The 57,671-nt window shown below is 34.4% G+C and carries 53 protein-coding genes and 1 tRNA gene (2 of these 54 cut by a window edge); 34 read left to right on the top strand and 20 right to left on the bottom strand.

Annotated features, from left to right (window positions below):
* Nucleotides 1-702, top strand: partial view of a sodium-dependent bicarbonate transport family permease gene (locus HNQ00_RS14000; RefSeq protein WP_173839121.1) — the 3' portion only. 261 nt of this gene lie to the left of the window's left edge; only the last 702 of its 963 coding nucleotides appear in the window; the start codon falls outside the window, past its left edge; its stop codon occupies nt 700-702.
* Between the two features lie 55 nt (nt 703-757).
* On the opposite strand, the gene HNQ00_RS13995 is transcribed toward HNQ00_RS14000, so the two are convergent.
* Entirely contained in the window at nt 758-1,816 is a 1,059-nt protein-coding gene (locus HNQ00_RS13995; protein WP_173839120.1) for a sensor histidine kinase, read from the bottom strand.
* A gap of 34 nt (nt 1,817-1,850) precedes the next feature.
* Nucleotides 1,851-2,534: a response regulator transcription factor gene (locus tag HNQ00_RS13990; protein ID WP_026708843.1), complete on the bottom strand. Its 684-nt coding sequence runs from the start codon at nt 2,532-2,534 to the stop codon at nt 1,851-1,853.
* 222 nt (nt 2,535-2,756) lie between these two features.
* On the opposite strand from HNQ00_RS13990, the gene HNQ00_RS13985 reads away from it, so the two are divergent.
* The 4 genes from HNQ00_RS13985 to HNQ00_RS13970 all read left to right on the top strand — a co-directional run bounded on the left by HNQ00_RS13985 (nt 2,757) and on the right by HNQ00_RS13970 (nt 8,485).
* Nucleotides 2,757-5,504 carry a TonB-dependent receptor gene (locus tag HNQ00_RS13985; RefSeq protein ID WP_173839119.1) on the top strand — a complete coding sequence of 916 codons (2,748 nt, stop codon included), beginning with the start codon at nt 2,757-2,759 and terminating at the stop codon, nt 5,502-5,504.
* A gap of 226 nt (nt 5,505-5,730) precedes the next feature.
* A complete protein-coding gene (locus HNQ00_RS13980) occupies nt 5,731-6,942 on the top strand; it encodes a hypothetical protein (RefSeq protein ID WP_173839118.1) in 1,212 nt (403 codons plus the stop codon).
* 103 nt (nt 6,943-7,045) lie between these two features.
* Nucleotides 7,046-7,384 (top strand): T9SS type A sorting domain-containing protein, encoded by a 339-nt coding sequence (locus HNQ00_RS13975; RefSeq protein WP_173839117.1) that lies wholly within the window; start codon nt 7,046-7,048, stop codon nt 7,382-7,384.
* 120 nt (nt 7,385-7,504) lie between these two features.
* Complete coding sequence (locus HNQ00_RS13970; RefSeq protein ID WP_173839116.1) at nt 7,505-8,485, top strand: LuxE/PaaK family acyltransferase; 981 nt, start codon at nt 7,505-7,507, stop codon at nt 8,483-8,485.
* Nucleotides 8,486-8,689: 204 nt separating this feature from the next.
* Here HNQ00_RS13970 and tyrS read toward each other — a convergent pair whose 3' ends face one another.
* A complete protein-coding gene (tyrS, locus tag HNQ00_RS13965; RefSeq protein WP_173839115.1) occupies nt 8,690-9,982 on the bottom strand; it encodes a tyrosine--tRNA ligase in 1,293 nt (430 codons plus the stop codon).
* 263 nt (nt 9,983-10,245) lie between these two features.
* Here tyrS and HNQ00_RS16295 point away from each other — a divergent pair, with 263 nt between their 5' ends.
* The 5 genes from HNQ00_RS16295 (at nt 10,246) to HNQ00_RS13945 (ending at nt 12,909) form a co-directional block, all read left to right on the top strand.
* Nucleotides 10,246-10,470 (top strand): hypothetical protein, encoded by a 225-nt coding sequence (locus tag HNQ00_RS16295; protein WP_217425282.1) that lies wholly within the window; start codon nt 10,246-10,248, stop codon nt 10,468-10,470.
* Nucleotides 10,467-10,604, top strand: coding sequence for a hypothetical protein (locus tag HNQ00_RS13960; protein ID WP_173839114.1), 138 nt, complete (start codon nt 10,467-10,469; stop codon nt 10,602-10,604). Before HNQ00_RS16295 ends, HNQ00_RS13960 begins: the two co-directional genes overlap by 4 nt.
* Nucleotides 10,605-10,673: 69 nt before the next feature.
* Complete coding sequence (locus HNQ00_RS13955; RefSeq protein WP_173839113.1) at nt 10,674-11,372, top strand: hypothetical protein; 699 nt, start codon at nt 10,674-10,676, stop codon at nt 11,370-11,372.
* A 77-nt stretch (nt 11,373-11,449) separates the two neighbouring features.
* Nucleotides 11,450-11,824 carry a hypothetical protein gene (locus HNQ00_RS13950; protein WP_173839112.1) on the top strand — a complete coding sequence of 125 codons (375 nt, stop codon included), beginning with the start codon at nt 11,450-11,452 and terminating at the stop codon, nt 11,822-11,824.
* Nucleotides 11,825-11,907: 83 nt separating this feature from the next.
* On the top strand, nt 11,908-12,909 hold the full coding sequence (locus HNQ00_RS13945) for an NAD-dependent epimerase/dehydratase family protein (RefSeq protein WP_173839111.1): 1,002 nt from the start codon (nt 11,908-11,910) through the stop codon (nt 12,907-12,909).
* A gap of 3 nt (nt 12,910-12,912) precedes the next feature.
* Here HNQ00_RS13945 and HNQ00_RS13940 read toward each other — a convergent pair whose 3' ends face one another.
* Genes HNQ00_RS13940 through HNQ00_RS13930 form a run of 3 tightly spaced genes read right to left on the bottom strand, consistent with a single transcriptional unit; the run spans nt 12,913 to nt 15,512 of the window.
* Nucleotides 12,913-13,425, bottom strand: coding sequence for a DUF4296 domain-containing protein (locus tag HNQ00_RS13940; protein WP_173839110.1), 513 nt, complete (start codon nt 13,423-13,425; stop codon nt 12,913-12,915).
* 9 nt (nt 13,426-13,434) lie between these two features.
* A complete protein-coding gene (locus HNQ00_RS13935; RefSeq protein ID WP_026708853.1) occupies nt 13,435-14,775 on the bottom strand; it encodes a dihydroorotase in 1,341 nt (446 codons plus the stop codon).
* A gap of 11 nt (nt 14,776-14,786) precedes the next feature.
* Complete coding sequence (locus tag HNQ00_RS13930; RefSeq protein ID WP_173839109.1) at nt 14,787-15,512, bottom strand: polyprenol monophosphomannose synthase; 726 nt, start codon at nt 15,510-15,512, stop codon at nt 14,787-14,789.
* A 105-nt stretch (nt 15,513-15,617) separates the two neighbouring features.
* Here HNQ00_RS13930 and HNQ00_RS13925 point away from each other — a divergent pair, with 105 nt between their 5' ends.
* The 3 genes from HNQ00_RS13925 to HNQ00_RS13915 all read left to right on the top strand — a co-directional run bounded on the left by HNQ00_RS13925 (nt 15,618) and on the right by HNQ00_RS13915 (nt 17,682).
* Complete coding sequence (locus tag HNQ00_RS13925; RefSeq protein WP_173839108.1) at nt 15,618-16,289, top strand: DUF4271 domain-containing protein; 672 nt, start codon at nt 15,618-15,620, stop codon at nt 16,287-16,289.
* 12 nt (nt 16,290-16,301) lie between these two features.
* Nucleotides 16,302-17,051: a uroporphyrinogen-III synthase gene (locus tag HNQ00_RS13920; protein ID WP_173839107.1), complete on the top strand. Its 750-nt coding sequence runs from the start codon at nt 16,302-16,304 to the stop codon at nt 17,049-17,051.
* 160 nt (nt 17,052-17,211) lie between these two features.
* Nucleotides 17,212-17,682 carry an Lrp/AsnC ligand binding domain-containing protein gene (locus HNQ00_RS13915; RefSeq protein WP_026708857.1) on the top strand — a complete coding sequence of 157 codons (471 nt, stop codon included), beginning with the start codon at nt 17,212-17,214 and terminating at the stop codon, nt 17,680-17,682.
* Nucleotides 17,683-17,769: 87 nt separating this feature from the next.
* On the opposite strand, the gene HNQ00_RS13910 is transcribed toward HNQ00_RS13915, so the two are convergent.
* Together HNQ00_RS13910 and HNQ00_RS13905 are read right to left on the bottom strand one after the other, a co-directional pair.
* Nucleotides 17,770-18,462: a zinc metallopeptidase gene (locus HNQ00_RS13910; RefSeq protein ID WP_173839106.1), complete on the bottom strand. Its 693-nt coding sequence runs from the start codon at nt 18,460-18,462 to the stop codon at nt 17,770-17,772.
* 177 nt (nt 18,463-18,639) lie between these two features.
* Entirely contained in the window at nt 18,640-21,861 is a 3,222-nt protein-coding gene (locus HNQ00_RS13905; protein WP_173839105.1) for a leucine--tRNA ligase, read from the bottom strand.
* A 161-nt stretch (nt 21,862-22,022) separates the two neighbouring features.
* Between HNQ00_RS13905 and HNQ00_RS13900 the strand changes: the two genes are divergently transcribed.
* The 4 genes from HNQ00_RS13900 to truB are packed head-to-tail and all read left to right on the top strand — an operon-like array spanning nt 22,023 to nt 24,689.
* Nucleotides 22,023-22,898 (top strand): cell division protein FtsX, encoded by an 876-nt coding sequence (locus tag HNQ00_RS13900; RefSeq protein ID WP_173839104.1) that lies wholly within the window; start codon nt 22,023-22,025, stop codon nt 22,896-22,898.
* A gap of 31 nt (nt 22,899-22,929) precedes the next feature.
* Entirely contained in the window at nt 22,930-23,172 is a 243-nt protein-coding gene (locus HNQ00_RS13895) for a DUF3098 domain-containing protein (protein ID WP_173839103.1), read from the top strand.
* Nucleotides 23,173-23,988 carry an undecaprenyl-diphosphate phosphatase gene (locus HNQ00_RS13890; protein ID WP_173839102.1) on the top strand — a complete coding sequence of 272 codons (816 nt, stop codon included), beginning with the start codon at nt 23,173-23,175 and terminating at the stop codon, nt 23,986-23,988.
* The gene (gene truB / locus HNQ00_RS13885; protein WP_173839101.1) at nt 23,988-24,689 is read left to right on the top strand and encodes a tRNA pseudouridine(55) synthase TruB; all 702 of its coding nucleotides are present in this window, start codon (nt 23,988-23,990) and stop codon (nt 24,687-24,689) included. The genes HNQ00_RS13890 and truB overlap by 1 nt, the downstream gene beginning before the upstream one ends.
* Before the next feature lie 310 nt (nt 24,690-24,999).
* On the opposite strand, the gene HNQ00_RS13880 is transcribed toward truB, so the two are convergent.
* A complete protein-coding gene (locus HNQ00_RS13880; RefSeq protein ID WP_173839100.1) occupies nt 25,000-25,650 on the bottom strand; it encodes a thioredoxin family protein in 651 nt (216 codons plus the stop codon).
* 110 nt (nt 25,651-25,760) lie between these two features.
* On the opposite strand from HNQ00_RS13880, the gene HNQ00_RS13875 reads away from it, so the two are divergent.
* From HNQ00_RS13875 to HNQ00_RS13860, 4 genes are all read left to right on the top strand, one after another.
* Nucleotides 25,761-26,540, top strand: coding sequence for a patatin-like phospholipase family protein (locus HNQ00_RS13875; protein WP_173839099.1), 780 nt, complete (start codon nt 25,761-25,763; stop codon nt 26,538-26,540).
* A gap of 68 nt (nt 26,541-26,608) precedes the next feature.
* Nucleotides 26,609-27,316, top strand: coding sequence for a UMP kinase (gene pyrH / locus HNQ00_RS13870; RefSeq protein WP_173839098.1), 708 nt, complete (start codon nt 26,609-26,611; stop codon nt 27,314-27,316).
* Nucleotides 27,317-27,352: 36 nt separating this feature from the next.
* A complete protein-coding gene (gene frr, locus HNQ00_RS13865) occupies nt 27,353-27,916 on the top strand; it encodes a ribosome recycling factor (protein ID WP_026708866.1) in 564 nt (187 codons plus the stop codon).
* A gap of 117 nt (nt 27,917-28,033) precedes the next feature.
* Nucleotides 28,034-30,532: a DUF5686 family protein gene (locus tag HNQ00_RS13860; protein ID WP_173839097.1), complete on the top strand. Its 2,499-nt coding sequence runs from the start codon at nt 28,034-28,036 to the stop codon at nt 30,530-30,532.
* Between the two features lie 186 nt (nt 30,533-30,718).
* Here HNQ00_RS13860 and HNQ00_RS13855 read toward each other — a convergent pair whose 3' ends face one another.
* Nucleotides 30,719-32,995 carry a cation:proton antiporter domain-containing protein gene (locus HNQ00_RS13855; protein WP_173839096.1) on the bottom strand — a complete coding sequence of 759 codons (2,277 nt, stop codon included), beginning with the start codon at nt 32,993-32,995 and terminating at the stop codon, nt 30,719-30,721.
* A 203-nt stretch (nt 32,996-33,198) separates the two neighbouring features.
* Between HNQ00_RS13855 and HNQ00_RS13850 the strand changes: the two genes are divergently transcribed.
* Together HNQ00_RS13850 and HNQ00_RS13845 are read left to right on the top strand one after the other, a co-directional pair.
* Entirely contained in the window at nt 33,199-35,613 is a 2,415-nt protein-coding gene (locus tag HNQ00_RS13850; protein ID WP_173839095.1) for an efflux RND transporter permease subunit, read from the top strand.
* Nucleotides 35,614-35,864: 251 nt separating this feature from the next.
* Entirely contained in the window at nt 35,865-36,692 is an 828-nt protein-coding gene (locus HNQ00_RS13845) for a mechanosensitive ion channel family protein (RefSeq protein ID WP_173839094.1), read from the top strand.
* 115 nt (nt 36,693-36,807) lie between these two features.
* On the opposite strand, the gene HNQ00_RS13840 is transcribed toward HNQ00_RS13845, so the two are convergent.
* The 3 genes from HNQ00_RS13840 to HNQ00_RS13830 form a co-directional block, all read right to left on the bottom strand.
* Nucleotides 36,808-38,274 (bottom strand): hypothetical protein, encoded by a 1,467-nt coding sequence (locus HNQ00_RS13840; RefSeq protein ID WP_173839093.1) that lies wholly within the window; start codon nt 38,272-38,274, stop codon nt 36,808-36,810.
* Nucleotides 38,275-38,436: 162 nt separating this feature from the next.
* On the bottom strand, nt 38,437-39,216 hold the full coding sequence (locus tag HNQ00_RS13835) for a TlpA family protein disulfide reductase (RefSeq protein WP_173839092.1): 780 nt from the start codon (nt 39,214-39,216) through the stop codon (nt 38,437-38,439).
* A 31-nt stretch (nt 39,217-39,247) separates the two neighbouring features.
* Complete coding sequence (locus tag HNQ00_RS13830) at nt 39,248-39,706, bottom strand: RNA methyltransferase (protein WP_173839091.1); 459 nt, start codon at nt 39,704-39,706, stop codon at nt 39,248-39,250.
* Nucleotides 39,707-40,331: 625 nt separating this feature from the next.
* Between HNQ00_RS13830 and asnS the strand changes: the two genes are divergently transcribed.
* Entirely contained in the window at nt 40,332-41,768 is a 1,437-nt protein-coding gene (gene asnS, locus HNQ00_RS13825; RefSeq protein WP_173839090.1) for an asparagine--tRNA ligase, read from the top strand.
* A gap of 91 nt (nt 41,769-41,859) precedes the next feature.
* On the top strand, nt 41,860-43,323 hold the full coding sequence (gene rpoN, locus HNQ00_RS13820; RefSeq protein WP_173839089.1) for an RNA polymerase factor sigma-54: 1,464 nt from the start codon (nt 41,860-41,862) through the stop codon (nt 43,321-43,323).
* Between the two features lie 47 nt (nt 43,324-43,370).
* On the opposite strand, the gene HNQ00_RS13815 is transcribed toward rpoN, so the two are convergent.
* The 3 genes from HNQ00_RS13815 to HNQ00_RS13805 form a co-directional block, all read right to left on the bottom strand.
* Nucleotides 43,371-43,688, bottom strand: coding sequence for a type II toxin-antitoxin system RelE/ParE family toxin (locus tag HNQ00_RS13815; protein ID WP_173839088.1), 318 nt, complete (start codon nt 43,686-43,688; stop codon nt 43,371-43,373).
* Nucleotides 43,679-43,921 carry a hypothetical protein gene (locus HNQ00_RS13810; RefSeq protein ID WP_173839087.1) on the bottom strand — a complete coding sequence of 81 codons (243 nt, stop codon included), beginning with the start codon at nt 43,919-43,921 and terminating at the stop codon, nt 43,679-43,681. The genes HNQ00_RS13815 and HNQ00_RS13810 overlap by 10 nt, the downstream gene beginning before the upstream one ends.
* Nucleotides 43,922-44,613: 692 nt before the next feature.
* Nucleotides 44,614-45,249, bottom strand: coding sequence for a thymidine kinase (locus HNQ00_RS13805; RefSeq protein ID WP_173839086.1), 636 nt, complete (start codon nt 45,247-45,249; stop codon nt 44,614-44,616).
* A gap of 241 nt (nt 45,250-45,490) precedes the next feature.
* Between HNQ00_RS13805 and HNQ00_RS13800 the strand changes: the two genes are divergently transcribed.
* The 6 genes from HNQ00_RS13800 to HNQ00_RS13775 all read left to right on the top strand — a co-directional run bounded on the left by HNQ00_RS13800 (nt 45,491) and on the right by HNQ00_RS13775 (nt 51,505).
* Nucleotides 45,491-46,819 (top strand): hypothetical protein, encoded by a 1,329-nt coding sequence (locus HNQ00_RS13800; RefSeq protein WP_173839085.1) that lies wholly within the window; start codon nt 45,491-45,493, stop codon nt 46,817-46,819.
* Between the two features lie 54 nt (nt 46,820-46,873).
* Complete coding sequence (gene rsmI / locus HNQ00_RS13795) at nt 46,874-47,596, top strand: 16S rRNA (cytidine(1402)-2'-O)-methyltransferase (protein WP_173839084.1); 723 nt, start codon at nt 46,874-46,876, stop codon at nt 47,594-47,596.
* A gap of 7 nt (nt 47,597-47,603) precedes the next feature.
* Entirely contained in the window at nt 47,604-47,948 is a 345-nt protein-coding gene (locus HNQ00_RS13790) for a HopJ type III effector protein (RefSeq protein ID WP_173839083.1), read from the top strand.
* A gap of 95 nt (nt 47,949-48,043) precedes the next feature.
* Nucleotides 48,044-49,741, top strand: a complete 1,698-nt coding sequence (recJ, locus tag HNQ00_RS13785; RefSeq protein WP_173839082.1) for a single-stranded-DNA-specific exonuclease RecJ — start codon at nt 48,044-48,046, stop codon at nt 49,739-49,741.
* The gene (locus HNQ00_RS13780) at nt 49,731-51,014 is read left to right on the top strand and encodes an MFS transporter (RefSeq protein ID WP_173839081.1); all 1,284 of its coding nucleotides are present in this window, start codon (nt 49,731-49,733) and stop codon (nt 51,012-51,014) included. The genes recJ and HNQ00_RS13780 overlap by 11 nt, the downstream gene beginning before the upstream one ends.
* A 134-nt stretch (nt 51,015-51,148) precedes the next feature.
* On the top strand, nt 51,149-51,505 hold the full coding sequence (locus HNQ00_RS13775; RefSeq protein ID WP_173839080.1) for a hypothetical protein: 357 nt from the start codon (nt 51,149-51,151) through the stop codon (nt 51,503-51,505).
* Here the strand turns inward: HNQ00_RS13775 and HNQ00_RS13770 are convergent.
* The 3 genes from HNQ00_RS13770 to HNQ00_RS13760 form a co-directional block, all read right to left on the bottom strand.
* Nucleotides 51,502-52,260: a UDP-2,3-diacylglucosamine diphosphatase gene (locus tag HNQ00_RS13770; protein ID WP_173839079.1), complete on the bottom strand. Its 759-nt coding sequence runs from the start codon at nt 52,258-52,260 to the stop codon at nt 51,502-51,504. The two genes, HNQ00_RS13775 and HNQ00_RS13770, sit on opposite strands and share 4 nt — an antisense overlap.
* Nucleotides 52,261-52,282: 22 nt before the next feature.
* Nucleotides 52,283-52,735, bottom strand: coding sequence for a 6-pyruvoyl trahydropterin synthase family protein (locus HNQ00_RS13765; protein ID WP_173839078.1), 453 nt, complete (start codon nt 52,733-52,735; stop codon nt 52,283-52,285).
* 179 nt (nt 52,736-52,914) lie between these two features.
* A complete protein-coding gene (locus HNQ00_RS13760; RefSeq protein ID WP_173839077.1) occupies nt 52,915-53,682 on the bottom strand; it encodes an enoyl-CoA hydratase/isomerase family protein in 768 nt (255 codons plus the stop codon).
* Between the two features lie 117 nt (nt 53,683-53,799).
* Here HNQ00_RS13760 and HNQ00_RS13755 point away from each other — a divergent pair.
* Nucleotides 53,800-53,873 (top strand) — tRNA-Ala (locus HNQ00_RS13755).
* Nucleotides 53,874-54,000: 127 nt separating this feature from the next.
* Here the strand turns inward: HNQ00_RS13755 and HNQ00_RS13750 are convergent.
* The gene (locus HNQ00_RS13750) at nt 54,001-54,963 is read right to left on the bottom strand and encodes a BT4734/BF3469 family protein (RefSeq protein WP_173839076.1); all 963 of its coding nucleotides are present in this window, start codon (nt 54,961-54,963) and stop codon (nt 54,001-54,003) included.
* A 257-nt stretch (nt 54,964-55,220) separates the two neighbouring features.
* On the opposite strand from HNQ00_RS13750, the gene HNQ00_RS13745 reads away from it, so the two are divergent.
* Nucleotides 55,221-56,981 carry a reverse transcriptase domain-containing protein gene (locus tag HNQ00_RS13745; RefSeq protein ID WP_173839075.1) on the top strand — a complete coding sequence of 587 codons (1,761 nt, stop codon included), beginning with the start codon at nt 55,221-55,223 and terminating at the stop codon, nt 56,979-56,981.
* Between the two features lie 372 nt (nt 56,982-57,353).
* A protein-coding gene (locus tag HNQ00_RS13740) for an ATP-dependent nuclease (protein ID WP_173839074.1) crosses the window boundary here: on the top strand, nt 57,354-57,671 show its beginning. It continues 1,500 nt past the right edge of the window; 318 of the gene's 1,818 nt are visible here — the first part of the coding sequence; it begins with the start codon at nt 57,354-57,356; its stop codon lies off the right edge, out of view.

The raw sequence follows: 57,671 nt of genomic DNA, 5'->3' as shown, positions 1-57,671 counted from the left end.
CTTAAAAAACATTTTAGCATTGAGAACTCAGGCGCCATTGCCGCCGCTTATGGATCAGTTAGTGCAGTGACATTTGTGACAGCAATCACATTTCTAGAAATGCAAAATTACAGTTTTAGTGGGCACATGGTGGCTGTAATGGCGCTCATGGAAGCTCCCGCAATTATTGTAGGTGTCATCTTGATACGACTGTACAATAAAAACGAGTCAAACAACAGTAAAATGAGTTCGCTAATTAAACATTCCTTCACTAATGGCAGTGTGCTATTAATCACAGGGAGCTTAATTATAGGTTTACTAGCTAGCGACCAGCAAGCCTTAGGAATTAAACCATTTACTACTGATATGTTCAAAGGATTTTTAGCCATATTTCTATTAGACATGGGAATTGTAAGTGGTCAAAAACTGAATGATTTTTTTAAAAGCGGTTGGTTTAGCTTTGTTTTTGCGATCATTATACCGCTAGTAAACGGCATCATTGTAGCTTACATTTCCCACCTCATCACAGACGACATAGGAAACCGATTTATCTTTGCAATCTTAGCAGCAAGCGCTTCCTATATTGCTGTGCCTGCAGCCATGAAAATCGCAGTGCCCAAAGCCAATCCCGGTATTTTTTTACCCATGGCACTAGCCATTACCTTTCCATTTAATATCACTTTTGGGATGCCTATTTACATGTCAGTGATTTTGTGTAGTTAAGACTATAAAAAAAAGGTTGTTTCTGTATCTAGAAACAACCTTTTATAACTTGTACTTAAACAACTTCTTTCTCGAGTGTGAAAGAGAATTCAGAACCCACTCCAAATTCGCTTTCGACATATATTTTTTCTTTATGAGCTTCAATGATATGTTTTACGATAGCCAAACCTAAACCAGAACCACCTTCAGATCGTGATCCACTTTTATTCACGCGATAGAAACGTTCAAAAAGTCTGGGGATGTTTTGCTTTTCTATCCCTTCTCCGTTATCGCTTATTCTAATGAGTACTTTTTCCTTAGTTAAATTGACAACAGCTACTTCTGTAGTTCCCTTTGGTTTTCCATATTTTATCGAATTTACAATGAGGTTTTCGATAATTTGCTGGATTCTGTCTTTATCAGCATGAACATAATTGGGTTGGATATGGTAATTTTCAAATGCTAAAGTGATCTTCTTTTTATCCGCTTTCATTTCGAGTAAATCAAACACATTTTGAATTAATTCAACAATATCAAAATTGGAATATTCTAAATTTAAGTCACCCACTTCGAGCTTAGTAATCATATCTAAATCTTCGACGATATAAATAAGACGTTCTACTCCTTTTTCGGCACGTTTTAAGTATTTTTTTCGAATAGCCTTATCATCCATTGCACCATCTAGCAAGGTAGAAATGTATCCCTGCACAGTAAACAAAGGTGTTTTTAATTCGTGAGAAACGTTTCCTAAAAATTCACGTCTATATTCTTCACGTACTTGTAGCATTTCTATCTCTAACTTTTTATCGGTAGCAAATTTCTTTACCTCTCTAGTTAGTGTTTCCATATCAGTAGTTATTGGCTGATTTATAAACGTACTGGACTCTAAAAGCGAGACATCATCGTATATTTTTTTTACCCTTCGATAAATAAAATGTTCTACCCTGTACTGTATGACTATAAATGAAAATAGGTAAATGGTAAAAATAAAAACAACCCCAAAGACCAAAAGTTTTTGAGGTGTATAATTAAAAACTGTAGTTGTAAGCAATACGACAAATAAGGTAGAAAACACACTTATATATAATGCCGATTTTACAGCAAACTTGTATGTTTTTTTAAAATTTAATTTCATTTATGGCAATTTGTTAACAGTAGGTCGAGTGGTATTAGACTTCAAACTTATAGCCTACTCCTTTAATTGTTTTAAAAAGGTCTTCACCTATTTTTTCACGTAATTTTCTAATGTGTACATCAATAGTTCTTCCGCCTACAACCACTTCGTTACCCCACACTTTATCTAGAATCTCATCGCGTTTAAATACTTTTCCTGGCTTAGATGCGAGTAAGTAGAACAATTCAAATTCTTTTCTAGGCAATGCAATCTCTACACCATCTTGAACAATTTTATATTCCTCTCTATTGATTTCGATCCCGCCTACGTTAAGTGTTTCACTGTTTTGCTCTTGCTCTTTCAATCTTCTCAACAACGCTTTCACCTTGCTAACTAATAATTTTGGCTTGATAGGCTTAGTGATATAGTCATCTGCTCCAGCATCAAAACCAGCAACTTGTGAGTAATCTTCGCTTCTAGCGGTAAGAAATGTTATGATAACATTAGCTAGTTCTGGAATTTTTCTAATATTTTCGCAAGCTTCCATTCCGTCCATTTCTGGCATCATGACATCCATGATAATAAGATCTGGCAATTCTTTTTTGGCTTTGGCAATAGCTTCTTTACCGTTAGTGGCAGTAAAAATTTGGTAGCCTTCTTGATTTAAGTTGTATCCTACGATTTCTAAGATATCTGGCTCATCGTCAACAAGTAAGATTTTAGTGTGTTTCTTTTTCATTTCTTGCAAAATAGTGTTTTTCGCATCAGTTGTAGTCGCAATTGCTTTCCGATGGAGTTAAATTCGAATGTAAATATAGTACTATTTAGATTGCAAAAAAACAGCGGTCACCGTAATTTAATATGGTAACATTTTGTTAATGTTTAAAACACAAAATGGTAATACCTCAGTAACACAAACTTTACAACACCGCCCTTACTTTGCAAAAAATTAAACAACACTATGAAACTTAAACTATTCATTTTAACACTTTTTATCAGCACACTAAGCTTTGCACAAACTAAAGGTACTTTAACAGGAACCATTAGTGATAAGGATTCTAATAATGAAACCCTGCCGTTTGCAAATGTTTTACTTAAAGGCACACTAATTAATGCAACAACAGATATTGATGGAAAATATAGCGTAAACGCTCCCGCAGGAAATTACATTTTGCAATTTAGTTTTATAGGTTATGAGTCGGTTGAAATTCCTGTAATCGTAAAAGCAGGAGCAACTACTACTTACAATCAAGCGTTAGGATCATCAAGCTACAAGCTAGAAGATGTTGTTATTACAACAAACACAAACAGACAAAAAGAAACGGCTTTATTACTAGATCAAAAAAATGCTGTAGAGATCAAGCAGAGCATAGGAACGCAAGAACTAGCTAGAAAAGGAGTTAGTGATGTAGCTACTGCAGTTACTAAGACTACAGGAATTACTAAACAAGAAGGTTCAGGAAATATATTTGTAAGAGGTCTAGGAGATCGTTACAACTCTACAACAATGAATGGCTTGCCAATTCCATCTAACGATCCAGAAAAGAAAAACTTGAATCTTGAGATTTTCTCAACAGATATCGTAGAGTACATTTCTATTGACAAAGTATACAATGGTAAAATTTACGGTGATTTTGCTGGAGGAAATGTAGACATTGTTTCTAAAGATTATAAAGGCGACGGATTCTTAAAAATAGACGTAGGAAGTAAGGTGAATACTAATGCTTTATCTGAGGATAGTTTTAGACTTCAAACAGGAACTAGTAACTTTGGGTTTACTAAAAAAGACATCCCTGCAAACGCATTAACGCAATATAATTACGGCTCTCTTCAAATGAAAGAGTACACGCCTATAGCAAGTTCATTTGGAATTTCTGGAGGTAAATCTTTTAATGTAGGTTCGCAAGGGAGACTTAGTCTTTTTGCAACTGCATCTTTTGGAAATGATTTTTCATCAAAGAACAATGGTACTGCTAAAGCTAGTGTAAACGGAAATGGTATTGCTAATAAGAATTTTGAGCGTTTTAGCGAATTAAAATATGACACCAATACTACTGCAATGGCTAACATTGGTTATAAAATAAACAGCAACAACAAAGTAAGTTTCAATAGCCTTTACATCAATACTTCTACTCAATCTAAAGAAGAATATTATGGGTACATTGTTGATATTGCAAATGATGGTAATGGATTAATACGTCGTTTTAACTACGAGAAAAACAGCTTGTGGATCAATCAAATATTAGGAGATCACAAAGTAGGAGATCGTTCTAAATTAAATTGGGGTATCTCATACAACATTATCGATGGAAGCATGCCAGACAGAGTCCAAAACATTTTTAGAAATGAACCTTCGGGGTACCAATTATCTAGTATTTCTGCTCCAGACAACCACAGATACTTTCAGAAATTAAAAGAAGATGAACTTGCTGCAAATGCTTCTTATGACTATAAATTTAATAAAGATGAAGCAGGAGACTTTAAAGGGAAATTCACTTTTGGTTACAACGGTAGAGTTAAATCAAGAGGGTTTCAAGCAACACAATTTAACCTTAAAGCAAATAATGGATTCACAAATACAGTCGTAGACCCTAATAACCTAGACTTGTTTTACAATCAAAATAATTTTGACAACGGCTTCTTCAACATCGCGACTTTTAGAGGAAACTCACAAGTATTTAATGCTTTAGACCCGCAAACATATAGTGGTGACCAAACAGTTCATGGTGCCTTTTTAAATACAGAATATAAGTTTGATAAATTAACTGCAATCGTAGGATTGAGAGGAGAGCAAATTTCGCAAAAGGTAGATTGGTACACACAACTAGGAGGAATAGGAAACGACAGGTTAGAGAAAACGGCTTTCTTACCTAGTGTTATTATGAAATACGAGTTAAACGATAAACAAAACTTACGTTTAGGAGCAAGTAAAACATATACATTACCTCAGTTTAAAGAAAGAGCATTATTTGTTTATGAAGAAGTGCTACAAGTAAAAGTAGGAAACCCATTCTTATACGAATCTGACGATTACAACTTAGACATTAAATGGGAAATGTTCCCAAAAAGCGATGAACTAATCTCGGTTACTGCTTTTGGAAAATACATTTTGAACCCTATGAATGAAGTTACAATCTCTTCTTCTTCTAATGATATTTCGTTTATCAACACAGGAGATTACGGTTATGTAGCTGGAGGAGAAATTGAGTATAGAAAACAATTATTCAATATCGACTCTGAAAATGCTAAGAAATTATCAGCAGGTATCAACGCTTCTTATTTATACAGTAATCAAGAATTAAACACTGAAAAAGTAAACAGCGAAACAAATTACCAAGTTGATTTCACTAACAAAACAAGTAAATTTACTGGAGCATCTGACTTGTTATTAAATGCTGACTTAACATTCTTTAATGAATGGAATAAAGCAAACAGCAACTTAACAACAACATTAACTTACTCTTATTTTTCTGATCGAGTAAACGCAATTGGTACTAACGGAAAAGGAGACTTAGTGGACAAAGCTTTTGGATCATTAGACTTCATAGCCAAATCTAAACTTACTGAAAAACTAGGATTAGGATTAGTAGTAAAAAATATCTTAAACCCTTCAATCAACAGAGTTCAAGAAAACGCTACTGGAGATGTAAACGTATTATCTTATAAAAAAGGGATGAACTTGAGTTTGAGTTTGAACTACCAGTTCTAAGAAATTAACCTAGCAAAAAATACATTAAAAGAGCAACTCACCGTTGCTCTTTTTTTATGCCTGCTTGCTGCTTGAAGCTGCAAATCATTTAGGTTAACTCAGTAACATTTACTTAATGTACACTTGCCTATTTATTAAAGTAACATTCACATTTAGATAACATCATCAAACGGATCTTACTGCATCTTTGTACCAACAAAATAACTAAAATTATTATCAAAAGATCATGAAAAAAACAACTGTAAAATTATTCGGTTTACTAGCATTAACTGCGGGTTTAATGACTAGCTGTTCATCAAATGACACACCTACGCCATCAACACCACCATCGTCTTCTTTCACTGCAGACGCAAGTAATTTTCAAGGAACAATTACAGATGGTGAAGTAACTCTTGACGCATCAAAAACATATAAACTAACTGGAAAAATCCAAGTAAATAGTGGAGCAACTTTAACTATTCCTGCTGGAACAGTAATACAAGGAACTGGTGGAACTTCTTCTTACATTGCAGTTGCACAAGGAGGAAAAATCAACGTAAATGGTACTGCTGCACAACCAGTAGTAATGACATCAGGTTTGACTACTAAAAAAGCTGGAGACTGGGGAGGATTAGTAATCTGTGGTAAAGCACCTATCAACCGTGTATCTGGTGGGACTGCTACTGCACAATCTGAAGTAGCTGATTTAAGCTACGGTGGAACAATCTCTAATGATAATTCAGGAGTTTTAAAATACTTAAGAATCGAGTATGCTGGAGCTGCTTTTAACAGTGAAAAAGAATTTAACGGACTTTCATTATTTGGTGTTGGTTCAGGAACTACTGTTGATTATGTAGAATTTTATCAAGGTGCAGATGACGGAGTGGAGTTCTTTGGTGGAACTGTGAACACGTCTAACCTAATCTCTATTGGTAACGAAGATGATCAATTTGACTGGACTGAAGGATGGTCTGGAACAAACACAAACTGGTACGGAAAATTAGATTTCGGAAAAGGAAACAGAGGTATTGAAGCTGATAATTTCGAATTAGGATATGCTAACACGCCTATCGCTAACCCTTCAATCACAAACTTGACATTAGTAGGACCTGGAAGCGCTCCAACAACTGGAACATGGTTAGAAAATGACGCAATGAAATTAAGAAGAGGAACTAAAGGAATTTTTACAAACGTAGCATTAAGCGGATGGGCTGTAGCTTTCAACATTGAAAATAATGAAACTATCGCTTTTATTCCTACTGCTTTAAAAGCTGTAAACGTAAACTTTATCGCTGATGTAGCAACACAAACTAAAGGGAAATTGAATGCGGTTGCACCTGCAACTAGCGGAGTTTCTGCAGATGTTTCTGCATTCGTTACTTCTACTGGTACTTCTACTGGTGCAGGAAATGGAGCAGGTATGCCAGCATGGGCTGCTAGCTGGTCTGTTGGTTTCTAATCAATAAAACTTTTTATATAAAAAATGTCTTTCTTAATTGGAAGACATTTTTTTTTGGTATAATATTTGTTTTTCGTATATTTACTTAACAAAAAATATGCTGATGGCACAAAAATACTTTTATAAATTCTTTTTATTGGTTTTTTTCTGGACGCTAAGCAGCAATGCTCAAGATAGCAAAATCCAACCTAAAACGCAGCAAACCGCTATTATAGACGGTTTAAACGTGTATCCTAATCCTGTGACAAACGGGAAAGTGTACATCGCTACAAAGAACGATGGTAACAAAGAGGTCATCATCTTTGATCTATTAGGTAAGATGGTTATGCAAGCCGCTATAAATGGTAGAGAACTCAATGTTAGTTCCCTTAGTCCAGGAATCTATATTATAAAAATAAATGAAATGAATGCAACAGCCACTAGAAAGTTAATTATAAGGTAAACGCATTCTAAACTATATCTCATCAAAGCCCCTATTATTTAGGGGCTTTTTTCTTAATACTGCTCACCAAAATTAAGCTACAACAAGTTCCAAAAATTAATACCTTTGTAAAAAAAAGTTTTGATTACTCCCACAGATATTTTCACCATTACAGGACAAAAACAATTTGAAAAAATAGCTTTAAAAGTTTTCAGATATCAATATGAGAACAATAAAGTCTATAACGACTTTTGCAAATTATTAAATACTGATGTGGGCCGTGTAAAAAGTATACAACAGATCCCGTTTTTACCCATTCAATTTTTTAAAAGCCATGAAGTGGTTTCTAATAATGATCCCGTTCAAGCCACTTTTTCTAGTAGTGGAACTACTGGAATGATCACTAGTAAACATCTAGTTACTGATGTTGCAATCTATGAAGAAAGCTACCGCAAGGGATTTGCTGATTTTTATGGAAATATCGAAGATTATGTGGTTCTAGCCTTATTACCTTCCTATTTAGAGCGTGGCGGTTCATCTTTGATTTATATGGTCGAAGATTTAATTAAACTGTCTAATCGCACTGAAAGTGGGTTTTACTTACACAATCATGACGAACTCATAAAAAACCTAATCGCTCTAGATGATGCTGGACAAAATGTAATTTTGATAGGGGTCACCTATGCCCTCCTCGATTTAATTGAGAAACAAAAATTTCAATTAAAAAATACTATTATCATGGAAACCGGCGGAATGAAAGGCAAGCGTAAGGAGATGATTCGTGAGGAATTGCACGAACAATTATGCGCAGGTTTTGGTGTGACAGCGATTCATTCAGAATACGGTATGACCGAACTACTTTCTCAAGCTTATTCACTAGGAGATGGAATATTCGAATGCCCCTCTTGGATCCAAATCCTATTGAGAGATACCGAAGACGCCTTAAGCTATGTAGGTACCGGAAAAACCGGCGGAATTAACGTCATTGATTTGGCCAACATCAATTCTTGCTCCTTTATTGCCACACAAGATTTAGGAAAGAAATATGCCAACAATTCTTTTGAGGTTTTGGGACGTTTTGATAACTCCGATATTCGCGGTTGTAATTTGATGGTTTTGTAATTACTTTTTTAGTAGTAGAACATTGCTTTTCACAAGAACTTCACCCCCGCTATACACTACAATCTCAAGAGCTGAACACCAGCACTTGAGGATTTCCATTACTATCGGGACTAATTAAGAACGTCTTGTGCTTATAACAACAAATAAAAAACCGCCTCATTTGCTTAAATGAGGCGGTTTTTTATAACTTAATATGTAATGTGATTAAACTACTCTTACCACAAAGTAATTTTTCTTTCCGCTTTGTAATAATACAAACTGATTATTGATCAAATCATTTGTTGATAAAACAAAATCTTCTTTAATTTTGTCTCTATTCACCGATATTGAATTTGCAGTCAATGCTCTTCTTGCTTCTCCATTCGATTTAAAAAATCCTGTTTTATCGTTTAGAACAGTGATAATTTCGATTCCCGCTTCTACTTCGTTTCTAGCAATTTCAGCCTGAGGAACTCCGTCAAAAACATCTAAGAAAGTCGCTTCATCTAATTGTTTCAAATCATCAGCTGTAGCATTACCAAAAAGGATATTTGATGCTTTAATTGCATTTTCTAAATCCAGTTCAGAGTGCGCCATGGTAGTAACCTCTTCTGCTAAGCGTCTTTGTAAGATACGTAAATGTGGTGCTTCTTGATGTTCTATTATTAAAGCAGCTATAGTTTCTTTACTTAAAAAAGTAAAGATCTTGATGTATTTTTCAGCATCAGCATCAGAAGTATTCAACCAGTACTGGTAAAATTTATATGGCGAAGTACGTTTAGCATCCAGCCAGATATTTCCACCTTCTGATTTACCAAATTTTGTTCCGTCTGCTTTTGTGATTAGAGGACAAGTTAAAGCATAAGCTTTTCCACCTTCTTTTCTTCTTACTAATTCTGTTCCCGTTGTAATATTACCCCATTGGTCAGAACCTCCCATTTGTAAGGTACAGCTCTTCTCTTTAAACAAGTGCATGAAATCATACCCTTGCACTAATTGATAGGTAAACTCAGTAAAAGACATTCCTTCAGCAGCGTCAGAAGACAAACGTTTTTTTACTGATTCTTTAGACATCATATAATTCACAGTAATGTGCTTACCGATATCACGAATAAAATCTAAAAACGAAATCTCTTTCATCCAGTCGTAGTTGTTCACTAATTCAGCCGCATTGGGAGCATCTGAAGTGAAATCTAAAAACCGACTCAATTGCGCCTTGATCGCTTCTTGATTGTGTCTTAATGTAGGTTCGTCAAGTAAATTTCTTTCGTTAGATTTTCCTGATGGATCTCCAATCATTCCTGTAGCACCACCTACTAAAGCGAGTGGCTTGTGCCCAGAAATCTGAAAATGTTTTAACATCATCACACCTACCAAGTGCCCTATATGCAATGAATCTGCAGTTGGGTCGATACCCACATATGCCACACGCATTTGTTCCATCAAATGTTCTTCTGTGCCGGGCATAACATCGTGGAGCATTCCTCTCCAAGTTACTTCTTCAATAAAATTTTTCATTCTCGTGTGTATAATTTTATGCAAATATAAAATATAATGTGGATTCACTAATTTGTTTGACTGCTTAATCTAAAAAAAACAGTGATTTATGTACAACAAAGTCAAAAAAGTAATATGCAATTAAAGGAATCAGTAAACAAAAATAAAAGCAAATTAATTACGGCACTACTAATGCCGATGGGGTAGTAAACCTAACCCTCCCTACTGGTGATTATACTTTGACAATAAATAAATTGGGTTTTGATCAGCGTACCACTGCTATAATGAGCAGCAAAACGGAGACTTTGACTATTACTCTAAACGATAGAGTAAACAAACTCGACGATGTGATCATAAAAAGCCGTCCCAAAATAATGAAAATCAAAACGGACACAATCTCCTATAATTTAAAAACTATCGTAGACGGAACGGAGAAAAAAGTAGAAGATATTATTAAAAAATTACCTGGATTTGATGTAGACCAAGCAGGAAAAGTCTCATTAAAATGAAAAAAAAAATAGACAACATCTTAATAGATGGGAATGAGTTTTTCAACAATAAACATCAAATGGCCACACAAAATATTGATGCAGATATGATTGAAGGCATTGACTTATTGACTAATTACTCCGGTTTTTCGTGAGCGTATAGTGGTGGTTCAAATGGTACCGCCCTCAATTTAAAAACGAAGGAAGGGTACAAAAATAAGTGGATGGGAGATATAGAGTCAAAAGCAGGTTTTAAAAACGCACTCTTGCTCCATAACAATTTATTTAAATTTTCGAAAAAAGGAAATATTGCAGTAATACTTGATTACAATACAGTAGCTAAAAACCCCATAACTATTGAGTATTATATTGATATGCAAAGTATTGGCACTATTAAATCATCTGAAAGTGCTTTTAGCAACTTTGAAATCCCTACTTTTTTAAATCCTAACTCCTATTTTACAGCTCGAAAGAATAGTTTTATGGCTGCAAATTACACCTACTTAGTTAATCCAAAACTTAAAATTACAGGGAGCACTATTTTGAATAACGCCAATAGTATAGAGGTACAAAATAAAAACCAAACGAATTTAAATGATGTAGATAACAGCTTCAGTTATACTGATAACAAGGATGCTGATTATTTAATAAGTAATACTAATTTCAAATTAGAATATAAAAAAAGTAAAAGAACATTTATCTCATACATAATGGCATTAACAGCTGATTCGAATAAAGAAAAAAATGACATTCAAGCTCTAAACACCATTAATTCGCGAGCAGCAAATAACAATTTTGATTTTGCGCAACAATTTCAAGTGCTTACAAGCTTAGGTTCAAAAATAAAATACACTTTTAGTTTAGTGAATAAATTTAATACGATTGACAAGTATATCGATACAGCTCAGGTGATTCACAAATAAACGCTGTTGAGAATACTTTAAAAACAGAATTACTATCGACAACAACCACATTACAATCTAATTTTAAAAAGTCCCTAATGCAATTTGATTTGGGGTTCAATTACAGGAACACCTCATTTGAGCAATCTATAAATTCATTTGCTAATGTTACTTCAACATTTGAATTATCATTGCTTATAAGAGGACAAATAGAAAATAAATTTAAGTGGGACATTGGTATAAATAGAAATTATCAAAACTCTAACTACGCTACTAACACTGTACATTTTTTAAACACCAATTTAGAATACAACTTGAGTAAAAAAGTTAAAATTAAATGCAATGGTTTCAACCTTCTCAACTTGAACAATAGCAAAATAATAAAGACCAATCTAGACACGGCGTTTTTCACCGAAACAATCACGCAAGTTATGCCTGGATATGTTTTAGTTGGTCTTAATTATTCATTCTAAAAGTAAAAGCCAACATTTTATTAAAAACCTTAAATTATTCTTACTAAAAAAACCAAGCTCTCTTTTTTTTTTACCTTTGTAAAATGATATTAATTACAGGAGGAACAGGCCTTGTTGGGTCGCACATACTACTACATTTAATCGAATCTAAAAATCTTAGAAATGGTCAAATACGCGCCATTTACAGAGATCACGACAGCATTCAAAAAACAAAAAATTTATTTGCTCATTATAATAAAAGCAACTTATTTGAAGTTATCGAATGGTTTAAAGCTGATGTGACTGATGTTCCTTTATTAGAAAAAGCATTTGAAGGAATTGATTGCGTTTATCACTGCGCAGCCATCATTTCTTTTGATCAAAAAGATGAGGGTAAGATGCGAAAAATCAACATTGAAGGAACTGCTAACATCGTCAACCTAAGCATTGCTAATAAGGTCACTAAAATTTGTCACATTAGTTCTACCGCAGCTTTAGGAGATTTAGCACCTACTGAAACTGAAGTCACCGAAGAATCACAATGGAACCCAGATCGTTCTCACAATGATTACGCGATATCAAAGTACGGTGCCGAAATGGAAATATGGAGAGGACAACAAGAAGGTCTTGACGTAATTATTGTAAATCCTGGCGTTATTATAGGACCCGGTTTTATTGATCAAGGAAGTGGATTATTATTTCAAAGAGTAAAAAAAGGATTGTCATTTTACTCCACAGGAATAACAGGTTTTATTGCCGTTACAGATGTGGCTTACAGCTGTGTTTACCTAATGAACAGTGACTTTAAAAACGAGAAATACATATTGATTGCTGAGAACAATTCTTTTAAAAACGTTTTAAGCGCTATTGCAGATAACTTAAAAGTCAAACGACCATCAATAGCAGTATCACCAATTGTAACCGAAATCGTGTGGAGGTTAGATTTAGTCGCTTCCTTTATACTTAGAAAAAAACGCAGCTTCACTAAAGCAACTGCAAGAGGTTCTTACTCACAAGTTGTTTTTTCGAATGAGAAAATAAAAAAGGCACTCGATAAACCATTACAAGGTATCGAGGACTACATTAAATCTAATAAATTTATATAATAGCTATTGCTGTTGCGGAGGCTGAGGTAAGTTTTTAACCTTAGTCAAGTTATTTGCTGGCTTTAGCTTAGATTTTCTACCTTTTAAATTCCCCTCACTTAGTGTATCTAATGCGAGGGGTTTCTTTTTTTTAAGTAACAAAGAGTCTTTTGCAAGTTTGCTTTTATTCTCTTTTTTTAGGATGGTATCGATCGCTGCTTTCTTAGTATCTAAACGCTTGATAACTATATCAAACATCTCCTTGTACTCCACATAATTTGAAGCATAATACACATTGCTTTTAGCAAATTGCAAACTATCTACCTTATATTTTTTAAGTATAAATTTTGAAGGATTAATTTCTAAGCTATCTTTATAAATATCTGTTTGGTATTTCATACCATCTAGAAGTGATAAATCATACATAATATCAATCATCTTCTCTTTTGCGACAAGCCCCTTTGGTTTTTCAACCACTTCGTTCTTGCAGCTTAAAGTTGCAATTAATACTATAAATAAAACAATAGCTCTCTTCATATTTATTATCTATCGATCAAATGAAAGTCTTTTTCCTGCACGGATGTCTTTCACTTTGAACAAATTATAAACTAATTTTCCATTTACAAAGGTATGCGTAATTCTTGACTTGAAAGTAAAACCTTCAAATGGAGACCATCCACATTTTGCAAAAATATTCTCTTTCTTTACACTCCATGGCAAGCCAGAATTCACGATTACTAAATCAGCAAAATAACCCTCTTTAATAAATCCGCGTTTTTCGATTTTGAAAATTTTAGCCGGATTATGGCACATTTTCTCCACAATTTTCTCCACGCTAATTTTTCCTTGTAAATGTGATTCAAACATTGCTACAACAGCATGCTGAACCAGTGGTCCTCCAGAAGGCGCTTTTAAATACGGCTGCTTTTTCTCTTCAAGAGTATGAGGAGCGTGATCAGTTGCAATAACATCGATTCTATCATCAAGTAATGCTTCCCACAGTACTTTTCTATCATTAGCTGTTTTAACTGCAGGATTCCATTTTATTAGATTTCCCTTAGTTGCGTAATCGTCATTTGTAAACCACAAGTGATGAATACATACTTCAGCAGTAATTTTCTTTTGTTCTAATGGTATTTTGTTTGTAAATAAATCCATCTCTTTCGCTGTCGAAAGATGAAAGATATGCAAACGCGCACCCGTTTTTTTAGCCAGCGCTACTGCCTTAGATGACGAGATATAGCAGGCTTCCTCTGATCTAATTAAATGGTGTGCTGTAACAGGAACATCGTCACCATATTCAGCAATATATTTAGCAGTATTTTCTCTTATTGTAGCCTCATCTTCACAGTGAACTGCGATTAGCATATCAGTACTTGAGAAGATTTTCTCTAGCGTTGCTTCGTTATCAACCAACATATTTCCTGTAGAAGATCCCAAGAAAATCTTGATACCAGCTACAGTTTTAGGATCGGTTTTTAATACTTCTTCTAGGTTATCATTAGTCGCCCCCATCATAAACGAGTAATTCGCATAAGATCGGTTTGCTGCTAATTGATATTTTTCTTCAAGAATTTCCTGTGTAACTGCATTAGGAACAGTATTAGGCTGCTCAATAAAAGTTGTGATACCTCCAGCTACTGCGGCTCTTGATTCTGATTCAATGTCTCCTTTGTGCGTTAGCCCTGGTTCTCTAAAATGTACTTGGTCATCAATGGCACCCGGAATTAAGTAATTCCCCTCAGCATCAATAATCATACAATTAGAAGATTTAGCGCTAATACTTTCTGACACTTCAACAATTAAGTCGTCTTCAATTAACACATCGCCTTCAAAAATCACTCCTTCATTAACTATTCTGGCATTTTTAATTAAAACACTATTCATTGTAATCTATCTTATAAAGTATTAAATAATTTTTTTATTCGTAATGATATCACTCCCAAGACCGCTTCCACAATAATGGAATTACTCATCTTAGAAACCCCCCTTGTTCTATCTGTAAAAATAATAGGAACTTCAGAGATTTTAAAGTCTTTGCTAAAGGTACGATACTTCATTTCGATTTGAAAAGCATAGCCCACAAATTTAATTCGATCTAAACCTATTTTTTCTAAAACTTCTCTTTTATAGCATACAAATCCTGCAGTAGCATCGTGTATTTGCATTCCTGTAATTATGCGAACATATACAGAAGCAAAATAAGACATCAATACTCTACTAAGCGGCCAGTTTACCACATTGACTCCGGTAACATATCTCGAACCTATTGCTAGATCAGCATTACCAAAATGACAGGCGTTGTACAATTTTTCTAAATCGTCAGGATTGTGTGAAAAATCAGCATCCATTTCGAAAATAAAATCATAGTTATGGCGCAATGCCCATTTAAAACCATGCACATAAGCAGTTCCCAAACCGGATTTCTTTTTTCTAACCTCTAGAAATAACCGTCCCTCAAACTCCTCTTGTAATAAACGTACTCTATCTGCAGTGTGATCTGGAGAATTATCGTCAATAATAAGAACGTGAAATGGCTTGTGCTGTGAAAGAACTGCTCTCACAATACTTTCTATGTTTTCAATCTCGTTATAGGTAGGAATTATAACAATACAATCGTTCATAATATCTTGTAATTTCAGCGCAAAAGTAACATTTTTATGCCATTTGACTCATAATAAATTTATAATAAAAAGATTCATCTAAAAAATTAGTAATTTTGCGCAGCTATGACGGAACACTTACTCGAACCAAGGATATTAGAAAACAAAGATTGGGCAACCTTTTTGTTTGTTTTTACATTTGCATTAATTGCTTTCACAAAATCGGTATATGAAAACCGTTTTGGTGATTTTATGAATCTACTATTTTCAGATAAATACTCGAAGGTATATCGTGACAGCAGCAATATAAAAAGCACTTTTACAGTCGCTTTATTTATCGCGCAGTTAATTTCATTTGCATTCTTTATCCAGCTCACCCTAAACCTATTTGGGTATGCATCTAAGACAGACTGGTTGCTTTTTATTCAAATTACGACCTTGCTTACCTTTTTTATCTTTGCAAAATACCTGATAGAAAAAATCATTGCTACCTCATTTAATATAGAGGAGTTTGCAGAGCAATTTAACCTACAAAAAGTCACTTATCGCACCTATATAGGGCTTTTAATACTACCAATCAACATTATTCTATTCTATTACAACACATTTTCAACTAATATTCCGTTAATTATTATCGCTATAATATTGATATTAAACACCTTAACTTATTTGATATCAATAAAAAAGTATCAAAAAATAATATTAGGTAAGTTGTTTTATTTTATTTTATATCTTTGCACTTTGGAAATAGCCCCCTATTTTTTTATGTATTATTGGTTTACAAAAGGTAGCGCTTAGAAAAAATAAAATATGAAAGTGAAAACAATTTTGGTGTCACAACCCGAGCCTAAAGTGGAAAATTCTCCTTACTTTGAGCTTCAACAAAAGCATAAAGTAAAAATTGATTTCAGACCTTTTATTCATATAGAAGGTGTTAATGCTAAAGAGATCCGACTTCAAAAAATCGATCTTAATCATTATACTGCAATTATTTTAACTAGTAGAAATGCAGTAGATCATTTTTTTAGAGTGGCCGAAGAAATGCGTTTCAAAGTACCTGAAACCTTAAAGTATTTCTGTCAATCGGAAGCAGTTGCCTACTACTTGCAAAAGTATGTTGTATACAGAAAACGTAAGATATATGTAGGACCTAAAGATTTTGCTGATTTATCTCCATTGATTAAAAAATACAAAGACGAGAAGTTCTTACTTCCTGCTTCTGATCAATTAAATGCTGATGCGCCAATTGTATTAGATAGTTTAAAAGTAGACTGGACTGCAGCGGTTTTTTACAAAACAGTAATGAGCGACTTATCTGATCTAGCTGATGTTTATTATGATGTTCTTGCCTTTTTTAGTCCAACAGGAATAAAATCGCTTTATAAAAACTTCCCTAATTTCGAACAAAACGATACTCGTATTGCCGTTTTTGGAAGCACAACTCAAAAAGAAGCATTAGATCACGGTTTAAGAATTGATATTCTTGCACCTACACCAGATACGCCTTCAATGACAATGGCTATTGAAAAATACATTGTAGAAGCAAACAAATCAAAATAAGATTTGACACAAATATTTGAAAGCCACTATTTATTTAGTGGCTTTTTTTATGCCATTTTTTTTCAAATTAGAATAAAAAACTGGATAACAATCGTTTTTTGATTACATTTGGCTTTCAATAACAACTAAAATTGCTGGTTTTAGTTCTAAATAATAACTTATGAAAATCAATTCACTTGTAGTAGAAATAGACGGTATCGATAAGGAGATTTTACGTGATCTAATGCAAGATGCCCGAAAACCCATTTTACAAATTGCAAATAAAATTGGTATTTCTGGCGCAGCAATACACCAGCGTTTGCGCAAACTAGAACAATCTGGCGTAATCTCTGGATCTAAATTTACAGTAAACCATAAAATACTAGGTTACAATACGATGGCATTTGTAGGAGTATATCTTGACAAGGCACTGCGTAATCCTGAAGCCGTTAAAGAACTAAAAAAAATCCCTGAGGTACTAGAATGCCACTACACCACAGGAAACTGGTCAATTTTAATCAAAATTATTTGTCGTGATAACGAACATTTAATGCACATGTTGAACACTAAAATACAAGCTATAGAAGGCGTTTCAAGAACAGAAACTTTCATCTCCTTAGACCAGCAAATTAACAGACAAATTCAGCTTTAAGAAAGTTGTCGCCACCGTATATAAGCATAAAAAAAGCCTTACTAATCACAATAATTAGTAAGGCTTTTACATTTTAGTTTATTAAATTTAATCTCTACGACTACCCGCTCCCATGTAAATAGATATGTAATATAGTAAGGTAGCAATCGATCCTAAAGCGGCGACAACATAGGTTCTAGCTGCCCATTTTAAAGCATCTTTTGCCCCTGCTTGCTCCTGTTGTGTCAACATGCGTTTGTTTTCTAACCAAGCTAGCGCACGATTACTAGCATCGTATTCTACTGGCAATGTCACTATTGAGAAGATGGTTGTTGCTGCAAAAAGCACAATTCCACCTAGTAATAATGCAGGAAAACTATTGATCAATAAAATCCCTCCTATTAAAACCCACTGCATGTATTTTGAAGCCACATTAACAAAAGGCACCAGCTTAGAACGCATGGTCAACCATTGATATCCCACAGCGTGTTGCACCGCGTGACCGCACTCATGTGCAGCAACAGCCGCTGCAGCCGCGTTACGTTGATTGTAAACCGCCTCACTTAAATTTACTGTCTTATCCATAGGATTGTAATGATCTGTCAATCTACCCGGAGTAGAAATAACTCGCACGTCACGAATTCCGTTATCGGCTAACATTTTTTCAGCAATTTCAGCACCAGACATTCCGTTTTGCAAATGCAATTTAGAATACTGCTCAAATTTACTTTTTAGCCTTGAGCTTACTAACCAACTGAAAAGCATAATTGCTCCAGCAAGTATTAAATAACCCATTCCCATATCTCTTTATTTTTAAGTGTTTTATTGTAATACTATCATAATAGCAAAATCTGAACCAAAATATTAAAATGCCACTATGACATTTTCTAAATATACGTAAAATAAAAAATCCAAACACTAACAAAGTAGCATTTGGATTTTTTTATAATTAAGTACCAACTTGATAATTAGCTACTGCTAGCCAACTAAGTTGATTATTTTTCCGGGAACGATGATCACTTTATTAGGTGTACGTCCTTCTAATTGTTTGATTGTTCGCTCGTCTTTCATTACGATTTCTTCAATTTGCTCCTTAGTTAAATCTAGAGGCAAAGTAATTGTAAAACGCATTTTTCCGTTGAAAGAAACAGGGTATTCTTTTTCAGATTCTACTAAATGTTTTGGTTCGAATGCTGGAAAAGGAACTAAAGCTATCGAACCCTCTTTTCCTAATAATGACCACAATTCTTCAGCGATGTGCGGTGCATAAGGCGAAATCACAATAGCCAATGGCTCTAAAATAGCGCGAGAATGACAGTTTTGAGTCGATAGTTCATTCACACAAATCATAAACTGAGAAACCGAAGTATTGAAAGAGAAATTCTCAATATCGTCAGCTACTTTCTTAATGGTTTTATGTAATGTTTTCAAATTGTCTTTTGTAGGCGCTTCGTCAGTCACAATCATGTTGTGCTCATCAAAATACAAACGACATAGTTTTTTCAAGAAACCAAATACACCCGAAATACCTGCTGTATTCCATGGTTTAGCTTGCTCTAATGGCCCTAAAAACATTTCGTACAAACGCAATGTATCTGCTCCATATTCATCACAAATAGCATCTGGTGTCACTACATTATAATATGACTTCGACATTTTTTCGACTTCACGACCAGCAGTAAATTTTGTATTTCCAGCGAAGGAAATAAATTTTGCGTTTGCAAATTCTGAGGAATATTTTGAGTCTTTAATAAATTTATCAATAAACAATTCATTCGTGCTTTCGTTAATAAATTTCAAATCAATTCTGATTGGACTGAAACTGAAAGCTACTGAGAAAGGATCATAAGAATTAAAACTTATTTGAAATGCTTTATCAGAGTGTTTCTCATTTAATGCTAACAATAAACTTGATAAAATAATTATAATCTCTTTTAGATCAGCAATATCCGACTCAGTAAAAGATTCTTTAATTTTATCATAATCTGCTATACCAATTAGATTACTATCTAAAATCTCCGTTATTTGATAAACCCAATAGTTACCTAAAGTATCTATCTCACCATCAACCACCTTTTTTAGGTTTAAAGAACTTAGCTTATCCTTTAGTTTATTATATTTTTTTAAAAAATCATATTCAATAATTGTTGCAGGAAGCTTTAATGTCATAAATTCTTCATCCGAAGTCCCTAAAACTAAGTAAGAACCTACTTCTGCTCTTAAAACAAAAGCACTAGTCCCTAAGATCATTCCTTGATTAATCAATTTCTTGAAAGGCTCTTCTGTTGGCGCAAAGCCTTTATCCTTTAAGAATTTATTCCAGAAACGAGCGTACAATAAATGACCTGTTGCGTGTTCGTTTCCACCAATATATAAATCCACACTTTCCCAATAAGCCAGCGCTTCTTTGCTTGCAAATTCGCTTTCGTTGTGCGCATCCATGTATCGCATCCAGTAAAATGAACTACCCGCCCAACCTGGCATCGTATTCAATTCTAAAGGAAAAATAGTCGTATTATCTACATGATCAGTATTGACTACTTTATTTGCTGTAGTATCCCAAGCCCAAACTGTTGCATTCCCTAAAGGTGGCAATCCATCTTCTGTTGGTAAATACTTTTCTACTTCTGGCAATACAATTGGTAAATATTGCGCATCGATCATTTGTGGCAAGCCATTTACATAATAAACAGGAAATGGTTCCCCCCAATATCTTTGACGAGAAAACACAGCATCACGCAAACGGTAATTGATTTTTCCGTAGCCTTGATTTAGTTTTTCTAAAGCTTCAATTGCTTTTATAGTCCCTTCTTTATACCCTAATCCCGTTAAGAAATCAGAATCTACTAATTTAAAACCTTCTTTTGCTCCATAAGCAGCTTCGGAAACATCTTTATCGAAAATGTTTTTGATAGGCAACATCCCGTCTTGTCCCTTGAAGAAATTAGCAAAAGCATAATCACGTTCGTCACCACAAGGAACCGCCATTACAGCACCTGTTCCATATCCTGCAAGAACATAATCCCCAATCCAAACCGGAATTGCTTCCTTAGTAAAAGGATGCTCTGCATACGCACCTGTAAAAACTCCCGAGATGGTTTTTACATCAGCCATACGCTCTCTCTCAGAACGTTTAGAAGATGCTAAAATATATTCATTTACTTTTTCTACATATTCAGGAGTTGTGATTTCTTGAACCAAAGGATGTTCTGGCGCCAATGTCATAAATGTCACCCCAAAAATCGTATCAGGGCGTGTAGTGAAAACATTTATATTTTCTTCATGGTCGTTAACTCTGAAAGACACCATCGCACCAATTGATTTTCCAATCCAATTTCTTTGGCTTTCTTTGATGCTTTCGCTCCAGTCAATATCGTTTAATCCTTGTAATAAACGTTCGGCATAAGCAGAAATACGCATGCTCCATTGTGTCATTTTTTTACGCACTACTGTAAAGCCACCACGTTCTGAAACTCCATTTACAATTTCGTCATTAGCTAAAACAGTTCCTAACCCTGGGCACCAGTTTACTTCAGTCTCTGCTAAATACGTCAATCGGTATTGCAGCAAAATTCTCTGCTGTTGTTCTTTTGCGTAAGCATTCCATTGGTCAGCAGAAAATATTGCAATTTCGTCATCACACACGGCATTGACATTTGCATTTCCTTCTTTTTCGAATACTTCCTTTAGAGTCGAAATATCCTCGGCTTTATCACTGTTTTTATTATACCACGAGTTAAACAATTGGATAAAAATCCATTGTGTGTGTTTGTAATAATCCGGGTTAGAAGTTCGCACTTCTCTACTCCAATCAAATGAAAACCCTATTTTATCTAATTGCTTACGGTAACCAGCAATTTTATTTCCTTCTTTATCAAATCCCCCATCGATGTTTACACGAGTAGTATCTTCAGGACGTTGCCCCGTTTGAATAGCATATTGTTCCGCTGGCAAACCAAAACTATCATAACCCATTGGGTGTAAAACATTAAAACCCTGATGCCTTTTATATCTCGAATACACATCTGAAGCGATGTACCCTAGCGGATGCCCTACGTGAAGTCCTGCTCCTGATGGATAAGGAAACATATCTAACACATAATGTTTGGGTTTATCTGAATTATTTGACGCAGCAAAAGTTTGGTTTTCTGCCCAATATTTTTGCCATTTGGCTTCTATTTCGTTTGGATTGTACTTCATTATATGGTTTCAAAGTTGCAAAGCTGCAAAGTTTCTAAGATTTATTTTTTAATATCGAGATAGCAAATTTACATTTATTGTACGAAAGTTAAAACTTTGGACGTTATTAACTTCAAATAAAGAAATTCTTTATTATTTTTACCCCATAATTTAAGTAAACTATGAGTTCTTCATTTGATAAATTTCAAAAACGCCGATTAATTTCCTCTTATTTCTCAGTAGTATTAAGTATCTTTTTGGTACTGTTTTTACTGGGGCTACTAGGTTTTTTTATAATCAATTCTAACAAACTAGCTAACGATTTTAAAGAGAAAATTGCCATGACGGTATTCTTTGAAAACACAGCAAAAGACAGCACATTAGTAAAATTTGGTAAGGAGTTAAAAGTAGCTCCCTATGCTAAATCAATGGTTTACGTTACTAAGGAGCAAGCAGCGAAACAACACACTGATATTATTGGTGAAGATTTCATGACGTTCCTAGGAGAAAATCCTTTGCAAAATTCTTATGACATACACTTAAAAGCAGATTATGTTGAGAAAGATAGTATTGCCAAAATCGAAGCAAAATTGCGTGAAAACCCAATGGTTTCTGACATTGTTTACGACAAGCAATTGATCAACTTAGTGAATGACAATATTAAAAAAGTGAGCATGTGGATTTTAATAATCAGTGGCTTCTTAACTTTTATTGCTGTTTTACTAATTAATAGTTCGCTAAGATTATCGATTCACTCTAATCGTTTTATTATAAAAACCATGCAAATGGTAGGTGCTACTAAAGCATTTATTAGAAAACCATTTGTAACTCGAAGTATAAAACTTGGAATAATAGGAGCTGTACTTGCAATCATTGCACTAATTGGCGTGTTATTATATGTTGAATCTAAATTCCCCGACTTAGGAATTTTAGAAAACAAAGGACTTATAGGTATTGTTTTATTAGCTGTATTTGGAGTGGGAATATTAATTACATGGTTGAGCACACACTTTGCAACACAGCGTTTCTTGAATTTAAGAACAGACGATTTATATTAATTTTAGGTTTAGATAAAGACAATACAGCACAATGGAAAACGAAAAAAACAAACAACAATTCCTTTTTGAGCAAATCAATTACAAAATTCTATTAATTGGAATTGGCGTTATCGTACTTGGCTTTTTACTAATGTCAGGCGGAGGAAGTGAAGATCCAAATGTCTTTAATGAAGATATCTTCGATTTTAGAAGAATTAGATTAGCACCAACAACTGTATTAATTGGTTTTGGAATAACAATTTATGCTATTTTAAAAAATCCAAAAAAGGCATAAATGAATATTTTACAAGCGATAATCCTTGCAATTATTGAAGGACTAACAGAATTTTTACCCATATCTTCAACTGCCCACATGGGTTTCACAGCTTCTCTACTAGGAATGGAAGAGAGTGAGTTTTTAAAGATGTTTCAGGTATCCATACAATTTGGAGCTATCTTAGCTATTGTAGTTTTATACTGGAAGAAGTTCTTTAATTTCACCAACTTTAAATTTTACTTTAAATTAGTTTACGCTGTAATTCCGGCCTTAGTTTTAGGCTATCTTTTTGACGATAAGATTGAAGCCGTTCTAGGCAATCAAATAGCAATATCTACAGTATTAGTACTAGGAGGAATCGTTTTACTATATGTAGATAACTGGTTTAAAAACCCTAAAATCTTAGACGAAAAAGACATCTCTATAAAAGACGGAATCATTATTGGTTTTTGGCAATGTCTAGCGATGATGCCAGGAACATCTCGTTCTGCTGCTTCAATTATAGGTGGTATGACTCGCGGATTAAGCCGAAGAGCATCTGCCGAATTTTCATTTTTTCTAGCAGTACCTACTATGCTAGCAGTAACCGTTTACTCTGTTTTTGTAAAGACATGGGGAAAAGGAACCGTTACAGAAATGAAGGGTTACGAGATGATATTACAAGATCAAGATCATATAAACTTATTTATCTTAGGAAACGTTATTGCGTTTATTATCGCTTTAATTGCCGTTAAAACATTTATTGACGTATTGACAAAATACGGCTTCAAATTTTGGGGATGGTATCGTATTATAATTGGTGTTGGTTTATTAATTTATTTTTACACCAAATAATGGAATCAACAACCACAGAGCAATATCTAGAAGGACAAATACTTTTAATTGACAAACCACTTACATGGAGTTCGTTTCAGGCGGTGAATAAATTAAAGTACGCGTTAATCAATAAAAAAGGATTACCTAAAAAATTTAAAATAGGTCACGCTGGTACGCTAGATCCTCTAGCAACTGGTCTTTTACTAATTTGTACCGGAAAATTCACAAAGAGAATTTCTGAATTGCAAGGTCAAGCCAAAGAGTACACGGGTACCTTTTTTATAGGTGCCACTACTCCTTCATACGATTTAGAAACCGAAGTGGACCACACTTTCCCTACAGCACATATTAACGAATCTTTAATCCACGAAACTGTCAAGCAATTTCTAGGTGAAATAGATCAAAAGCCACCAATTTTTTCGGCTATTAAAAAAGATGGTGTTCGACTTTATGAACATGCACGTGCTGGAGAAACTGTAGAAATAGCGACTAGAAAAACAACAATACACGAATTTGAAATTACTAGAATCGCATTACCTGAAATCGACTTTAGAGTGGTTTGCAGCAAGGGAACTTACATTCGCTCCTTAACTTATGATTTTGGTCTAGCGATGCAATCAGGATCACACTTAACAGCGCTGAGACGTACAAAAATTGGTGATTTTAATGTAAAGGACGCTATCGATGTCACTTTATTCGAAGAAAAACTATCTCAATAGAAAGCATAAAAAAACATATAAAAGACACCAAGAGCGCTTTTATATGTTTTTATCTAAATTGAAGTAACAAAACCTCAAGTTTACCATCTGGAACTTGCTAATTGCAAACATATTAGTAATGTATCGTTCCGTGATTTCCAAATAATAAATTACTGAAGAAATCATAAAATCTTTCAAATAACTTTTTCATAACAATCCTCTTTTAAGTTAGACATCAGTAAAAAGTAGGTTACAATATAGATTTGATTTTGATGTTCTAAAGTACAAAAAAAATCCTTTCGATACAAATAATATTTAGTACAACTAACTACTAGTAAGCAAAGTAACTATCGTCTTTCTCGTCTTCTTCAATTTCCTTATCAAGATCAATCATCATGTCAATTATTTCTAATTGCGTGGTTAATCCTTTATCTTTAGTATACCATAAATGCAAAGCCGTTTTTGCTTCTTCATCAATAGTACCGTGTTGTTTTTTATAATCGGTGATTAAAGTAGAAGCGCCTAATGGTCTAGGTCCCCAATGCGCTATTGCACCACTAGTTTCTTTATTGATTACAATTAATTTTGGGATCGCTTTCCCTTTATTAGTCAAAAATTTGTTCATCAATTCCTCGTGCTCATCGCGAAGCACAATACGCATGTCAATTTTATCATCGGATGCTTCTACCATTTTATTAAAAACAGGTAGCAATTGCGCAGCATCGCCACACCATCCTTCAGAAATAACCAACCAAATATAGTTTCCTTTTAGCTCTTTTAATCGGGTTGTAATCTCCTCTGAAACTGATAATGTTTTATCCAGACGATTCATTCGACTTTCATTTAAACTGCTATAATGCGTCAATTCTGGAGACTGCGTTGTTCCTGTAGCTTTATCATCACGTAATAAATCAGAGACTAATTTTCTATATTCCGCATACGAGCGGCTGCTAAATAATGCTTTTGCAATTGTAATTTCCATGGTTTGCTTTTGTTTGATAGTAAAGTTACTTAAATAGTTGTTTAATCATACATAATATTACTTACTCATAATCAAAAAGCGTAATTTTATAACTTTCAAATTACTTAGGAATGAATTTAGATACAAAATCAATTGGTCTCGTTTTATCTGGCGGAGGGACTAAAGGGCTGGCCCATGCTGGTGCAATGAAATACTTAGAAGAAGTAGGCATTGTTCCTAGTAGGATAGCGGGTACAAGTTCAGGTTCTATTGTGGGTGCTTTGTATGCTTGGGGGAAATCACCACTTGAAATATTAGAGTTTTTTAAATCTATTTATTTATTTCATTGGAGGCACATTACCTTTAGAAAAGCAGGAATTATAGATTCTGAATCATTCAAAATTCATTTTGAGTCCATTTTTGGAGATGCGCAGTTAGCCGATTTGAAAATACCAATGCAAATCACCGCTACAGATATGGTACGCGGAAGATTGAAAATATTCGAACCAGAAACAAAAATCATCGATGCCATATTAGCTTCATCTGCATTTCCGGGTATTATCACACCCTTTGAAATTGATGGCGAACCGTTTAGTGATGGCGGGATTTTAAATCATTTCCCTACAGATGTTTTGCAAGGGCAATGCGAAACCATCATAGGCATTTATGTTAGCCCTATTCAAAAGATAGAAGCAAAAGACCTCAACTCAATTCGATCAGTAACTACCCGTGCTTTTGATATTTTATCAGCCAATTCTGATTTGCAAAAATTCAATATATGTGACTGGGTAATTGAGCCAAAAGAATTGACCAAGTTTAGCACATTTGAAATGAATAAACTTAAAATGGAAACGATTTTTCAAATAGGATATAACTCGGCAAAAGAATCTTATGAGAAACTTAATTTATAAAATTTAAGAGACACTATTTCAAAAAAAAAGAATATGACTATATTTGCACAAATCAACTCAACATACACATGAAATATAAAAGAATTCTTCTAAAATTAAGTGGCGAGGCTCTAATGGGCGACAGACAATACGGAATTGATCCCGTGAGATTAGCTGAATATGCCGAAGAAATCAAACAGATTCACGACAAAGGGATAGAAATCGCTATTGTAATAGGTGGTGGAAATATTTTTAGAGGTGTTGCAGGTGCCAGTAATGGTATGGATAGAGTGCAAGGTGATTACATGGGAATGCTGGCAACCATCATCAATGGTATGGCTTTACAAGGTGCACTTGAAGACAAAGGAATGTTAACACGTTTGCAAACAGCTTTAAAAATTGAAGCAATCGCTGAACCTTATATAAAAAGAAGAGCTGTTCGTCACCTTGAAAAAGGAAGAATTGTAATTTTTGGTGCAGGAACAGGAAATCCTTATTTTACAACAGATACTGCAGCCGTTTTACGTGGTGTAGAAATTAATGCTGATGTGATCTTAAAAGGAACAAGAGTAGATGGTGTGTATGATTCAGATCCTGAAAAAAATGCAGCAGCACTTAAGTTTGATACCATTTCGTTTGAAGATGTTCTTAAAAAAGGATTGAATGTAATGGATACTACCGCATTTACATTAAGCCAAGAAAACAAACTTCCTATTGTCATTTTTGATATGAATAAAAAAGGAAACTTGGTAAAAATATGTGAAGGTGACAATATAGGAACTGTAGTAAACGTATAACGCTATAGCAAAAGCAGCAAATAAAAAGAGACAACAATGACTGAAGAAATTGAATTTATATTAGACAGTACAAAAGAATCTATGACTGGTTCTATTGCTCACTTAGAAAAAGAATTTACAAATATACGTGCTGGAAAAGCATCTCCTGCCATGTTAGGAAGTGTGTTTGTCGATTATTATGGATCGTCTACACCATTATCACAAGTAGCAAAAATTAGCGTTCCTGATGCAAGAACAATTACATTACAACCGTTTGAAAAAAACATGTTGCAAACAATTGAGAAAGCAATTATGGTAGCAAATATTGGATTTAATCCAATGAACAATGGTGATTTAATCATTATTAGCGTTCCACCATTAACAGAAGATAGAAGACGCGACCTAGCCAAACAAGCTAAAGTAGAGTCTGAAGACGCAAAAATAGGTATTAGAAACGCTCGTAAAGATGCTAATACTGAAATCAAAAAATTAGAAAAAGACGGAACATCAGAAGACATTTGTAAAAGTGCTGAAGAAGAAGTTCAAAACTTAACGAATAGTTTCATCAAAAAAGCAGAAGAATTACTTGTAGTTAAAGAAGCTGAAATCATGAAAGTATAATTCATAGCTACTATCATTTTTAAAAATCCGTTCTGTATATTGCTATCAGAACGGATTTTTTATTATTATTTTTGCTGCAACAAATGACGGAACTATCCTTTTGAAATAAAACGCTATATGAAGCAATTGTGCTTATTGTTCTTTTTTTTAACGCTTTCTATACAGGCGCAATTTCACATTAGCGGAACGGTCAGAGAATCAATCACTAACAAGCCTCTATCCTATGCTAGTATCAGTACAGCCGAAGGCATAAACTCTGTGACTGATGTTGATGGAAGATTTGATATTGCCTCACAAAAACCGCTGTCAGCTGTTACTATATCGTATCAAGGCTACTTTAAAAATACGGTCAAATTAGTAAAAAACGTGAATTACTACGCTATTTTCCTTTATCCAAAGCAAGATATAGCTAAGTATGTTCTAGCCCCTAATGTAAATCCGGCTCTAGCAATTATCAACAAAGCAATTGCCTCTAAAAAGAGTAACAATCCACAAGAGAAGCTTAAATCTTTCACTTTCAAATCGTATAACAAACTAATTGTTAGTGCCGCAGCCGATTCAATTTCTAGTAGTATCGATTCGGTTTTTATCGAAAGAAGAAAGGGTAGAAAATTTAAAAAAATAGATTCTTCAAGTTACAAAATTAAGGAAATGGTGAGCAAGCACCACTTATTTCAAACAGAAAAAGTATCGCAATATCAGTACAATAACAAGACTTTAAAAGAGTCAATCTTGGGCACAAAAATGGCAGGTTTTAAGCATCCTATCTATGAGGTACTGGCATTTGACTTACAATCGTTCTCTATTTATGATTCAAATTATGAATTGTTTGAAACAAAATATAAAAGCCCCATTGCAGATGATGCACTCCTAGACTACAATTATAAAATTATGGACACGGTTGCTATAAACAATCGCAACACGATTATGATCTATTTTAAAAATAAGAAAAAAAGCAAATCAAAAGGTTTGGAAGGCGTTATATATGTAGATCAAGAAAGTTATGCTATTGCAAAAGCGGTGATGCGTATAAAAGGCGTTTTAGACATTAGTGGGACACATGAATTTAATTATGTTGCGCAAGAAAAGCTATGGTTTCCCAGCAGTAAAACGTTTAAAATTATTAAAGGTAAAAATGATGATGATATCAAGATTCTAGGAGGAACAATCCAATTTGATGGTGATGTTGCCGAAAATTTCAAAGCTAGAAAAAGAACCGCGTCAGACTATAGTTACCTTTACTCTGAAAGCACAAATTTTGACATCAAATACAACATTCCTACGGATTTTAATCGCGATTTTATAGCTGTCGATTTAAATGATGCTGCAACGCATAGACAAGAATCTTTCTGGCAGGACTACCGCACAGACAGTCTGGATGTAAGAGGGCAACGAACCTACTTAGCACTAGACAGCATTGCGATTAAGCGAAATATTGCAAGCCGTTTGCGCATTGGTCGTAAAGTGATCAACGGATACTTGCCGCTTGGTTTTTTTGACATGGACTTAAGAAAACTTTTTAGCTACAATAATTATGAAGGTTTCCGCTTGGGTTTTGGTGGTACCACAAATGAGCGTTTTCTTAAAGACTTTAGAATTAGTGGTCACATTGCCTATGGAACAAAAGACAACGACTTTAAATACAACATAGGAGCTGCTGCTCAGGTAGACAGAGCTTCTAACTCCTGGTTTGGATTTGCTTATACCGATGATGTAAAAGAAATTGCCAGTACTTCGTATGCGGTAGAGAAAAAACCATTCAAATTATACGATCCTAGACCCATCAATATTAGTACTTTCTATAATTATGTAAGTTGGAAAACGTATCTAGAAACCAAATTAATTCCAAAAACGGAGGCGATCCTGACGCTCGATCAATCGGTTATCGAACCTAAATTTAACTACCAATACCTTTTAAACGGAAAAAGTTATTCGCAATACCACATGACCACTGCTATGATTTCGTTGCAATGGAGTCCGTTTAGTGATTACATGCAAACACCAGACGGTCGAAAAGAATCTGAGAAAAGATTTCCTAAGTTTACCTTACAATATACTAAGTCATTAGCAAACGTCCTGAACAATGATTTTGATTTTAGCAAAATAGAATTTAAAACAGAGTTTGAAAAGAAGTATTTAAATGGTCAAAAAACCAACTTGCTTTTTGAAGGAGGGTATAGCAATGGAGATGTTCCTTTAACGCATTTATACAATACTTCACCTAACAATATCACTAAAGAAAGTGTGATCCAGCGCATAACATTTGCTTCAAAAAATAGTTTTGAAACCATGTTCTTTAACGAGTTCTTCTCGAGTGAGTTTGTTTACTTTCAGTTTAAACATAGTTTTAATCGTGTAAAGATTATTCGAAAAGTAAAACCTGCACTTGTATTAGTATCACGAATGGGATGGGGAGATTTACAAAAACCAGAGCAACACACAGGGATCAATTATAAAACTTTAAATGATGGTTATTTTGAATCAGGAATTGAACTGAACCAAATTTTTAACGGCTTAGGACTAAGCGCATTTTACCGCTACGGTCCCAATCAATTACCTAAGTTTGAAGACAACTTAGCCATCAAACTAAGTTTTGTTTTAAAATTAGGACTGTAAAATAGTTATGCAAATGACTAACTAATCTTAGCACTATGAAAAAGAAAGAGACAAGCAGATTATGAAGAATGCAGTAGATCACTAATGATCGTTTCCTGAAAATCTATCAAATCTGCTTACCCTTTATAATTAGTGACCAATTAAACGATTGTCCTATGGTTTTAAACGAGTAAAATTGAAACCCTTTTATGGTTTAATAATTAAAACAGAAGGAACATTAATCAACCAGTCTGTATCAGAATCTAATAATGTTTTCCAACTCTCCAGACTTATAAGCATTAAATCTTGCTGCTCTAGAAAAGTAGGCAGTACTTCTTTTCCTTTTACTACGGCTATATTATTTTCATGTTGTGCCTCAAGTGAAGCAACAGCACTTTGTAAAACAAAGTTGTTTTGCACGTGATTATTAATATCTAAGATTACGATTTTAGAATTGTTATTGTTGATTAATTTTTGAGCATAATCAATTAAAAACGCATCTTCTGATTTGTATATTGGAATAAAAACCTGATCATTATTTTGGAATTCGTTATCAATTAAAATCCCTAACGGCAGTTTGGTTTTTGCTACTATTTGTCTTGTTCTTTCGTCAAAAGGCGAATTCTCAAACAAGCCTTCTTTCCCGGTAAATTTATCAATTAAACGATCTGGATTTATTATTCGAGTAGTAAACCCAATCAGTTTTCCTAGAATAGTTCCCTGAAATATTGATTTACCTAAACCTACTAACAATAAGTCATATTCCCCTTGATTTGCAACATCGGCGATTTCAGTTTCAATGTCATTAGTGACTTTGAATATCGTATCAATTTTAACATTCAGCTGCTCAGACTCTTCAAATATGGGTTCGAAACTATCCTTCTCCTCTTCCCTAGCATTAAAAGCGTGCAACTCGTCACTCACAGATAAATGTAGTGCCGTGATGCTAGAACTTGCTTTTTGCTTTTTAGTCAAACTATTAGCTAGTCGCAAGAGTGCCTTCCCTTTTTCGTTGTTTCCAAAAGAAACTAATATGCGGTATTTATTATCTTGAATTTCTTCTACTGTCTCGTCTTCATTTTTACCTTTAAACAGAAAATCGATAAGGTCTAGCGCGGGCCCCGTCATAAAAGTAGTCACTAAGGCCATGATTACCATCATAGTAAATACTTCGGGTGTTAAAACTTTTAATTCTAAACCAATGTTTAAAACAATTAATTCCATCAAGCCTCTAGTATTCATTAAGGCACCTATAGTTAAACTGTCCTTCCAGTTTTGACCCACAAAACGAGCAGCAATGGCACTTCCTAAAAATTTTCCCACTACAGCAACAAGAATAATTGCTCCGGTTACTTTCATTAAGTAACTGTCGTTTATTAAGCCTACTTCTGTTTTTAAACCTGTAAATACAAAGAATAAAGGCAGCAGTAATATCACGGCCACATCCTCTACTTTTTCGATAAAAATCATTCTGAATTTAGTTACATCAGGCATGATCGCTCCCATCATAAAAGCACCAAAAAGCGCATGAATACCAATCACCTCAGTGGCATAAGAGGATAAAATTAAAAACAAGAAGAATATTGCCATCACGGGTTTCCCTATGCTGTCTTTTGAACCATATAAATCCCCTATGCGTTTTAAAAACGGTTTTACTATAAAAATCATGGCCAATACGTAGACTACCGCAAGCGAAATCACATAAAGCGAACCCACAAAATCCCCTGCTTTTACAATAGCAATAACCACTGCTAGCAAGCACCAAGCTGTAATATCATCTGCGGCAGCACAGGTAATTACAATCGCTCCCAACTTTGTTTTATGAATACCACGTTCTTGAACAATGCGCGCTAATACTGGAAAAGCAGTAATACTCATTGCAATCCCCATGAACAAACTAAAAGATAAAAACTCTACTCCAGCAGGAGCAAATTTATTGTAAACAAAATAAGAGAGTCCTATTCCTAATGCAAACGGAAACACAATACTGGCGTGACTAATTACAACGGCTTCACTCGCTTTATTTTTAAGCACTTTAATATCTAATTCCATCCCAATAACAAACATGAAAAGAATAAGACCTATTTGACTCAAAAATTTTAAGTTACCTAAAGATTCTACCGGGAACAATGCTGCTGAAAATTCTGGAAAGTACATTCCTACTAAGGATGGCCCCAAGACGATACCTGCAATGATTTCTCCTATAACGGTGGGTTGCCCTATTTTTTTAAATATCCACCCAAATAAACGAGCCACTAGAATTATGGTCACAATTTGTGCTAGTAATATCGCTAATGGATCTTTAAAGTTATGCTGCATCGAATCGATAAAGTCATACCAAGAGTTTTGATTCGAATTTGAAACAGCCATGCCATTTACATTTTCAAGTGCCTTACCCTTTTTTACGATCCAATAAATTAATGCGCTAAATCCTCCTGTTACACCAACATAGAACAAGCTGTTTTTATATTTTTTTAAATCCATTTTATGCGATGATCTAGGTTACAAAAATCACACAAAGATGTGAAATTCTACAATACGTTTTACACGCTCTAGAATTATTTTTAACAGCCTAAAAACCACCTAAAAAACGGCAATTTAACGACGCCTTCAACTCTAAAATAAAAAGGATATCCTAAGGCTTTTGCGCTCGTATTTACTACATTTGCATCCATTTTTAAATTTCTATGAAAAAGATATTAAAAGTAGGATTTTGGGAGTTTATCGCCCGTATCGTACTTAAAAACAGATTAGCGATACTTTGTATTATAGCATTAATCACCATTTTTCTAGGTTTGCAGTGGAAGAACATTCAGTTTTCTTTTACAGAAGCAAACCTACTTCCTGATGACAATAATGTCAATAAAGAATACAATGCATTTTTAGACAAATTTGGAGAGGAAGGAAACCTCATCGTTGTAGGCGTTAAAGACGATGCTTTCTTTACACCAAAAGCATTTGCTGCTTGGAACAAATTAATGACACAGATCAAAGCTCAAAAAGAAGTTGATCTTGTTGTGTCTATTAATGATTTAAAGCAATTGAAAAAAAATGATTCCTTACAAACATTTGAATTATTACCCTTTGTAGATGTTCAAAAAACTGCTGATAAAAATTACCTACAAAGAATTAAAAAGGATTTATTTGAAAATATGCCGTTCTATGAAGGGCTGCTTTTTAACAAAAAAAACGGAAGCATTCGATCGGCTATTTATCTTGATAAGAAAATCGTAAACACAGCGCATCGTAAAGATTACATAGTAAATGATTTTATTCCTAAAATCGAAGCCTTTGAAAAAGAAACTGGAATCGATTTGAGAGTTTCTGGAATGCCATACATACGTACCCTGAATGCAATGAGCATTGTAAACGAAATAAGTTTGTTTATAGGCGCTTCATTGCTATTAACTTCACTAATATTTTTCTTCTTTTTTAGATCTTTTAGAGCAACTTTAATTGCTATTTTAATCGTGGTAGTTGGTGTCATGTGGACTTTTGGACTTTTAGGATTGTTCCATTATCAAATTACTGTATTAACCGCATTAGTCCCTACACTGGTAATTGTCATTGGGATACCTAACTGTATTTTCTTGACTAATAAATACCAGCAAGAATACAGTGCACACGGGAATAAAGCAAAGGCATTGCAACGTGTAATTACAAAAGTAGGAACCGCTACTTTGATGACCAATTTAACTACAGCAGCAGGTTTTGCTACTTTCATTATCACAAGCAGTGAGCTATTGAAAGAATTTGGTATCATCTCTTCGTTAAGTATTATAGCGCTATTTTTTTTATGCCTAATTGTAATTCCTATTTATTACAGTTACCAGCCAGTTCCAAAAGCAAAACATCTAGAACACTTGAATAGAAATTACACCCGTGTTTTTATTGCTTGGATCGAAAAAACAGTAAAATACAACAGACGTTATGTGTATGTTGTGGCTATCTTTCTATTTCTAGTAAGTATCATGGGTGCGCTAAAAATTAAAACTTCAGGTAGTTTAATTGAAGACATGCCTAAAAATACTGGTTTTTATAAAGATATTGTTTTTTTCGAAAATGAATTTGAAGGCATTATGCCATTAGAAATTACAGTGGACACTAAAAGAAAAAAAGGGGTAATGAAATTGTCTACATTAAGAAAAATGGACGAATTTCAAGAAACCATTGAAGAAATTCCTGAATTATCAAAACCTATTTCGATCTTGAATTTGGTTAAATATTCGAAACAAGCCTATTATAATGGCAATCCCGAATATTACGAACTACCTACTTCTCAGGAGCAAAGTTTTATTCTAAGTTACGCAAAGAATGCAACAAAGAATAGCAAAAATAACATCATGAAAAGCTATGTAGATAGTACGGGACAAGTAGCTCGTATTACTACTTTCATGCGCGACATTGGGACTGGAAACATGGCTAAAATCGAAGACAAGTTATGGGCTAAGGCTAATAAGGTTTTCCCTAAAGACCGTTACAATGTAGTGATGACCGGAAAAGCTTTAGTATTTGAAAAAGGAACACAATACCTACTAGACAACTTAGTGAGTTCGTTATTATTTGCTGTATTATTGATTTCGTTATTAATGGTATTCATGTTTCGTTCTTTTAAAATGGTCGTTGTTTCGTTAATACCTAACTTGCTCCCTTTAATGATTACTGCTGGTTTAATGGGGTACTTTGGCATACCTCTAAAACCTTCTACCATATTAGTTTTTAGTATTGCCTTTGGTTTATCAGTCGATGATACCATTCACTTCTTAGCACAGTACCGTCAAGAATTAACGCACAATAACTGGAAGATTAAAAAATCTGTTTTTGCAACCATTAGAGAATCAGGTATTAGTATGTTCTACACTTCGGTAGTATTGTTTGCAGGGTTTTCTGTCTTCATGTTATCCGATTTTGGAGGTACCGTAGCCTTAGGTGGATTAATCGCAATAACCCTTGCCTTTGGTATGTTATCAAATTTAATGTTGTTGCCTTGTTTAGTATTGACTTTAAATAAATCATTAGCTAACAAGCAAGAATTTATCGAACCAAAGATTGATATTTTACAGCATGATAACGAGGAAAACGATTCTCAAAAACTGCTTTAAATCCGTAGTTAAAATAGAGCGTAATTATAAATCCCGTTTTCACAACACGGGATTTTTTAAACCGTGTATCAGCGTTGCTTTTGGATTCTCTTAATAAAGCTGTACCTTTGATTATATCATGTATAGAATAGTAAAAGCAGCTTTAATTAGCTGTTTTTTATTTTTATAAAGTTAGCGTGGAGTAAGGCAACCACTATAAAAAACAAGGCGAAATCGAAAAGCCTCATGAGTAGAAAATTAAATTAAAAAATATGAAAAAAGAAGTTCTAGTAGTAGACGATTACTTAAATAGAATAATCAATTTTGCAATCGAATATGCGCCTAAATTAATAGGAGGTATTTTAGTTTTATTTGTGGGTTTATGGGTGATTAAGTTCATCACTAAGACCGTGGGAAAATCATTGACAAAATCATCAGTAGATCAATCGCTAGTTCCCTTCTTGAAAAGCATCACTAATATTGTGTTGAAGGCATTATTAGCGATAACAGTGATGGGAATGATAGGTATCGAAATGACCTCGTTTGTAGCCATTATAGGAGCCGCAGGTTTAGCAGTAGGTTTAGCTCTTTCTGGAACACTTCAAAACTTTGCTGGAGGTGTCGTAATATTAATATTGAAACCATTTAAGATTGGTGATTTTATTGAAGCACAAGGATTTTCTGGAACTGTGAAAGAGATTAATATATTTTCAACATTATTAAATACTCCTGATAAAAAGCTAGTTATAATTCCTAATGGGCCGCTTTCTACAGGTGCCTTAATCAATTATTCTGCTGAGCCATTACGTAGAGTAGATTGGACCTTCGGAATCGCTTACGGTGATGATGTCGAAAACTTTAAAACAGCAATCAACCAATTTATCTCTGAAGACACTCGAATTTTAAAAGATCCCGCTCCTTTTTTAGGACTATCTGAATTAGCAGATAGCTCGGTGAATTTTGCAATTAGATGTTGGGTGGACAGTGCTGACTATTGGGCTGTATTCTTTGAAATGAACGAAAAAGTATATACACGATTCCCAGATTACAACTTGAATATTCCGTTTCCACAAATGGATGTTCACGTTCAAAAACAGTAAATAATAAATAATACAGACAAATTAAATTTTGTAGATTATTTTATAAACGTAAAAAGAGGCTATTTAGAACAAATTCTAAATAGCCTCTTTTTTATTGTAATATTAGTGACACCAATTATTTAGCACAACTACTTTTGTAATCCTCTACTACTTTTGTTAATCCTTCAAGAGATTTAAAATCATAATTTTCGAAAACAAATGAATCACATTCTAAATAGGAAGTAGCATTCTTTTTCAATTTATCTGCACTAGATTTGTTAGTATACAGTCCTTTCTCTTGCGAAGGTATTTTTATAATAAAATCTGAAGGTTCTAGTGGATCAACTAAGACCATATAACCTTCATTTTCAAATAATACTTTATAAAAGCTAGAGAAATCTAAACTTAGTGAATTAATACTTCCAGCAGCTGCCATGGTATTCCCTATCGTTTTTAACCCTAAATAACATTCTTCTTTCCCATCATTATCGATACAAAAACGGATATTATTCTTAGACTTAAACACCTCAAGTTTGTTGCGTCCTTTTTCATTGGTGTACTTTAAAATCACTGTTTTACCATACGCAGTCATGTCTGCAATTCCGCTCGATGTTTCTGCTTTTATCCCTTCAAATTCAGCTGTAATTGGCCCTTTTCTTTTCTCTCCTTTTTCATCAATAACATAACCATTTTTCTCGTAAATGTTTTTTGATGCGTTTCTTTCATCGGTAATTTTATTTTCATAGGCTACGACTCTCTCTTCAGTCATTTCCTGGATCTTCGCAGCGCCCTGATGCTGTAAAACATAACCATTAGTTACTAGTGCTTTTACAATATTAATTGGCGTCTTGTCTTTGCTCATTTTATACCCTATTGGGTTCCCGCTCCTATCAAACTTTGCAGGTATAACTTTTTTATCAAAGGTTACTACTTCTTCACTAAAAGTTTGATTATAACCTGGCTGGCTCCCATTTTTTGCATACCAGATTGCAACTAAAAAATTATCTAAATCTCTAATTTCATACGATAATTCTCCATTAGGTGATGGTGAAACCATTTTCACATAACCAATTCTTTTATCTTTAGGATCAGCATTTTTAGCGATTAAACTATAGATCGTACCTGCATCATCAATATTTACTTGAAAACTATCCAAGTATGCTTTTTCTTTAGCAATTTCGTCCTGCTCATTCATGATTTTTTTAGAAACACCCGTTGATTCTCCATTGATATAAGTTTCTATTACTGCAGCATCCAAACCCGCTACTGTTAGAAAATTTTGATCTAAAAAAGCTTGAACAGCACTTTTCTCCTGATTTTGAGGACTAAATTTCTTGTAATCTACTTCATTTGTTTTACCCGATGCTACACTCTTTACAACCATCCATCTCTTACCAAAACCAGAATCTGCTAGATATTTCAACTCAACATCTACTGTATAGCTCTTATCAAGAGTGGAGATTTTAAATAGCGGTTTCTTACCCTCAATTAACGCCACCGTTTTGTCGTCAAGTTTTATTTCGCCATCCTCTACTTTAAGTTTTTGTGCAAACGCACTCAAACTAATTAATACAGCTACGGCTGCAAAAATCGCTTTTCTCATTTTTTTATTTTTTTGAATTGATTATACTAATTTGACTTATTTCATAAAGATAATTACGAACTATAAATGATTTTGCAAAAGCTTCATCATAATTATAAGCTACCTATTAAAATTACTATTCAAAGAAAAGCTATTATTTTAAATAATAAGTTTTTAACTACGTTATTTCTCTATTAAACTCTCTTTTTTAAGAGCCACTTCTAAACTATGACTGTCAGAAAGTACTTTGACAATAATTCCTTCCTTATTAATAATATAATGGGTGGGGAATGCATTGAGTTGCAGTGTCAAATTCATATAGGTTTTCATATCAGGAACAACAGCATATGAGAGTGGTTTTCTAACTAAAAATGGCGCTAACTGTTCGGGGGTATCTTCGGCTAAACTTATAAAAAAAATGTCCGTTCTATCTTTATAGTTAGCTACTAATTGATTGACTTCTGGAAATTCTTTGAGACAGGCTGCACAATGAATGTACCAACATTTTATAACAACAATCTTCCCTTTTAGAGTTTCATTAGTAATTAAATTACCCTCTAAATCATGGAATGAAAATGCAGGAAATGGTTCGCCTTCTTTTTTATAGTTTTGAATTTCATTGAATGCCGTTTCAGCAATCGAAGCCTTTATACTCGTATCTGATGTAGGTTCAATTTTAAAAAGCTGGTAATACAATGCTGCCTTGTCAGATTCTAAAGCAACGGGGATATAGTTTCCGCTGGTTAATTCCTGTAGAAAAGCTGCTTTAGTAATTGGGTTTGATTTTGCATCTAAGGCCACAAAATCAGTTGAAAGCATGATGTGCGATTTTTGATAGTTGTTCCAACCCAAATACGTTTTTTGAACTTCGGAAGGATTTACAGCCGGTTTCCAAAATTTAGTTTGCGCCATGCAAGAGCCAAAAGCAAGTAATAAGGTCAACGTATACAATTGTTTTTTCATGGCTAGCACATATTGAAAACCTAATTTATATTTAAGATCTAGGTTTATTGAGTCCGCGATCGTAGAGCACAATACTTCCTGCAACAGAAACATTCAAGCTTTTCTCAGACTTAAATTTAACCAAATAATGGCATTTTTCGATCGCTTTTTTCGAAAGTCCGTTATCCTCAGCACCTAAAAGATAGACACAACGTCGCGGATGTTCAAAGGTTTCTAAATTTACCGCTGTATCATCAAGCTCTACCCCTACTAAACGAGCACCTTTGGGCAGATTTTTATAGAAATCTTCAAAGGTATCATAATGAAAATACGGAATGGATTTTACCGCATTGTGTGTATCACTAGACTGCTTCGCATAGCGGTTCCCAATCGTAAAAATATAGCTAGCACCTAAGTTTTGAGCCGTGCGCCATAGCACCCCCAAATTTTCAGGAGTTTTTCCGTTTTGTATGCCTATCCCGAAATACTCGGTTATAAAATTATCATTCATACCGCAAAAATACAAACTGTTGGCTAGTTTGTCAAGTTTATTAGTTTGAATAGTTTTGCTGAAAGTGACTCTGCATCGTTGCGTTACTTTCGTGAGACGCTTTCAGCGTAACAAACTGTGTTTGCAGGATTGTAGAGAATTAATTTACCCTTTTGTCAAACCCAAACTTGTCTCGCTGAAAGCGTCTCTGCATCTTTGCACTACTTTCATGAGACGCTTTCAGCGTGACAAACTGTATCTAGTGTAATACTTATAAGTAGTTGACCCATTTATCAAACTCAATCTTGTCTCGCTAAAAGCGTCTCTGCAGCATTACGTTACTTTCTTGAGACGCTTTCAGCGTGACAAACTGTGCGGAGCTACTTATTACTTATTGAGTAATAATTATCAGATTTGATTATTCTTAGAAACTCATAATTCCACTACTGCCTAGCCCCGATAGCAATGGAAATCCTTCTTGTTTTTTCTTTAAAAAAGTAAAAGATAGAGCGGATAGCTGGAAATAGCTCCAAAAAAACAACATTGTATGTCTTGATTGCTTATTTACTGCAATGACAATTAAAACAAATGAATTATATTTGCAGTTAGAACATGAGACAAATATAAAATCAACGCTACACATAAAATGAGACATACAAAAGTTAAAGACTTACTAAACAGCACCACGACGCTTCAAGAAGTAAATGCAAAAGGATGGGTGAGAACTTTTAGAAATAATCAATTTATTGCTTTGAACGATGGTTCTACCATTAATAACATTCAATGTGTTGTAGATTTTGAGAATACTCCTGATGAGATTTTGAAGAGAATCACTACTGGTGCTGCGATATCTGTCACTGGAAGTCTTGTAGAGAGTAAAGGTGCGGGACAAAAATTTGAAATTCAGGTGGCTCAATTAGAGATTCTTGGAGATTCGGATGCGGAGAAATTCCCGATACAACCTAAGAACAAACCTAGTCTTGACTTCTTGCGTGAAAATGCACATTTACGTGTGCGTACGAATATGTTTGGAGCAATTATGCGTGTGCGTTCAGTACTATCTTACGCGGTGCATAGTTATTTTCAAGAGAAAGGTTTTGTGTATGTAAACACACCTATCATCACGGGATCTGACGCTGAGGGTGCTGGTGAAATGTTTAAAGTTACGGCTTTACCATTTGACGGGACACCTAGAAAAGAAGATGGAAAAGTAGATTATAAAGAAGATTTCTTTGGTAAGGAAACGAACTTAACGGTTTCAGGACAACTAGAAGGAGAGACTTTTGCGATGGCTTTGGGACAGATTTATACTTTCGGACCTACGTTTAGAGCAGAAAACTCAAATACTTCGCGTCATCTGGCAGAATTCTGGATGATTGAGCCAGAGGTTGCTTTTAATGATTTGAATGATAATATGGATCTTGCTGAAGATTTTATTCAGTACGTGATAAAATATACGCTTGAGAAATGTCCTGAGGATTTAAAATTCTTAGAAGGTCGTTTGTTAGACGAAGAAAAGTCAAAACCACAAGCAGAGAGAAGCGAAATGGCTTTGCTTGACAAATTGAATTTTGTTTTAGACAACAACTTTAAACGTGTTTCATACACAGAGGCAATTGACATTTTGAGAGATTGTACACCAAATAAAAAGAAAAAATTCAACTACATCATTAACGAATGGGGAGCTGACTTACAATCAGAACACGAGCGTTACTTGGTGGAAAAACACTTTAAATGTCCGGTAATCTTGTTTGATTACCCAGCAAATATCAAAGCGTTTTACATGCGCTTGAACGAAGACGGAAAAACAGTTCGTGCAATGGATATCTTATTCCCTGGAATTGGAGAAATTGTAGGTGGTTCCCAAAGAGAGGAACGTTTTGATGTTTTGGTCGAAAAAATGAAAGCCTTAGGAATTGACGAAGAAGAATTGTGGTGGTATTTAGACACCCGTAGATTTGGATCAGCGGTTCACTCTGGTTTCGGACTAGGATTTGAGAGATTGGTACTTTTTGTAACTGGAATGACAAACATACGTGACGTAATTCCTTTTCCAAGAACGCCAATGAATGCGGAGTTTTAAAAAAATGTTTCAAGTTTCAGGTTTAACGTTTCAAGTTTGGAGGTCAACAACCTGAAACTTGAAACATTAAACAAAAACAACAAAAAAATAAATGCTAAAGCAATTCTTAAATTTAAAATTATCACAGAAATTATCTCCACAGCAAATCCAGCTGATGAAGTTAATTCAATTGCCTACGCAAGCTTTTGAGCAACGTTTACTGGAAGAAATGAACGAAAACCCAGCTCTAGAAACCGGGAAAGAAGATGATTATGAGAATGATGATTTTGAAAACGACGATTATGACGATTATGAAGACACAGATTCAGAGAGAATTGAAGCTGATGACATCAATATCGACGAGTATTTAAGTGATGATGATTCTCCAGATTATAAAACACAAGCTAATAATTACAGTGATGATGATGAAGAACGCGAGTCACCGCTAGCTTCGCCTATTAGTTTTCATCAAGATTTAATCAATCAATTGAATACGTTTATCATCGATGACCAGGAGCGAGAAATTGCAGAATTCTTGGTTGGAAGTATTGACGACATGGGCTACATACGTCGTAGTATTCCTGATATTGTTGATGACATGGCTTTTACACAAGCAATCTATACTGATGAGGAAATGGTCGAAAGAATGCTGCATGTCATTCACGAACTCGAACCATCAGGTGTAGGTGCTCGCGACTTGCAGGAATGTTTGCTATTGCAATTAAAGCATAAAACACCATCAGAATATATCGACTTGGCTACTGATATTATCGAAAACCAATTTGATGCCTTCACAAAAAAGCATTACGAGAAATTATTACAGAAATACGGTGTCTCTAACGAGCAATTGAAGAAAGCAATCAACGAAATCGAACGCTTGAATCCTAAGCCTGGTGGCGCCTTTACTGGAAACAATAAAGTTACCGAAAATGTAGTCCCTGATTTTGCTATTCGAATAGTAGAAGGAGAACTAGAACTTACCCTAAACGGAAGAAATGCACCAAGCTTGCACGTCTCAAAAGACTATCAAGAAATGATGCAAACCTATAAAGAATCTACAGATAAATCTGGAGCGCAAAAAGATGCCGTACAGTTTATCAAGCAAAAATTAGACTCGGCTAAGTGGTTTATTGATGCGATACGCCAGCGTCAAGAGACGTTGTTTGTTACCATGAATGCCATCATGCATTATCAAGAAGAGTATTTTCTAGAAGGAGACGAAACCAAATTAAAACCAATGATCTTAAAAGACATTGCAGATATGGTAGGATTAGATATTTCGACTATTTCTAGGGTTGCTAACAGTAAGTATGTAGAAACACCTTACGGAACCAAATTAATCAAGGAATTTTTCTCTGAAGCGATGAAGAACGATCAAGGTGAAGATGTTTCTACACTCGAAATCAAGAAGATATTGCAAAATATAATCGAAGAAGAAGACAAGAAAAAACCTCATCCAGATGATCAGCTAGCTGAATTATTAAAGGAAAAAGGATATCCTATTGCTAGAAGAACCATTGCTAAATATAGAGAACAACTCGATATTCCAGTAGCTAGAATGAGGAAGAAGATTTAAGAATGACGATTTTTATTGAACACAAAAAAAGGACTAAATAAATTATATTATTTGGTCCTTTTTATTTTAACGGGGTTTTGTTTGCAATTGAACACATCCCAAATTTCTATTTGATTTTTATTTGTGTTGATCCAATAAATAACTTTATAATCCTTACTAATTAAAACCCTGAACACTCTAGATCTATCTAACAGTAAATCCTCAACCTTGCCTAAATAAGGATGATTGCTGAGTAATTTGACTTCGTTAGTTATATCATTAATTGTATTTTTTGCAACGAGTATAGTAGCATTAGTTTTAAGAAATTCATAAATGAGCTGAAGTTCTATTTTAGCAAAGTCTGTCCAATAAACTTTTAATTCCATTTTTCTATTTCATCCAAAAAGTCCTCCATCTCAGTCAGCTTTCCCTTATTGGAATCTTCTTCTGATAGATCTATCCTTCTATTTAATTCTGAAATAGTCATCGAATTTAGTTCTGTATATTTAAAAGCAGTATTTTTATTTTTCAGCAAGTTTTCAAATCGAGAAATAAGCTCCTCACTTTCAATAGAAAGAAATTCCTGAACAAACGATATTTTTCGACTTTGTAAATCCATTCCAATTAATTTTAAATCAAAGTTACAAAATTAAAATCACCTTAAGATGTAAGTGCTTCTAAAAGTGAGATATAATCATTTAGGGATTCAAATTGACTTTGGAGTAAATCACAAATAGATCAAAATAACCTCCTAGTTATAAAACAAAAAAACCTTGTGAGCATCAGAAAGGGTTTTGAATTATACTGAATTAAGAAACCTTCACAAAGACTAGCTAAGCGAATTTTACCAATCCTAATTACAAAACAGTCCAATTGTCAGTTCGAGCGGAGTCGAGAACCACTATTGCATCTCGACTCCGCTCGATGTGACAAAAATTAAGTTGGACAATATTCTACTTGTTTTTTGATATTCGACGATCAAAATTCGCAAATAGATCAAAATAACTTCGTGTTAAAATCAAAAAAACCTTTCTGAGCATCAGAAAGGGTTTTGAATTATACTGAAATAAGCAACCTTCACAAAGACTAGCTAAGCGAATTTTACCAATCTTAAATAAAAACAGCCCTATTGTCAGTTTGAGCGGAGTCGAGAACCACTATTACATCTCGACTCCGCTCGATGTGACCAAAATCAAATTGAACAATATTCTACTTGTTTTTGATATCCGACAATTAAAATTCGCAAATAGATCAAAACAATTTCGTGTTAAAATCAAAAAACCCTTTCTGAGCATCAGAAAGGGTTTTGAGTTATATAGAATCCTTTTTCGTATTGTCTCCCTCTCCTTTGGAGAGGGCTGGGGAGAGGACCTCACGCATTGCATGATAATAAGCAGCTCTACTTAGCGGCTCATACTCTTCTGTTTCACCTAGCATCACTAATTTATCGTTATCGGTTTTTCTAAAACTGTAGTTCGCCAAATTTCCTGTTCGCGTGCATACTGCGTGCACTTTAGTAACATATTCGGCTGTAGCCATTAGTGCAGGCATGGGTCCGAAGGGGTTTCCTTTAAAATCCATATCTAAACCAGCTACGATAACACGAATACCTTGATTGGCAAGGTCATTGCAAACTCGTACGATTTCGTCATCAAAAAATTGTGCTTCATCAATTCCTACTACATCACACCCTTGTGCTAGAATTGCAATATTAGCCGCGGCTGGAACCGGAGTTGATCTAATTTCGTTAGCATCATGAGATACTACCATTTCGTCATGGTAACGTGTATCTACTTCAGGTTTAAAAATCTCTACCTTCTGTTTAGCAAATTGCGCTCTTTTAAGACGACGTATTAATTCTTCGGTTTTACCCGAAAACATCGAACCGCAGATGACTTCGATCCAACCAAACTGCTCTTTATGATTTACTGTATTTTCGAGAAACATTTTATATTTTTCTAACTTAAAAAATGAATAGATTTTATTACTTTGTATTGTAATAATTCGGCTTAAGATTTTATACTTTTACACTGTCTCAAAAGTAGAAAAATTTTATCAATTCAGGGATTCACGGCAACTTATTTAAAAAATTAAATAGGCTGTCTAACATCTTGTGAATCAAAAGTAAGAATTTAAGCTACATATTCAAAAAAACAAAACACGCCATAATTTCAATAATACAAAGGTTATGAAAAAAAGACTGGAAGCTGATTTAATTAGCATTGCTCACAGAATTCTACAACTTAAAAACAAATCTGATATCAATCAATTGTATTTAGAGAGTCAAAAATTATACGAGAAACTATCTGTTTTACGTTTTATTGACGCGCATTATGGTGATGTGAAACCTACAATAGGGCAAGCTGCAGTTCTTGAGGATATGGAGCGTTTCTATGATAAAGAAGAAGAGTTGCCTGTGGAAACAGCAATCGAAATGAATGAGGCAAACCTTCATCAAGACGAGACTCCAGCAGAAATTGAGACCGTTGAAGAAACAGAAGTGATTGAATCGCCAGAGGAAGAAACTGAAATTGAAGAAGAACCCGCAGTTATTCCTGAACGAGAAATTGAAGAAGCTCCTGTCGAAGATGAAATCGACGAAACTGACGAAGAGGAAAACACTACTGATAACGCAGAAGTAAACCCTGGTTTTGAAGCAGATATTAAAGAAGAGCAAGAAGTTTCTGAACATGTAGAAGAACTAGCTGCAGAAACACCTACAGAGGAAATTCTGGTTTCAGAAGAGGAAGATGAAGAGCGTAACGCAATCGAAAATGAGAGCGACGAGTATATTGAAGAAGATGAAATTCTTGAAGAAGACGAAACCAAACAAGACGAAACCAAACAAGACGACTTTGAAGAAATAAAAGAAGTAGAAGACGAAATTGAAACAGAAGAAGCTATCGAAGCTACTGAAGAACCAGTAAAAGAGGAAATAAAAGAAGCAACTCCTTTTTCCTTTACCCCTAACTTTAGTAACCCTCCAGTAATAGATGAACCTGCTCGTATTGAGGCAGTGCAAATTTCATTTGAAGATTTATTAGGCTTGAACTATGGCGAACCACAATTTGTAAAAGTGGAAGATGTTGCGCCATTAGCTCCTGAACCTATTTTTGATCCTATCGAAGAAAAAACTGAAGTTGAAAGTGTTATTCCAGAACTTCCTAGAACTATAAGTAGAGAGCATGCTGTAAACGAACTAGCAGACACTCCTCCAGCTATTTTCGAAAAGTCAGAAGAAATGGCAACACCACTTGCTAAGAACTTGTCATTGAATGATAAATTCTCAAAAGGAATCGATATTGACTTAAATGATCGAATTGCTTTTGTAAAACACTTATTCGGAAACAGCGAAGAAGATTACAACCGTGTTCTAAATCAACTAATTACCTTTGATAACTTTTATGAAACACGTAACTTTATCGAAGAAATGGTGAAACCTGATTACAACGACTGGAAAGGTAAAGACGATTATGCAGAGCGTTTTATTGATATTATCGAGAAAAAATTCTTGTAATACAGCATTGTTCCTTGGTCACCGCAGCCTATTAAATTACTTGTAAATACTATTATGTCAAAATTATATATTGTTCCTACGCCTATTGGTAATCTCGAAGACATGACTTTTAGAGCGATTAGAATCCTCAAAGAAGTCGATTTGATTCTCGCAGAAGACACCCGTACCAGCGGAAAACTGTTGAAACATTTTGAGATAGGCACGCACATGCACAGCCACCACATGCATAACGAACATAAAACGGTGGAGAATCTAATTGCTCGTTTGCAAGCCGGAGAAAACATCGCTTTGATCTCTGATGCGGGAACACCTGCCATCTCTGATCCTGGTTTTTTATTGACTCGCGCTTGTGTCGAAAATGGTATCACTGTAGAATGTCTACCTGGCGCTACAGCATTTGTACCTGCATTAGTAAATAGCGGTTTGCCTAATGACAAATTTGTATTTGAAGGTTTCTTACCTGAGAAAAAAGGACGCCAAACACGTTATCTAGAGTTAGCGGAAGAATCTCGCACCATGATTTTATATGTTTCACCACATAAATTGGTAAAAACATTAGTCGAATTTGTCACTTACTTTGGCGAAGACCGACAAATATGTGTTTCAAGAGAGCTCTCTAAATTGCATGAGGAAAATGTAAGAGGAACTACTCGCGAAGTCTTAACACATTTCGAAAAAACAGCTCCTCGTGGCGAAATCGTAGTGGTGGTTGCCGGAAAACCATTTGTAAAAGAAGCCAAGAAAAGTAAATTTTCTAAAGAAGATAATAAAGAATAAATACATCATGACATTAACTACATTCCTTTCTACCTTAAAAGAAAACCCAACAACACTAGCATTTACAGACACTATTGCTGTAATTGAAGATAATTATATTTTTACTCCTACCGCTTTTAAAAATGGGAACCAACAAAATGCTGCTGGTGAAAACTCCGGTTCTTGCAAGATTTTTGCTTTCGCGAAAGCGCAACAACTTGCTCCAGAAGAAACTTTAAGTTGTTTTGGTACGTACTATACTGAAGACGTTTTGAAAAACCCGGAAGGAACAGACCACCAGAACATCCGTAATTTTATGGTTCATGGTTGGGACGGAATCGCATTTGAAGGCGATGCTTTACAATTGAAATAAGACATTTTACCGCACACTCGCAATTAATTTATTTTGGGAATTTGCGGTATATTTTTTAAACAATAAATTATTAAAACAGCATAATCCCTAGTACTATGAGGTGGACCATAAAGCCAAAACCTTCTGAAGATAAAATTACCCATTTGGCGGAAGCCTTACATGTAGAAGATTTTGTAGCTACCTTATTAGTGCAACGTGGCGTGGAGACGTTTCAAGAAGCCAAAGATTTTTTTAGACCCTCACTAGATCACTTACACGATCCTTTTTTAATGAAAGACATGGACAAAGCCGTGGAAAGAATCGAAAAAGCGATTGCTAATCAAGAACGTATTCTTGTTTTTGGTGATTATGATGTTGACGGAACTACTGCAGTATCATTGGTTTCTTCTTATCTAAAATCATATTACCCTAATATAGCCACGTACATTCCGGATCGTTATCTTGAAGGATATGGCGTATCATACAAAGGGATTGACTTTGCCGAAGACAACGGTTTCACATTAATAATTGCGCTAGATTGCGGAATCAAATCTATTGATCATGTCGCTTACGCAAAAGAAAAACAGATTGACTTTATCATTTGCGATCACCACAGACCGGGAGACCAACTTCCCAACGCTGCAGCAGTTTTAGACCCTAAACGTGCTGATTGTGATTACCCTTATGACGAACTTTGTGGTTGTGGTGTGGGATTTAAACTCATACAAGCACTAGGAAGTCGCAAAGGTGAAACGATCGCTGATTTAGTTCCCTATCTTGACTTAGTAGCTACCGCCATTGCCGCAGATATTGTCCCTATGACAGGAGAAAACCGCGTACTCGCTTACTTTGGTCTGCAAGTTATTAATGCGGATCCAAGACCTGGAATTAAAGCACTAGTCCATCAAGTAAAAAAGAAAACCCTAGATATTACCGATGTTGTTTTTATTATCGCCCCGCGTATTAATGCGGCAGGAAGAATAAAGCACGGCAATCATGCTGTAGAATTGCTAACCGAATTTGATTTTGAGCAAGCCCAGCAATTTGCTTCAGAAATTGAGCAATACAACTCTGATCGAAAAGATCTAGACAAGCAAATTACTAAAGAAGCGCTCGAACAAATTATTGCGAACCAAGAAACAGAAAAATTCACATCAGTGGTATTTCAAGAAGATTGGCATAAAGGAGTGATCGGTATTGTAGCGTCTCGATTAATCGAAACCTACTACCGTCCTACCCTGGTTTTTACTAAAAGCGGTGACAAATACGCAGCTTCGGCTAGATCTGTAAAAGGATTTGATGTGTATAACGCACTTGAAGCTTGTTCAGAGCATTTGGAGCAATTTGGTGGCCACATGTACGCCGCAGGAATGACTATTTTACCTGAAAATTATCCTGCTTTTAAGGCGGCATTCGAAAAGCAAGTAAAAGAAACTATCCAACCCGAAATGCAAACGCAAGAAATTGACATTGACGCTGAAATAGATTTCAATGATATTACCCCTAAGTTTTTTAGAATCTTAAAACAGTTCGAACCCTTTGGACCACTGAACATGACGCCTACCTTTTTAACAAAAAATGTAATCGACACCGGTTATGGTAAAACGATGGGTAAAGACGACGAACACCTGCGGTTATTTGTAAAACAAAATAATTCAGAAGGACTCGCTGCAATAGGTTTTGGTTTGGGAAATAAAATAGCACTTACAAAAAACCAGCAACCATTTGAAATCGCATATTGCATTGATGAGAATGAGTGGAATGGCACAATTACTACACAATTACGATTAAAAAGTTTACGAAATGAGTGCTGATCAAGTAAAAAAGAAAGACCCTTACGCAGCCTTGCGTTACAAGGAATTTAATATATTTTTATTGTTGCGTTTTGCCATGGTCTTTGCCTGGTCTATGCAATTTATTGTGATCGAATGGGAAGTCTACAGCATCACTAAGGATCCTTTATCATTAGGAATCATCGGTTTGATGGAGGTTATCCCAGCTGTATCCATGGCATTGTTTGCCGGTCATATTGTCGATCAAAAAGAGAAAAAGAGTTTGCTAGTTAAATGTATCTTGGCTTTCTCGGTCATTAGCTTTGGTTTATTTTTATTAACCTGGCCAGCAGTAATTGGTGGTTATGACACACAAAGTACTCTATATGCTATTTACTTTCTAGTCTTTTTAGGAGGATTGGTTCGTGCTTTTCTAGGACCTACTATCTTTTCGCTACTGTCCTTATTAGTCCCTAAAAAGGTCTATCCTAACGCCGCTACTTGGAGTAGTTCCGTATGGCAAATTGCCTCTGTTGTAGGACCAGCAGTTGCTGGATTTTCTATCAACTGGATTGGAGTGCATTGGTCTATGTGTTTGGTTTTTGGGTGTTCGCTATTTGCTTTAATCACCTTGTCTCAAATAGAAAAGAAACCTATTTTAAATCCTAAAATTGGCGAACCTGTAATGCAGAGTTTGTCTGAGGGGATTAAATTTGTCTTCAATAACAAAACTGTATTGGGAGCTATTACGCTAGATATGGTCGCAGTCCTGTTTGGAGGAGCTGTTGCTTTACTACCCATTTTTGCACAAGATATTTTAAAAGTAGGTCCCGAAGGTTTTGGTTTCTTGAGAGCCGCCCCTGCTGTAGGTGCTTTTATCACCATGCTAATCACAGCGTATGTACCGTTAAGTAAAAATGCGGGAATAAAGTTGCTATCAGCGATCTTTGCTTTTGGTGTTTGTATTATCGTATTTGGTTTGTCTACCTTATTTTGGGTATCGTTACTAGCCCTATTTTTTAGCGGTGTTTTTGACGGAATTTCAGTTGTTATTAGACAGACTATTTTACAACTAAAAACACCAGATCACATGCGCGGACGCGTCTCTTCAGTGAACTCTATGTTTGTGGGGTCGTCAAACGAACTAGGTGCTTTTGAAAGCGGATTGACAGCCAAATTAATGGGAACGGTTACCGCAGTAGTATTTGGAGGAAGCATGACGTTATTTGTAGTCTTGACTACTGGAATTGTCTCTCCTACTTTTAGAAAGCTTGATCTTACTAAAGATTTAGAAGAGCACGAAAACGAAGTGTAAAAGTCTTTATTCGAAATAAAAAAACGTCGGTAGTGCATTATAAAATTGCTTACCGACTTTTTTATGCTTTTTTTAGTTAGTTTTATTTAGAACAAATCTAAATAATTATTATATTTGTTTTAAACGAGACGATCATGAACGAAATGAAACAGATATATTACAACGATGCAGGAACTTCTTTTTTCTGGAGAAAAGAGAACGAAATATTAAGTGATAAAGTGCAATTGATTTTTAGAGAAACAGGCTTTTATTTTAGCCGACAAGAATTGAAACTTTTTCGATGCTGCATTGACGAAAGCTACGCTATTAATAAATGTTGCGAGGAATGTGAGTTAAAAAATGATTGCCATAAATTTCTATTGAAAACCCCTTGTGCTCAAATTGACTTAGCTGTATCTATGAAGGAATTAAAATCTATTAAAGATCTTGTCGAAGGTACGTTGTTCAAAATAGATTTGGATGAATATTTGTTTGGTGAAGGGATGAACTAGTTTTCGTATTTTTTTATTTCGAAAGTATCGCCATCAAAAACGCCATAAGTAAAATAAGTAATCCAATCGCCTAGATTCACATATTCGGCATTTTCGCCTACGGTTACTTTCATAGGCAAATGGCGGTGTCCAAAAACAAGGTAATTGTAGTGTTTGGTTTCGAGTTTTTTCTTGGCGTAGATTATTAACCATTCGTTTTCTTCTCCTAAATAAGTAACATCATCGTCACCAGAAATTAATTTGTTTTTCACTGAAAGATATTGCGCTAATCCAACTCCAATATCAGGATGCAACCAGCGAAAAAGCCATTTAGAAAACGGATTTGTAAATACTTTTTTCATGCGTTTATAGCCCATGTCCCCAGGACCTTTTCCGTCGCCGTGGCCTACGAGAAAAGTTTTATCTCCAAAAGTGTATTCCTGATTATCATGATACACAGGAATATTTAATTCTTTTTCGAAATAACCGTCCATCCACAAATCGTGGTTTCCTACAAAGAAGTAAATTGGGATGCCGCTATCGCGAATTTCGGCTAGTTTGCCTAGCACACGTACAAAACCTTTAGGTACCACAGTTTTGTATTCAAACCAAAAGTCAAATAAATCGCCTACTATAAAAATGGCTTCGGCGTCTCGTTTCACCTCATCAAGCCAAGCCACAAATTTCTTCTCTCTAGGAGCACTTAATTCAGGCGTAGGCGCTCCAAAATGTTGATCAGAAGCGAAGTATACTTTTTTATTATTAGGTAGTTTCATGAAACTAGAGTGTCAATTGGGATTATAGATTATCGCTAGCGTACCATTCAGCAAATGACGATTCTGTTTCTTGCAATTTCAAGGCAAAAAGTTTGATTCCTTGTGGTAGTCTGGCTTTAATTCTCTCGGCAAAATCAATTACCATGTTTTCACTTGTAGGTTGGTAATCAACTAAAATCACATGGTGTCCGCGTTTTTTAAGTTCTTCGGCTAGCTCTACGTGAGGCGTTGTTTCATTAAAAACAGTGGCGTGATCAAATTGGTCTACAATTTCTTCTTTTACAATTTTCTTTAAGTCCGAGAAATCGATTACCATTCCGAATTTTACATCGTTTCTATTTGTAATAGGTGTCCCAATAACGGTTACTGATAATTTGTAGCTGTGTCCGTGAACATTTTTACATTTTCCGTCGTATCCATAAAGGGCGTGACCGGTTTCGAAGTTAAATTGTTTTGTAATTCTGATATTGCTCATCTGGATATAATTTTGAGTGTAAATTTAGTCAATTGCTCTGAGATATGAATTGGAAATCTTGTCTTTCCTTTAGTGCAGGGAGTTTTAGCCCTGATAGTAGTAGAAATCCTTTTCCTTTTTTTTCTTTAAAAAAGGAAAAGATTGCAACGGATAGCAGGAAATAGCTCCTAAAAAAAGGGTTACTTCTTGAACTGGTTTAGTGCGTTTTTTGTAAATTCAGAAAGCACTAACTCGCCTGAAATAGCAGCTCTATCTAGTAAAAGTGTATCCCAATCACTTGTTCCTTCCCAGATAATCTTTTTCATTTGGCTTAAAGCCTCTGGATTGTAAGATGCGAGTTTAGTGGTAAAGTGAGCCAAATCAATATCTAATTCGGTTTGATCGTCTAGTACTTTAGCAAACAATCCTTTTTCTAAAGCCCACTCTGGCGTTTTCCATTCATGTGCAGCAAGGGTCATTTGGGTCATGGCGGTCTTGCCTATCTTGCGACTCACGGCAGGCTCAATCACAAAGGGACCAATCCCAATGGCAAGCTCAGAGAGTTTTACAGCCGCTTTTGTAGTGGCAAATGCATAGTCACAAGCGGCGGCAATCCCTACACCACCACCTACGGCTTTACCGTGAATGCGACCCACAATAATCTTAGAGCAGCTGCGCATGGCATTAATTAGATTTGCAAAACCGGAGAAAAAAGTAGTTCCTTGCTCCAAATTTGAAACCGCTAAGAGTTCGTCAAAAGAAGCTCCTGCACAAAAAGCACCTTCGCCTTCACTGCGTAAAATAATAACAGACACAGCATCATTTGTACTCAATTCATTCAAGGCATTTGTCACCGCATCTAGCAATTGACGGGGGAAAGAATTGCTGGCGGGATGCGCAAATTGTACTGTTGCGATTTTATCCTGAATGGTTGTAGTAAGCGTACCTGCTGTTGATGCTGCTGTCATTTTATTTTTTATTGTAAAGTTAGTATTTTAAAGAAGATGGCAAAGAATACCGCTTTAGAAAGTTGTTGCCCAATTTGTTTTTTGAATAGTAAATAATACTATATTTGCGACTCTCTTGGGGGATTAGCTCATTTGGCTAGAGTGCTTGCCTGGCAGGCAAGAGGTGACCGGTTCGAATCCGGTATTCTCCACTTTCAAAACCGTAAGTCTTGTTTAGATTTACGGTTTTTTAATTTAGTTGACAGCAAAAAGATATTAAATTTAAAGTTGCTATAGTCGATATTGATGCTTGTATTAAAATAGATATATCCTTCAATATTAAATTACAAAACCTTTAAGCTTTGCAAAATAGATTATAGTTGATATAGATATATTGTTATTTGTTTGATACTGTCTTTTACGATAACAATATTTTAAAAGTAAAACTGATTTCTCATCTGAATGCCTTTCTTTATCAAAAGTACATATTTGCAAAAATAGCTTTTCACCTACATCATAACTAAAAACCTGTGAGATACCTAAAGCGACTTTTACCCAATCATCGTATGTTTCTGTAATGGATAAATCATTTTTATTCAAAAATCTAATAATTTGTTTAATAACTTTAGTGTCTCCCACTTTGTTGAATCCTTCTGTAGCAAAAGCATTTCTTTCAACTAAAACCTCCTTGGGTAATTTAGCAGATTTCCTATTAGCACTAGGTTCTTCTATTTCTAAGAAATCAGTAAAGATTTCTGATTTTTCATTAAAGAAAAAATTTTTATCCCACGATGAAAAACATAACCTAGAAACATCACTACCACTTTTATCAAGTTCTATATTATATTTATTTAAGAAATAAATACGGAGAGCATTAAAAACATATTTATGTCTAGTAACATCACTATCTATTTTAACTATCCCTTTCAAACCTAATCCAGAAGGTGAGAGCCATAATGCCATCACATAACTATCACTTTGCATATCTAGTTTAATTTGGCTCAACCAACTCTCATTCATATTGTCTATATCAATAATCATTAAGTTATTATAACCACTAATGTCATTAGCTTTTCTACCCGAGTCAAATGTACCGCAAAATGTTACTGCAGGTAGTTGACTTTTTAAGAATGTATATAGAGTTTTATCATTTTTTGCAACAGCATCTCTACATTTAACTATCAAATCTTTATATTTACCTCTCTTAATGTTTCCAAACTCTTGAAACAAAGGAATAGTAGTTGCCTTCGACGATTTCATATTGTCGAAACTTGTAATTTGTATTTCTGAAAGTGCCATCATAGTTTAACAAAAATACATATATTTGCGCAAAAGGCGTAGTAAGAGTGTACAAACATTATTCGTTTTGTCTGCGGCATTCATGTATCAGGGTGACACTTAAGTCTAGGGAACTTATTAATTTATAATTAGTGATTACCGAATAATCCAAAAGCCTATAGGTCCTGAGATATTTTTTGGCTCAATGTATTTTTTAAGCTTATTGGATACATTTTTATTTCTATCTTCACATTTAATTACAACTGCTACGCCTTTTTATTATGCAATTAGATAAATATTTCGAAGAAGAAAAAATCGTACAAATTTTATGTAAATACCGAGCGAAAGAAGCTGGTAAAAGACATGATTTACATATGGTCAGAAACTTTAGTATACATGAAAGGAGTAACAACATTTATTCTTCTCAACAGAAGGATTTATTTATTCAAATTTCAGAAATGTTTCCTTCTAGAAGAAAGTGGAAAAAACTATACCGAAATGAAAGAAAATTATGTACAAATAGCTTAAAGACTAATCAATTAAGACTTTTCAATTCTTATAAAAAAACCAAAAAAGATATTGAGCTAAATATAATACAACCTCCAATTTGGTACAATAAACTAATTTCATTTGCTGAAGAAATTCAAACTGAGATTTTAAACATTGAAAGTTTAAAATATGATTTGAGTCCACCAAAAATAACAGGAATAAAGAAAGATGAAAAAGCAGGTAAAATCACATACAGACCAATCGCGGTTTATGATTTAAAATCAAAGATAATTTGTTCTATAACAGCTAAATATTTTATCCGTTTTTTTGATAAGCATTTTTTAGATTGCTCTTATGCGTTTAGAGCTTATAATGCAGAAAGAAAAAAAATTCCTTCTCACCACGACTGTATAGATAAAATAGCCGAAAAAAGAAAAAAAAGTAAAGGATTATGGGTTGCCGAATGCGACATTCAGAAATTTTTTGATATTGTAAATCATAATCACTTATTAGAAGTCTTTAATAAAATAGCAAAAGAGATAGAAGAGGTTAGCAAAAAAACTATTGATCCAAAATCGGTAATTTTATTTAAGTCTTTTTTAAAATCTTATTCATTCCAAAATAATATTATAAAACTAAACAACAACTTAGAATGGTTTAAAGAAAACAATCTGCCAGTAGGTGTTTTCGGTTGGGCGGAAAAAGAATTGAATGATGAATTTGGCGATACATATTGCAATGATAATTTATTAGGGGTTCCACAAGGCAATGCGATCTCTTGTTTTGTCGCAAATTTAATTTTACACGACGTAGACGAAAAAGTTTTTTCAGCTGTTAAGGACATCTTTTATATAAGATATTGTGACGATATGATTTTACTACATAATGAAAAGTTAAACTGTCAATTAGCATTAGAAGCATTTACTGCAAGTTTGAAAACTAATTTCCTCCTACATCATCTACCAATAGAAAATGTAAATTACAAAAATGATAGTCAATATTTTTGGAATGAATCTAAATCAAAATTGCCATATTGTTGGGCAGATAAAAACATTTTGAACACAAATATCCCTTGGTTATCCTTTGTAGGTTACCAAATTAATTTTGATGGAAAAATTAGGGTTAGAAAAAAAACAATTATAAAAGAAGTTAAAAAACAAGTTTCAGAGACAGAGAAAATAATAATTAATTTGGGCAAACTAAAGCACTACCAAAAAGTAAGAAACGATAATTCAAGATGGTCTAAACGTCAAATTATTTCAAGTTTAGAGCATAGGCTAATTTCTATGTCAGTTGGTAGAATAAAAATATACAACCATAAAAGTCCACTTGAACAAGGGCTTTGTTGGACCAATGGATTTAAAACCTTAAAAAGGAATAGAATTGTTTCTAGACAACTTAGATATTTAGATCAAAAGAGAAATCACCAAATAGTTAGATTAAACAATTCTTTAAAGGATATTATTAAAAAATCTAATATTAAAGAATTTAAAGAAAGAAAGAATTACAATGGATCGGCCTATAGTTACTATAATTTCTTAAAATATAAATAGAGTAAATACAATTCTAAAAATTAGGATTACGTAAAATTATATAATGGCAAAAACAATCTGAAACTGAAACAAACATGGATATTTACAAACTTTAAATAATCATAATTATTCAAAATTAAAAATGTTTTTGAAATAGAATATTAGATTGTCTTTGAAAAGAATTTTGTCTAGCTTTAATACCTACTGGAACTCATAGGGAAATCTATCATGATAAGAGTCTTTAAAATTATTGATATGTATATTTATAGTAAATAAAGTCTAACTTTTGAACTTTGACAATAGAAATACAACCCTGTAAATTTCGATGAATTAAGATCAATTGTGATAAAAATAAAATATTCAAATTTTAAACCAAATTATATAACATAGATAATGATAATAATAAATTCCATCGAAATAAATAATTTTCGATCTATCGTTAAGCTTGATAAAGGCCTGAATCCTAATCAACTAAATATAATAGTAGGACAGAACGATATTGGTAAATCAAATTTTCTAAAAGCATTAAATCTGTTTTTTAATGGGGAAACAGAAATTGGTTGCCCATTTCGATTTAGTGATGATTTTTCGAAATACGCAAATACTCCCAACAAAAAAGCAGAGGAAGTGAAAATTAAAATTACTTTTCAAAGACCTACCAGATTTAAAGACAAAGAGAATATGGTATGGACAAAAATTTGGAGAAAAGAA

Origin of the sequence: Flavobacterium aeripolare, assembly GCF_013294025.1 — a bacterium.
GTDB lineage: Bacteria > Bacteroidota > Bacteroidia > Flavobacteriales > Flavobacteriaceae > Flavobacterium.
The sequence above is the reverse complement of the archived record's forward strand: the minus strand, read 5'-3'. Positions and strand labels throughout refer to the sequence as shown.

What these genes read in the sequence shown, in the direction of transcription:
- HNQ00_RS13995 (WP_173839120.1), bottom strand. Translation starts at nt 1,816, where the DNA reads ATGAAATTAAATTTTAAAAAAACATACAAGTTTGCTGTAAAATCGGCA.
- HNQ00_RS13990 (WP_026708843.1), bottom strand. Translation starts at nt 2,534, where the DNA reads ATGAAAAAGAAACACACTAAAATCTTACTTGTTGACGATGAGCCAGAT.
- HNQ00_RS13985 (WP_173839119.1), top strand. Translation starts at nt 2,757, where the DNA reads ATGAAACTTAAACTATTCATTTTAACACTTTTTATCAGCACACTAAGC.
- HNQ00_RS13980 (WP_173839118.1), top strand. Translation starts at nt 5,731, where the DNA reads ATGAAAAAAACAACTGTAAAATTATTCGGTTTACTAGCATTAACTGCG.
- HNQ00_RS13975 (WP_173839117.1), top strand. Translation starts at nt 7,046, where the DNA reads ATGGCACAAAAATACTTTTATAAATTCTTTTTATTGGTTTTTTTCTGG.
- tyrS (WP_173839115.1), bottom strand. Translation starts at nt 9,982, where the DNA reads ATGAAAAATTTTATTGAAGAAGTAACTTGGAGAGGAATGCTCCACGAT.
- HNQ00_RS16295 (WP_217425282.1), top strand. Translation starts at nt 10,246, where the DNA reads ATGAGCAGCAAAACGGAGACTTTGACTATTACTCTAAACGATAGAGTA.
- HNQ00_RS13960 (WP_173839114.1), top strand. Translation starts at nt 10,467, where the DNA reads ATGAAAAAAAAAATAGACAACATCTTAATAGATGGGAATGAGTTTTTC.
- HNQ00_RS13955 (WP_173839113.1), top strand. Translation starts at nt 10,674, where the DNA reads ATGGGAGATATAGAGTCAAAAGCAGGTTTTAAAAACGCACTCTTGCTC.
- HNQ00_RS13950 (WP_173839112.1), top strand. Translation starts at nt 11,450, where the DNA reads ATGCAATTTGATTTGGGGTTCAATTACAGGAACACCTCATTTGAGCAA.
- HNQ00_RS13945 (WP_173839111.1), top strand. Translation starts at nt 11,908, where the DNA reads ATGATATTAATTACAGGAGGAACAGGCCTTGTTGGGTCGCACATACTA.
- HNQ00_RS13940 (WP_173839110.1), bottom strand. Translation starts at nt 13,425, where the DNA reads ATGAAGAGAGCTATTGTTTTATTTATAGTATTAATTGCAACTTTAAGC.
- HNQ00_RS13935 (WP_026708853.1), bottom strand. Translation starts at nt 14,775, where the DNA reads ATGAATAGTGTTTTAATTAAAAATGCCAGAATAGTTAATGAAGGAGTG.
- HNQ00_RS13930 (WP_173839109.1), bottom strand. Translation starts at nt 15,512, where the DNA reads ATGAACGATTGTATTGTTATAATTCCTACCTATAACGAGATTGAAAAC.
- HNQ00_RS13925 (WP_173839108.1), top strand. Translation starts at nt 15,618, where the DNA reads ATGACGGAACACTTACTCGAACCAAGGATATTAGAAAACAAAGATTGG.
- HNQ00_RS13920 (WP_173839107.1), top strand. Translation starts at nt 16,302, where the DNA reads ATGAAAGTGAAAACAATTTTGGTGTCACAACCCGAGCCTAAAGTGGAA.
- HNQ00_RS13915 (WP_026708857.1), top strand. Translation starts at nt 17,212, where the DNA reads ATGAAAATCAATTCACTTGTAGTAGAAATAGACGGTATCGATAAGGAG.
- HNQ00_RS13910 (WP_173839106.1), bottom strand. Translation starts at nt 18,462, where the DNA reads ATGGGAATGGGTTATTTAATACTTGCTGGAGCAATTATGCTTTTCAGT.
- HNQ00_RS13905 (WP_173839105.1), bottom strand. Translation starts at nt 21,861, where the DNA reads ATGAAGTACAATCCAAACGAAATAGAAGCCAAATGGCAAAAATATTGG.
- HNQ00_RS13900 (WP_173839104.1), top strand. Translation starts at nt 22,023, where the DNA reads ATGAGTTCTTCATTTGATAAATTTCAAAAACGCCGATTAATTTCCTCT.
- HNQ00_RS13895 (WP_173839103.1), top strand. Translation starts at nt 22,930, where the DNA reads ATGGAAAACGAAAAAAACAAACAACAATTCCTTTTTGAGCAAATCAAT.
- HNQ00_RS13890 (WP_173839102.1), top strand. Translation starts at nt 23,173, where the DNA reads ATGAATATTTTACAAGCGATAATCCTTGCAATTATTGAAGGACTAACA.
- truB (WP_173839101.1), top strand. Translation starts at nt 23,988, where the DNA reads ATGGAATCAACAACCACAGAGCAATATCTAGAAGGACAAATACTTTTA.
- HNQ00_RS13880 (WP_173839100.1), bottom strand. Translation starts at nt 25,650, where the DNA reads ATGGAAATTACAATTGCAAAAGCATTATTTAGCAGCCGCTCGTATGCG.
- HNQ00_RS13875 (WP_173839099.1), top strand. Translation starts at nt 25,761, where the DNA reads ATGAATTTAGATACAAAATCAATTGGTCTCGTTTTATCTGGCGGAGGG.
- pyrH (WP_173839098.1), top strand. Translation starts at nt 26,609, where the DNA reads ATGAAATATAAAAGAATTCTTCTAAAATTAAGTGGCGAGGCTCTAATG.
- frr (WP_026708866.1), top strand. Translation starts at nt 27,353, where the DNA reads ATGACTGAAGAAATTGAATTTATATTAGACAGTACAAAAGAATCTATG.
- HNQ00_RS13860 (WP_173839097.1), top strand. Translation starts at nt 28,034, where the DNA reads ATGAAGCAATTGTGCTTATTGTTCTTTTTTTTAACGCTTTCTATACAG.
- HNQ00_RS13855 (WP_173839096.1), bottom strand. Translation starts at nt 32,995, where the DNA reads ATGGATTTAAAAAAATATAAAAACAGCTTGTTCTATGTTGGTGTAACA.
- HNQ00_RS13850 (WP_173839095.1), top strand. Translation starts at nt 33,199, where the DNA reads ATGAAAAAGATATTAAAAGTAGGATTTTGGGAGTTTATCGCCCGTATC.
- HNQ00_RS13845 (WP_173839094.1), top strand. Translation starts at nt 35,865, where the DNA reads ATGAAAAAAGAAGTTCTAGTAGTAGACGATTACTTAAATAGAATAATC.
- HNQ00_RS13840 (WP_173839093.1), bottom strand. Translation starts at nt 38,274, where the DNA reads ATGAGAAAAGCGATTTTTGCAGCCGTAGCTGTATTAATTAGTTTGAGT.
- HNQ00_RS13835 (WP_173839092.1), bottom strand. Translation starts at nt 39,216, where the DNA reads ATGAAAAAACAATTGTATACGTTGACCTTATTACTTGCTTTTGGCTCT.
- HNQ00_RS13830 (WP_173839091.1), bottom strand. Translation starts at nt 39,706, where the DNA reads ATGAATGATAATTTTATAACCGAGTATTTCGGGATAGGCATACAAAAC.
- asnS (WP_173839090.1), top strand. Translation starts at nt 40,332, where the DNA reads ATGAGACATACAAAAGTTAAAGACTTACTAAACAGCACCACGACGCTT.
- rpoN (WP_173839089.1), top strand. Translation starts at nt 41,860, where the DNA reads ATGCTAAAGCAATTCTTAAATTTAAAATTATCACAGAAATTATCTCCA.
- HNQ00_RS13815 (WP_173839088.1), bottom strand. Translation starts at nt 43,688, where the DNA reads ATGGAATTAAAAGTTTATTGGACAGACTTTGCTAAAATAGAACTTCAG.
- HNQ00_RS13810 (WP_173839087.1), bottom strand. Translation starts at nt 43,921, where the DNA reads ATGGATTTACAAAGTCGAAAAATATCGTTTGTTCAGGAATTTCTTTCT.
- HNQ00_RS13805 (WP_173839086.1), bottom strand. Translation starts at nt 45,249, where the DNA reads ATGTTTCTCGAAAATACAGTAAATCATAAAGAGCAGTTTGGTTGGATC.
- HNQ00_RS13800 (WP_173839085.1), top strand. Translation starts at nt 45,491, where the DNA reads ATGAAAAAAAGACTGGAAGCTGATTTAATTAGCATTGCTCACAGAATT.
- rsmI (WP_173839084.1), top strand. Translation starts at nt 46,874, where the DNA reads ATGTCAAAATTATATATTGTTCCTACGCCTATTGGTAATCTCGAAGAC.
- HNQ00_RS13790 (WP_173839083.1), top strand. Translation starts at nt 47,604, where the DNA reads ATGACATTAACTACATTCCTTTCTACCTTAAAAGAAAACCCAACAACA.
- recJ (WP_173839082.1), top strand. Translation starts at nt 48,044, where the DNA reads ATGAGGTGGACCATAAAGCCAAAACCTTCTGAAGATAAAATTACCCAT.
- HNQ00_RS13780 (WP_173839081.1), top strand. Translation starts at nt 49,731, where the DNA reads ATGAGTGCTGATCAAGTAAAAAAGAAAGACCCTTACGCAGCCTTGCGT.
- HNQ00_RS13775 (WP_173839080.1), top strand. Translation starts at nt 51,149, where the DNA reads ATGAACGAAATGAAACAGATATATTACAACGATGCAGGAACTTCTTTT.
- HNQ00_RS13770 (WP_173839079.1), bottom strand. Translation starts at nt 52,260, where the DNA reads ATGAAACTACCTAATAATAAAAAAGTATACTTCGCTTCTGATCAACAT.
- HNQ00_RS13765 (WP_173839078.1), bottom strand. Translation starts at nt 52,735, where the DNA reads ATGAGCAATATCAGAATTACAAAACAATTTAACTTCGAAACCGGTCAC.
- HNQ00_RS13760 (WP_173839077.1), bottom strand. Translation starts at nt 53,682, where the DNA reads ATGACAGCAGCATCAACAGCAGGTACGCTTACTACAACCATTCAGGAT.
- HNQ00_RS13750 (WP_173839076.1), bottom strand. Translation starts at nt 54,963, where the DNA reads ATGATGGCACTTTCAGAAATACAAATTACAAGTTTCGACAATATGAAA.
- HNQ00_RS13745 (WP_173839075.1), top strand. Translation starts at nt 55,221, where the DNA reads ATGCAATTAGATAAATATTTCGAAGAAGAAAAAATCGTACAAATTTTA.